Source organism: Moorena sp. SIO1G6, from assembly GCF_010672795.1.
Classification (GTDB): domain Bacteria; phylum Cyanobacteriota; class Cyanobacteriia; order Cyanobacteriales; family Coleofasciculaceae; genus Moorena; species Moorena producens.
In genome coordinates this window covers 1-57,671 of record NZ_JAAHFZ010000032.1, presented here as the reverse complement: position 1 = coordinate 57,671, position 57,671 = coordinate 1, and the positions used below count along the sequence as shown (strand labels likewise).

Genomic DNA, 57,671 nt, shown 5'->3' with positions numbered 1-57,671 from the left:
AATCAAATAAGGCTTTGTAGGGCTGACCACTTTGGAAATACAGCAATCCCCGATTGTTGTAGTCTGATGCGCTGGTGGGATTGAGATTAATCAACTGGGTTAACAATGCGATCGCACTGTTGTAATCCCCTTGTTTCACTTTCGAGTTTGCTAAGGTGCGCAGGCTTTTCACAGAGTGTATGTGGCTTTTTCTAGGCACTAGCCTCACTGGCGCTAAATGCCTGTGGTTTTTACGGGACATTGGGAACCACTGTCGATTTTGGTTTTGCCGATTTAGAAAAGTAGGAGCATTCATATTTGCCTCAACCTCATTTGCAGCCTATCTAGATTCAACCTTACGGCTAACAGCACCCAGCTGGTTGGTCTTAATGTGTCACTTATTAATGCGTCTTCGGTGTACCCAAGAAAACCATCCAGATTGTCCCTACAACTTGGGACTCTTCTTTGAAGACTACAGCAGTAATATTACAGTTTCCTGAAAGACGAATTAATTTTGTCCGGATGATTTTATAGAGGGGCTGGGACTGGACACTTTTGGGAAGATGCACAATTCCCTAGGGGTTTGGGGTTTGGGGTTTGGGGTTTGGGTGTCATTACTGAAATGCAGCTATAGCAGAAAGCGGATAGATGTGTTCAAAATAGTATAGTTACTATTCCACCGCATCCACTCTCAGGAGGAAATCCTGTGCCATCCCTTCCACCTTCAATTCCACCTGTGTCTTCGCCCCCAACCAACCAATGGCTGCGAATGGTAGGGATGTGGCTAGCAGTTGCTGTCATTGGTGCAGGGCTAGGTTGGTCATATCAAGAATGGCAAAGTTATCGAAATCTACTATTACGCTTAGAAGAGATTCAGAAGCACCGATCAGAACGGGAATATGAAGAATGCATCAATAAAGCCACGACTATTCCTGAAAAGTCGCCTATATATCAACAGACTCAGGTGATTTTTAATGAGTGTGCCCAGAAACTATTTGGCAAAGCTAAGATACTAGCTGCAGCGAACCAATTTAAAGACGCAATTATCGAGGCCAATAAACTGACCCCAGATAGTGCTCCTTACCAAGAGGCACAACAGTTAATTAATCAGTGGTCTAACCGCCTATTTCAGAAAGCTACCAAGCTGTATCAGGAACAAGGGAAGCTCAATGAAGCCATTGCTCTAACTCAAGTCATTCCTGAAACTAATCTGATTCGTCAAAGATTACCCGAGACCATTGCCCAATGGAAACAAGAGTGGGCTGTGAATGTATCGATTCGCAAACAAGCACTTCAAGCTCTGGAGGCAGGTCAATGGCAACAGGCTAAGCAAAAGGCTAGGAGGGTGACCACTAGCTATTGGCAAAAGAAAGTTGAACCAATTATAGACAGGGCAGATGCTAAAATTTCTACCATAGAAGCCCACAAAGAAGCTCAACGAGTCAGACGACAAGCCCAGCAAGATGCTCAACGAGTCAGACGACAAGCCCAGCAAGATGCTCAACGCATAGCCAGAGAAAAAGCACAACAAAAAGCTCAGGAGCAGGATCAACGAAGACAGCAATGCATTAAGCTGGTAACGAAATACACTGAAGAGAATGAGTGGGCTCTCAAAGAATACGAAAGGTTAAGATGTGATGATTTTCCCCATGAGCTCTTTTAACCAAGCGATCGGGTTGTTCTTCTCCTAGACAAGTTGGTTTGTTGGCACGCCCTTGATTAGGAATTAAGTACCATAACTTAACCCAACATCTAACACCTCAAACCTGACATCTAACATTTAATACATAACACCTAACACCTAAGCATCAAAACTCCATTGACAGAGTACTAGCTTAGTTTGAGCCCCTGACTAGACCTGAGAGGCTCAAGGATTGCCATAATTTTTGTAAAGTATAATGAATGATTTATTCGCAACTACATGGCTGATACAACTGCCTGGGTGAATCTCCTCACCCCCTTACCATTCCTCCCCCCTGAACACCCTCTGCCATCCCTATTGGCAACAGCAACGGAAGCCACTGCTAATGCTAATGAAGCAGAAAACGGTTCACTGGTTCTTGCAGGAGTGCTATTGAGTCTAGTGGTGATCTACTTCGCCAGTAAACTTGGAGGCGAAATTTGTGCTCGGATTAACTTACCACCGGTATTAGGGGAATTGGTCGGTGGTGTAGTTGTCGGGGTTTCTGCCCTAAATCTGCTAGTTTTCCCAGAAGGGGGCAGTGCGGCTAGCAATTCTGTAATGATGAGCTTTCTCCAAACTACGGCTGGTCTAACCCCAGAAGCTACCAACTCAGTCTTTGAGTCTACTAGCGAGGTGATTTCCGTCTTAGCGGAACTCGGCGTGATCATCCTGTTATTTGAAATTGGACTAGAGTCTGACCTCAAAGAACTGATCCGTGTTGGTCCGCAGGCTGCTGTGGTAGCTGTAGTTGGCGTGGTTGTCCCCTTTGCTGCTGGTACTGCTGGTTTAGCTTACCTATTTCATATTTCTGCTGTCCCTGCTATTTTTGCTGGTGCTGCCCTAACTGCCACTAGTATCGGGATTACCGCTAAAGTCCTAGCAGAAATTGGACAGTTGAGTTCTAAAGAAGGGCAAATTATCATTGGTGCTGCCGTACTCGATGATGTCCTAGGAATTATCGTCCTGGCTGTGGTGGCTAGTCTGGCAAAAACTGGGGAAGTCGTGATCACTAATGTGATCTATTTGATTATTAGTGCTGGTGTCTTCCTAGTTGGAGCAATTCTAATCGGTCGCTTCCTCGGTCCGTATTTCGTTGCCTTGGTCAAGGAAATGAAAACCCGAGGTCAGGTATTACTGACAGCACTCATTTTTGCCTTTGTCTTGTCCTATATTGCCACAGCTATCCAATTAGAAGCCATTTTGGGAGCCTTTGCTGCTGGGCTAGTCTTGGCAGAGACGGATAAGCGTCGAGAATTAGAAGAACAGGTCTTACCAGTGGCAGATATACTTGTGCCCATCTTCTTTGTTACTGTGGGAGCCAAAACTGATTTGAGTGTGCTTAACCCAGCAGTTCCCAGTAATCGCGAGGGTTTGATCTTGGCAACTTTCCTGATTGTGGTGGCAATTCTTGGTAAGGTGATCACAGGATTGACAGTCTTTGGTCAATCAGGAATTAACCGTCTGGCTATTGGGGTTGGCATGATTCCCAGAGGTGAAGTGGGGCTAGTCTTTGCTGGTGTTGGTTCAGCAAGTGGTGCTCTTTCAGAAGCCACTGAAGCAGCGATTATCATGATGGTTATTTTAACGACTTTTATCGCTCCGCCTTTGTTGCGGTTGGTCTTTCAAGAGCCATCTGAGCCGGTGGAAACAGCTGGAGAGTCTTGAGACTTGTTGCTAAGCTATCTGAGCTTGCTGATTAAAGACAATTATTGATGCAGGATTCTTGAAGAATCCTGTTCAATTTAGTTGATTGTGTATGCTTTAAGATTTGACAAAGCTAAGTGTGTTAACTAAAACCAAATTTTCGATTCAGAGAAACCCGTGTATACTGAAACTCTTGAAACTTAACCAAGCTAATCTACGTCCGAGTCTGTTAACGGTTTTAATAAGATTAATCAGATTAATCTTATTAGTCAAACAGACTAGACATTGCTTGACTGGGCTATTAATTAGGGGTATTCATCGTGAGTGGTTAGGGATTAGCGGTTAACTATAGCCTACTCTAGGCAGCTGTTGGGGTCTAATACTTAACCGCTAACAGCTGGTATAACCAATTGCTATAACCAATTGCTATAACCAATTACCTAAGATACATGATACAGGAGTAAGAATTGTGAGGTTTCGCTGGCTACTGCTACTCTCCAGCTCTTTGACATTTTCTCTATTTTCATTGGCGGCTCAAGCCCGTGAACTACTATTTTGGCAATATGATCGCAATCAGAATCGCCTGGAATTTACCACTGATGTGGGTGTACAACCCACAGCCCAACTCATTTCTAATCCTACCCGGTTAGTGATTGATTTACCGGGAATTAACGTCGGAGGTCCATCAACAAATCAGCGTCTAAGCGGGGCGATTCGAGAAGTGCGAGTGGGTCAATTTGAGAGACAAACCACTCGGATTGTGGTTGAATTGGCTCCTGGTTACACTATAGACCCCCAGCAGGTAAAATTTCGGGGTATTAGCCCCAATCAGTGGACTGTACAATTACCTCAGCCCTATCGAGGGTCACTGCCGGTTCTGCCTAACCCAGCACCGCCATCTCTACCACCGGCTCAGCCACCGACCCGCACTCAATCCCCTCCACCACGGCCAACTATTCCGAGATCCAATCCAACTATTCCGAGATCCAATCCGGGGATTCGCCGCCAAGGCTTTCAGATCAATAGAAATGGATTTTTTGTCAGTACCGATGGTGGGAAACCTATCATTCAAATCGAACGAAGTCGCAATAACCGCCGCATTAACATCGACCTAGAAGGGGTTACAATTGCCGAGAGTCTGTTAGGGGAGGATTTGGAGGTAAATCGCTACGGGGTTAGCAAAATCGAGTTTGAAAAGAAAAAAGAGTCCCCACCGATTGTCCGGATGACCCTAAATGTGGATAGTGACAGCCCTGATTGGCTGGCATCGTTCAGTCAAAGATTGGGAGGGGTGTTGATTTTCCCTAGGGGGATCCCAGCTCAACGCTTAGATAATGGACCAACATCCAAAGTGCCAACGAAACCGATTCAATCTCGTGGCTCGGCTAATACCGGTAAGTTAGCCACCATTGGGTCAGTGGAACTGGCTAGTAATCAGACTCAGCTATTGATTAAGGCTAACCAACGGGTCAGAGCCACTAGCAAATGGGATCCTCGTTCAAAGGCTTACCAAATTACTATACCGAATGCCAAACTAGCTGAGAAGTTCAGTGGCCCTCAACTTAATACCACTAGTCCCGTATCAGAGGTGATGGTTCGGCAGGAGGACAAAAACACGGTGCTGATTCTGGTACAACCATCAAACGGTACCCGAATTGGTAGCCTCAATCAGCTCAATGATCAGCTGTTGGCTCTGCAACTGAGACCATTTCTATCAAGGAGGCCAACCAGGATACCCCCGCGCTCGATTCCTGTGCCACCGCCTAACTCGATTCCTGTGCCACCGCCTAACCGGACTCGCCCACCAATTCCCAGACGTCAGGTTCCCAAAGAGCGCCTGGTAGTGGTCATTGATGCCGGACACGGTGGCAAAGACCCTGGTGCTATTGGTATTGGGGGTATACAAGAGAAGGATGTTAATTTGTCGATTTCCCGACAGGTGGAAGCGCTGTTGGAAAAACAGGGGATCCAGGTTGTCATGACTCGCTCAGATGACCGATTCATCAGTCTGAATGGACGAGTTCAAGTGGCAGAACGGACTGATGCTGATTTATTTGTCAGCATCCACGCTAATGCTATCGGGCGTAACCGACCGGATGTGAATGGATTAGAAACTTACTACTACTCTACTGGTCAGAGTCTTGCCCAAACCATCCACTACACTATCTTGCGGAGCGTGGATATTAGTGACCGACGTACCCGACGGGCGAGGTTTTATGTGCTCAGGAAAACCTCCATGCCAGCAGTTCTGGTAGAAGTTGGTTTTCTAACCGGCTATGAAGACTCCGCTAAACTGAAAACTTCCGCCTATCGCAGCCAGATGGCTAGAGCGATCGCTCGTGGCATCCTCCTATATATTCGGCAAAATCGGTTATATTCGGCAGAATCGGTTGACCTAAGTTAAGTTCTGATATTTTGTCAATTCTTAATTGATAATTGCTAACCTATAATCTAACAATTTTCTTGTTTTGAGCGAACCTAAGTAATTTGTTTATTGCCCCTGGGTGGGTAGGTGCCAATTCTTAGCCAATGATCAATAACCAAATTTTGATCTCTCGAACTCAACCCCAGAGTAGTCCTATCGGGATTTTCGACAGTGGTGTGGGGGGTCTGACTGTTCTGAGGGAACTATACAAACAACTACCATCCGAATCAATTATTTACTTTGCTGACACAGCACGGCTACCCTACGGTACCAGATCTACCGATGAAATCGTGCAGTTCGGCTTCGAGATTCTCAGCTGGATGGTGCAACAGGATGTCAAAATGGTGGTGATGGCCTGCAACACCAGTTCGGCTCTGGCATTGGAAACTCTGCGTAGTGAGTTTGACATCCCAATGCTGGGGCTGATTCTACCGGGTGCCCGTGCGGCGCTCCACCAAGGTCGTCGGATTGGGGTGATTGCTACACCAGCTACGGCTGCCAGCAATGCTTATCGAAATGCTATTTTAGAGGTTGAACCAACGGCTCAGGTCTGGCAAGTGGGTTGTCCGGAGTTTGTGCCATTAGTGGAGCAAAATCGCTTGTGCGAACCCTACACTACAGCGGTAGCACGGCAGTACCTAGAACCTTTGCTAGCAGCCCAAATTGATACCCTAGTTTATGGCTGTACTCATTATCCCCATCTCGAACCGATCCTACGGGAAATATTACCCCCAGACGTTAAATTGGTAGACCCAGCGAAATACGTTGTTGCTGCTGCTGCTCAAGAACTGGATTTAATTGGAGGGAAGAATACTGGGGAGGCAAGACCAACTCGCTTTGGGGTCAGCGGTTGTCCTCAACAGTTTGCCCAACAGTCCCTAAAATGGCTGGGTTACACTCCAACAGTTGAAAAAATACATCTACCACAGGTCTCAATCCCTAGGATACCTTTAGGTGCGACCCGTGATGGCGAGCAATCCCTTGACCGTAGGTCACGCTAAGCGAACGCCATCACGGAAAGCGCACCTTTAGAATCGGTAGATTGACCAATAATAGACCGATTTTTTTTACCATAAAATGGCTTGTGGAGGCAATAGTTAACGCATCCCACTTTCCTTAGGTGAAGTCGTTGCTCAGAGGCGACTTCACCTAAGTTAGTTATTATCAAGATTAATTTTTCGCAATTTTTTCGGTCACTTTAACCCCTTTAACTCACCCTAGATCTAAATCAAGCTAAATCAAGGTTTGGCTCGGCTTGTCATATCATCTCCGGATAATTACCCTTAATAATCTGTCGCCCACGGGAACGCGCACCAAGAGACGGGAAAGGGGAATTCATAGTTTTGTAAATTTTTGTTTCAAACTTATCACAATTAACGTAAAAGCGAAAACTCACGCTGAAGACTACTTTAGTAACTCAAAACCCTAGTTGTTGAGTAAGCAGTCAGCTATCAGCTTAGTCAAGAAACAGAGTCAAGTCATGGAATTTTTTTCCTGGGCGACTCTTGTCTATTAAAATCTGGTTTATCGCTTTTTTATAACCATTAAAAATTGCGAATTACTAATTTACCCTTAACCTTTAGCCATAAAAAATCAGGGATATAATAATTAGTAAAGCAGATTTGATCACCAATAACGTTACGTTTATTTTATAAGTCATCCAACTATGTCAGCTCTAACTATTAAAGAAATCAAACTCGATAGCCTTTCTGTGGAAGAACGCTATGCACTTGACATTATAGTCAACCTGCCAGTGCCTCAGGTTAGTAAACTCCAAGAATTAATGGAATTGGAGGTAGAAGAAGTTATTAGCCCTATAATTATACAAAATTTTATTGAACTGTGTCAAGAATGCGGCTTGGACTTGTCTGAGCCAGGAGTCAATAAGTTTAAAGATGCTAACAAACTCGGTAATACTGGAGCTGTCAGAGGAATTATTGGTCCTCAAACGGCTCAGTTTTACTTTGATGCTATCATCAAGAAAGTAACACCAGAGTTGCCACCAGGTACCGATAGAAACATTAACCAAGCTGGTTTAGATCTGGTTAAAGAGTTTGAAGGACTCCATAAAAGGTGCCCCGATGGCAGAGTAGAAGCTTATATCGATCCGGTGGGAATTCCTACTATTGGATGGGGTCATACTGCTGGTGTTAGGATAGGAGATATCATCACTGTTGAGCAAGGGGAGAAATTGCTCAGACAAGATTTAGAAAGTTCTGAATCTACGGTGAGTAATCTTGTCAAAGTATCACTGACTGATAATCAATTCTCTGCTCTAGTTAGCTTTGTGTTCAATATAGGACCAACAGCGTTTAGGCGCTCTACATTGTTACGTAAGTTGAATCAGGGTGATGTTCAAGGGGCGGCCAAGGAGTTTCTTCGTTGGAACAAGGGTGGTGGTCGAGTCCTATTAGGCTTGAGCAAACGCAGAGAAGCGGAGCGTAAACTGTTTCTGAGCTAATTCAAATTGAAGGTTAAAGGTTGCAGGTTGAAAGGTTGAAAGTTTGAAAGGTTGAAGATTGTCATCCAAGGCTACACCTAATACCTAACCCCTAACCCCTCTAAGTTTGGCAAAATGTATAATAAAAGACCTATCACCCAGTAAGGTAATTACTCACCTTAGCCAAAAAAATGGGTTTAAAGCCCCGTCCTTCTAGGACGGCTTTTATTTTAATCTCTGACTTGACAGTTTTCACAGAGCGTGTTATTGAAAAATATAACAGATAACTAAAAACAATACGGATAGACACTATCTTAGAATAAGTAGACAATGTAAAAAACAAGCTAAGAGATAAGCATGTTGCATAATCCAATCTAACGATTTGGTCGTCTATGAAAATCTAAGATTAAAAAAAATATGGGCTCTCCTAGACTGATTATAGTAAATGAGTAGTTTAAATTAGCGATTACCCCTTAAATAGCAAGGGATTCAATAAACTAAAAATACATTTTTAGTTTATTGGCATTTTTAAATTAATCAAACCCTTGATTAGTAAAGGCTATGGCGATTATTTTATACTTTATAATAGCCACTCTAGGAGAGCCAAAATATTTAAAATCATTGTCTATCTAAATCCTTAATAATTTAGGTACGGTGGGGCACACCGAAACCTAGGTCATAGACCAAACACGCTCATGGAGAATTGTCCTCTACCTTTCCTGGCTCCGGCCTGGTTAGGCAAGACAGCTCGTTGAAGTGAGAATCCCCGTCCATAAGCGGGCGGGGAGTGTCAACAAACCAAAAGTTTATTTGGGCTACAGGCATGACCAAACAAGCACCTACTTCCTTGCTTTACCTAAACGTGGCACCGACTCAAGTAGTGCGTTGCTCCTTGGAAGAATCAGGAAATGCGATCGCACGGCTGGGAAATCGTCCTTTGATTCTAGGAGGTCAGCATACTCTGGCTACCCTAGCCTCATCACTGGAATCGGTTTTGGAACAGCATCAACTCAGTTATGAATGTGCATCCTACAGTCCTGATTGCAGTGAGAAGTCTCTAGCTAAACTCTCAGAAGCTGTTGCTGCTCATCAATCTGACTTGATTATTGGGATTGGCGGAGGTAAGGCGTTGGATACTGCTAAAATCCTAGCGCACCAGTGCCAGTTACCTGTGGTTACTGTACCCACCTCTGCTGCTACCTGTGCCGCTTGGACAGCTCTATCTAATATCTATTCTGACCAGGGGGCTTTCCTGTATGATGTTGGACTTGACCATTGCCCAGATTTATTGGTACTTGATTACAGCTTGATTCAGACAGCGCCCCAACGTACCCTAGTGGCTGGGATTGGTGATGCCTTAGCGAAGTGGTACGAAGCTTCAGTTAGTAGTGGTAGCGCTACAGATACTCTAATTATTGCGGCTGTCCAACAGGCAAGGGTATTGCGAGATATTTTGTTCCAAAAGTCGGTTGATGCTCTAACCCAACCTGGTAGTGAAGTTTGGCGGGAAGTTGTCGATGCAACAGTTTTACTGGCTGGTGTGATTGGGGGCTTGGGTGGAGCTAGATGTCGTACTGTTGCTGCCCATGCTGTACATAATGGTTTAACTCATATACCAGCAGCTCACGATTCTTTACATGGTGAAAAGGTGGCTTATGGCATTTTGGTGCAGCTGCGTTTGGAAGAAATGCTTCAGGGGAACCAACTGGCGGCATCAGCACGGCAACAGTTGCTGAAGTTTTATGCTGAGCTTGGTTTGCCCCAAACTCTCCAAGACCTGGGATTGGGGTCGATTACCTTGGCTCAGTTACAGAAAGCAGCTGAGATTGCCTGTGGGGAAAATTCTGATATTCATCGGCTACCGTTTAAGGTGCTTCCAGAACAGCTGATGGCAGCAATGGTTTCTACTAGGATACTAGTTGAGGGCAGTCGTAAGGAGTTAAGTTTGCCAGCGGTTGAGGTTGAAGGTTGTCTGTCAGAATGAAGAATGTAGAATGAAGAATGTAGAATTTGGAATTCTACATTCTTCATTCAAAAATGTTGCAGGTTGCAGGTTGTAGGTTGAACGGTGTTGGGTTAAGGTTGCAGCTTTTGAGCTCAAACCTGTTGACACTCCCCGACCATTAGGCGCGGGGATTCCTAGATCAACGAGCCGCCTTAAACCGCCGTATTCCTATCTTTAACGCCGTCAAAAATAGGACAGTACTTAACCAAAAACCCGTCAAGACCAAGTTTTTAGTCAATTTACGACAGACCCAGAGGGCGATTCTCCCTAGGCCTTTGGTTACTTAGTTGGAAGTGCCTTTAAGAGTCCGTTTCTCTTCCTTTTCGCCTGGTTCCGGTGTGCCCCACCGTACCGTTTCTTTTTCTCAAGTTGTGATTTTTCTGGGTTCACACGTTAATTGTTAGTTAACGATTGGGTTTTTAAGGAGGATTTTCCCTGCCCTCCGGGCATTACTGTTTTAAGGTCAAGCAGTGGCGGGCTTCTCTCCCGGTTGCGCCAAGGCCAAAGGCCACGCTACGCGAACGGTTTTTCAACCTGTACCCTATACTTATATACCCTAGGGCTAGATAATCGTCAACCCTTTAGACTAGATTTCTTTTAGGCTAAAAGCGCGCTAGTCGCTTTCATCTCCGCTCGCTTTGTGGCGGAGTTTTCAGTGTTCGGATTTCTAATAACCTTTTATATTACTAGCATTTTCCCTTATACTGGCTCTCAACTCGTTCGCGATCGCGTGGCCTTTTGGCCAAAGTCAAAAATTCTAGGTTTTGACCTTCAACCGGCTAACTTCCAAACCTGACACTGATGATGGTAGATTTGATTACCCCAGCACAACGACTAAGCGCACTCCCTCCCTATGTATTTGCTCGTTTAGATGAATTAAAAGCAAGAGCCCGTGAGCAAGGGCTGGATTTGATTGACTTGGGGATGGGTAATCCTGATGGTTCAGCACCGCAGCCGGTGATCGAAGCAGCGATCGCAGCCTTAAAAAATCCGGCTAACCATGGTTATCCTCCCTTTGAGGGGACTGCTAATTTCCGTCGGGCAATTACGAATTGGTATCACCGCCGCTATGATGTGGAGCTAGACCCAGACAGTGAAGCTTTACCTCTGTTAGGGTCCAAGGAAGGACTAGCTCACCTAGCCTTGGCCTATGTGAATCCGGGAGATTTGATTTTAGTACCTTCTCCTGCTTATCCGGTCCACTTCCGGGGTCCGTTGATTGCTGGGGGGGAAATTCACAGCTTGGTTTTGAAACGGGAGAATGATTGGCTGATTGATTTAGGGGCAATTCCGGATCAGGTTGCCCAACGAGCTAAGATCCTCTATTTTAACTATCCCAGTAATCCGACCACCGCTACCGCCCCAAGGGAGTTTTTTGAAGAAATTGTTGCCTTTGCCCGTCGGTACTCAATTCTGCTAGTACATGACTTATGTTATGCGGAATTAGCATTTGATGGCTATCAGCCTACTAGCTTGCTGGAAATTCCTGGCGCTAAAGATATTGGTGTAGAATTCCACACCCTATCCAAAACTTATAATATGGCTGGCTGGCGCGTTGGCTTTGTAGTGGGGAATAGCCGCATTATTCAAGGGTTGCGTACCTTAAAAACTAATCTGGACTATGGGATCTTTGCTGCCTTGCAAACCGCTGCTGAAGCGGCCTTGCAACTGCCAGATGTTTACCTTCAAGACGTCCAAAACCGTTACCGCCGCCGCCGAGATTTCATGATTGAGGGTTTGGCAGAGTTGGGTTGGCAGATTCCTAAATCCAAGGCAACCATGTATCTGTGGGTTCCTTGCCCAGTAGGGGTAAGTTCAACGGATTTTGCTCTGGATGTTTTGCAGCAAACTGGAGTAGTCCTCACGCCGGGAAATGCTTTTGGCATCGGGGGTGAAGGGTATGTGCGGATTAGTTTGATTGCGGAATGCGATCGCTTGGGTGAAGCCCTCAATCGGTTGAAACAAGCTAATATCCGCTACCAAGCCGAAACAATGGTTAAGGTTTAAGGTTTAAGGTTTAAGGTTTAAGGTTTAAGGTTTAAGGTTTAAGGTTTAAGGTTTAAGGTTTAAGGTTTAAGGTTGTAAATAGGTGCAAGTTGTAGGTAGGTGCAGGTAAGTGAACTCAACAACTGTTGGGGGAATTATATCAAATCTGGTAGCATCGGTTTACAACTTGCATTTGCCTTAACTATCCTTACCGACAGCGATTTTTGCGTATAGCTGTCAGTGAGAATGGCCAGAGTTTAGAATGGGTGCATCTCAGTTTTGCCTAATGGCAAAACTGAGATGCACCCTGGCGGACTTCCCCCTTGACGTTGCGGTTTAATATCTCCGGTTTCTCTATGTTGTTTTAGTAATTTTTGAATAAAGCTTTTGGCTACACCAAAACGTTGAGCTAAGTTTCGGAGGTGCGACCCTAGGGCGAGTAAATCGCCCTAGGAGGCGCGCACCTTGATAATTTTTATTTGTTATGAATTTATAGAATTTTTTGCCGAAAGTCAAGAGAGTAAGGTTTCATACGAAATTTTTATAATTAACTATTTAATCTATTTATAATTGTACCTCATAGCTATGAGAAACGCTATATATTCCAAGCAGTAACGCTTCAAGTCCTAATTTTGATCAGCAATCAGCAGCTATTCCGACAACCCCAAAAAAAGCAATACCTCCTATCATTCCGAGCGGTAGCGAAATTTTAGCTAAACACTACCAGCGCGTCATGCAGGAGATACTCAATTATGCTTTACCAGCATTCTGAATTATTCACTCAACACCCGCTGCAATTAAACAGCGGGTGTTTTTTACAATGAACTATCTTCCTGGGGGGGTGACATACAAGCTGAAATCCTTACTGGATAATAATTTCAGCCCATAAGTTCCAAAAATATACATTCTGTTTTGGGCGCTCCTTTGGACGTAGTTATAAGGGTTTGAGCTTGCCATTAAGCGATGCAGCTTCGGAACAGGGGAGGCAGCGCGGTCTTGGGGGTTCCCCCCATGAGCGACTGCCGTGGTTTCCCCCACTCGCGCTTTGCATCAAGACAATGACTTGAGGGTTAATTTCCGACTGTATCTTCCATGAGCCCATTGGCATCAAAGCCTTATAGAGTAAGCTTTTTGGGGCTCATGTCACCCCCTCAGCTATCTTCAGAAGGCTTTTGCTTATATACTTTTTTAATTAATTTTTTCAAATCATCCCTATCAAAAAGCATAATGTCAGTCTTAGCTGCCAGATTTTTTGCAGGTTCTGTAAACTTACTATTAGTGATAACTAGTCCCAGGTTCGCCTGATAATAGCCAATTGCCCCTGTTACTTCCTGAACGGCCTTAATCCCTACGCTACCTTGTTGTATCTTGGCTTGAACAACAGCCTTTATCTCCCCTTTTTTAATTACCAGATCGGCTCCATAATCCGCAGTTGCTGCAGTGCGCTTCACTTGGTAGCCCAGTTGCTTAAATAATTTAGCCATAAATTTTTTAAACTCCCTCCCCTTCATTTTATCAATTATATCTAAGTGTTCATCAATATCCTCTATAGATTCAATATCTAAGTGTTCATCAATATCCTGTTTCGATTCACGCCTATCATCAACCAAAGATTTACCATTATTTACTTCTGCTTTGAGTTTGCGTTTCCAATCAACTTTATATTTCTTTATTCCTAAATTATCAAAAGATGATGAATTCGATGCCCGCCTATCCTCAACCGAAGATTTACCATTATTCACTTCTTCTTTGAGTTTGCGTTTCAAATCACGAGAAACCATTAACCGTTCAATCTCTTTACAGAGAGATGCTTTAGATTCTCCTTCTTGTTGGCGCTCTTTATATATTCCAACCAGTAATGCTTCAAGTCCGAATTTCGATAAGCCATCAGCAGCTATTCCCACCACCCCAAGAAAAGCAATGCCTCCGATCATTCCGAATGGACCTAACATTGCCAAAGCCGCTGTGATCGCTGCTGCTCCAGTAAATCCCGTTGTTGCCATAGCAATTAGAAGTATCACACCAGGTAAGCCTAGTGCAGCAAACTTTCTAACCACTTCATCCATATCACTATTCCTCAATATTGTTAGCTTAGAGAATTGCTCTAATTGTCACCAGTATTCCCTCCAAACTGAGTAACGACATCAGTGGAAATAGGGGATTATTGAATTAACGACGAAGCAAGCTAATAACAGGTTTACACCAACCACTTTACGTTGTCTACTTATGGTTAGCGTGAATAAAGTCAAAGCTTACTGCTGACAACCTATGGGAATCCTGCTTGATGAGTGCGCCCCACGACTAAGTTAAAATAGAGGCGTAAAGCTGAAACAAGATCATTCCAATGACAGTCCGACAACCTCGATACAGCAAAGAAGAATTTGCTCGACGTGGTGATGAAATCTACGAAACTCAGGTGCGTCCAAAGGTCGAAGCAGGGAATCACGGCAAGATTGTTGCCATTGATATTGAAACAGGCGATTTTGAGGTTGACCCAAGGGAAATAGCCGCTTGCGATCGCCTCGAAGCCCGTAACCCAGATGCTCAGAGGATATCTGAAAAGTTTTTTGATACTGAATTTTGCCCCCCTAGCCCCCCAATTCTGGGGGGAACAAGAATCAATTTGCTGGTAGAAGTCCCCCAAAATTGGGGGACCAACGGGGGCTTGGATGTAGCAAATGAGACTTTTCAGACAACCTCTCAAATCTGGATAGTCCGGATTGGTTCACGCTATGTTCGTCGGTTCGGTGGACGTGGAAAAAGAACGGGATGATTAGAGGAAATGTTAATGCAGACTTTGAACCCATTATTCCCATTTCAATTTATGGCTTGAATGGTAAAATTTACACTCAAGCGGCAATCATAGATACAGGGTTTAATGGTTGGCTTTCACTGTCTCCAGATTTGATTACTCAGTTAAATCTGAGATGGAAAAGGCGAGGACGCGCTCTTCTTGGGGATGGTAGTGAATGTATTTTTAATGTGTATGAGGTAGTTATCCTATGGGACGGATTCTCTCTAACAATTCCCATCGATGAAGCTGATTCAGAACCACTTGTTGGAATGTCATTGATGGAAGCGATGCAGCGCGGTCTTGGGGGTTACCCCCATGAGCGACTGCATCAAGACAGGCTATCAACTCATGATTCAAGTCTTTGAAGGAGGCAACGTAGAACTCCACAAAGTCAATGCACTCTAACTAATCACTACATCTTTCGCACTATCTCCCGTTCTTTGTAATTATCTATTAATTATCTAGGGATGATGGTCAATAGTAAATCGTCAATTCTAATTAGATTCAGTATCTAGGAATAAGGGGAAATCGTCCTCCCTACTCCCTACTCCCTACTCCCTACTCCCTACTCCCTGCTCCCTACTCCCTACTCCCTGTTCCCTTTGCTATATATGATCTAATTACTCATAACTAGCAACATCAAGTATTCTATTAAGAGCAACGCTTTCATCTGAAATGTATTCCTGAGAAAAATGGTAATAACTGTTAGGCTCATTATCAGGAATCACGCCATTAACCACCAAGCCCAGAACAGTCTGACCAGACTGCTCCAAAAGGCGAAAGCAGCACTACCAGAATCTACCACTCCAGGTCGGGAAACTAACAGCACACCATCGGTCATTTTTCCTAAGATAGGAGCATCAGCAGCAACGTTTAAAGAAGGGGTATCAATAATCACAAAGTCGTAACGACTAGCAACATGGTTAATCAATGAAGCCATGCGCTGGGAATCCAGAAGCACTGCTGGATTAGGAGGTACTACTCCAGAGGTCAGGACATCCAGAGTCTCGATTACTGGTTTAATGGCATCCCCCAAGTTAACCTGATTCACAAGCATATTGCTCAAGCCCACTTCATTGGACAAATCCCAGATCCGATGTTGAACAGGCTTATGGAGATCAGCATCGATTAGCAATACCTTACTTCCTCGCTGAGCAATCACTGCTGCTAAATTAGCAGACACCGTTGACTTACCTTCTTGAGGTAAGGAACTAGTCACAGTCACCGCCTTGAGGGCTTTATCTGAACTCAAAAACTTGAGATTTGCTTGCAGCATCCGATAGGATTCACTGATGGGAGACCGAGGCGTATTCCGAACAATAACTTGGGGGGTAAATGGATCTAAAACTTCCTGTGATGGATTTAATAATTGAGTTTTACTAAAGTGGGGAATCACACCCAGCAAGGTAAATTTAAATAATTGCTTAACGTCTTTGGCGTTGCTGAATTAAGGAATGAATTCGCGATCATCTGGTGAAAGTTAAAGCCCCCTAAATCCCCCAACTTTGCGGTGCGACCCAAGGGCGATTTACTCGCCCTAGGAGGCGCGCACCGGAAGGGACTTTGAAGGTCTTATTCCCCCCAGAATTGGGGGGTTAGGGGGGCAAAACCATACCCAGAATAAGCAACGCCACGTCTTTAATGGTTTTCAGAGATTTATCTCTTGTTTCTAAAATCTAAATAATTGCTGCGGTCGCAAACAGTCCCTGAAAGCAAGCAGCAATATAGGCTATTTTAGCAGAATAAATCGGAATCATCGGCACCTGAGCCCCTGCAATAATGCGGGCATTACCCATGTTTTGATTTTCCGCTACCTGAATTTCTCCAAGCTTATTTAGCAACAGAGAATAGGTGGATTGGGACACATCAAGTTGCCGTTCTAACTCGCGCTGCTGTTGTTCCAGTCTAGGGAGATCGTTAAGTCTTTTTCGGTAAGCGGTTTGGGCATTGACTAAGGCTTTTGTCTGATTAGCCAAACCTAAACGAGCTGCTTCTAATTCTACTAGCTCTTTAGTAAGCATTCAGCCGTCAGCCGTCAGCCGTGAGCTAAAGGCTCAAGCTGCTTGAGGTGCTTTTTGGCACAGGCTTTGGCCTTGGCCTTTTGGCCTTTTGGCCACGCTACGCGAACGGCCACGCGTGCGCGTTTGGCCACGCTGTGCGAACGACGCTGGGACTTCACTCAGCATTATTCCAATGCTTACTTGTTGTCTTGATGCAATAGCGAGTGGGGGAAACCCCCAAGACCGCGCTGCATCGCTTATTCAAAAGCTGAGAGCTGAGAGCTGAGAGCTGAGAGCTGAGAGCTGAGAGCTGAGAGCTGAGAGCTGAATACTTACGCTCTTTAGTCAGGTCTTGTTGTAACTCTCCTAGTTTAAAAAGCTGGCTAGCAGGTTTCGGCTTAGCATTAGAAACCTGTTTTACTCGCTGGTTTAGGATACCTTTTAGGCTGGCTACCTTACTTTCTAACTTAGCAATTGTGGGATGGGTGGATTGGAAACGGTTACGCTCTAGGGCCAGTTCGACTTCCACTTGGCGCAATTCTTGGAGTGCCTCCTGCACCTCAGGAGACTGTTTAAGAGCTGTAAGAGCTACAGCTTGTTTGGAGTTCATGCCCAATCGTTTTTGGAGCGATTCGTACTGGGCATTGACATCAGCCATTTTAGACTGATTTTGAGCAATTTCCTTTTGCAAATCTGTCAGGACTTCGATAGCTGAGCGAGCTTCTGCGTCTAAAGATATCACTTGATTTTCTTGTTTGAACTGACGCAAAGCTGCTTCTGTTTTACTAACAGTAGCTTCTGCTTGAGGTAACTGTTTCTCAATAAACTTCCGAGCAGCTACAGCTTCAGCCCGTTGAAAATCTAAGTGATTTTCTAAATAAATACTCATTAGTTGATTAACAACTGCTGCTGCTTCTTGAGGGTCTTGAGATTGGTAAGACACTTCCAGAAGATCAGTTTTCCGGATATTGGTAACACTTACATTGTGCAAAAAGTCTTTAGTTGCTAAAGGTTGCCCCTGATTATCTTTAAGATTTAGTGCGGTGATTGTCTTTTGAGCCAGAGGCTCAGACATCATGATGTTGGCTTCTGTATCTAGAGGATTACTTTGGTCTACCAGAGGTTGTAAAATACCGATTTCTTTACCTACCTCGGTAACTGAAGACGTGGTATTAAGCCGCTTAAATAACAGCAATCCTTGGGCTACATATACCGGCTTTTGCAATGATGCCACCAGAGACATAATCACAGAAACTGATACAAAAATACCGGAAGCTGGTAGCCAACGTCGCTTCAGGATCCACCAATATTGTTCAAACCTTGAGGATTCAGGAGATTCCATAAATAGCTCAAGAAAAAATTGTTTAAGTACCTGATGCTTATTTAGGGATATCCTAGCCCAACCAATAGTCTCAATTGTGCCAATACGCCAATTTGAGTACTGTTTGTTGAAGGTTGGCTGGTTGAAGGTTGAATGTTGAAGGTTGAAGGTTGAATGTTGAAGGTTGAAGGTTTAATCGGGTTAATCGAGTTAAAGGTTGAACGCGATCGCGTGGCCTTTTGGCCAAGGTTGAAGGTTGAAGGGTTAATCGGCTTGATGGTTGGCTGGTTGAAGGGTTAATCGGCTTGATGGTTGGCTGGTTGAAGGGTTAATTGGGTTGGCTGGTTGAAGGGTTAATTGGGTTGATGCTTGAATGTTGGCTGTTCGCTGTCAACTTTAAACCTACCCTACTTCAGAGGCCAAAGGCAAACAACCACATAACCTACCCTACACCGAACGCCAAAGGCGAACAACTAAATAACCTTGGCCAATAGGCCATGCGATCGCGTTCAACCAGCCAACCTTGGCCAAAAGGCCACGCGATCGCGTTCAACCAGCCAACCTTGGCCAAAAGGCCACGCGATCGCGTTCAACCAGCCAACCTTGGCCAAAAGGCCACGCGATCGCGTTCAACCAGCCAACCTTCAACCAAATAACCTTCAACCTTCAACCAAATAACCTTCAACCAAATAACCTTCAACCTTCAACCAAATAACCTTCAACCTTCAACCAGCTAACCTTCAACCTTCAACCTTCAACCTTCAACCCGATTAACCCGATTAAACCTTCAACAAACTGTAATAGTATTTCCAATAGGCTAAAAAATTGCCGGATTTGACGAGATTATCACCAGAGCACCTGTTTGTATGTCCCAGCACTATTACATTTCTCCCCGGTTTATCGATAAACTGGCAGTTCACATCACTAAAAACTTCCTTGAGATACCTCATGTCCGTGTGCCTCTAATTCTGGGAATTCATGGACGGAAGGGGGAGGGTAAGTCCTTTCAGTGTGAGCTTGTGTTCGAGCGCATGGGCATTGAGGCGGTTAATATGTCTTCTGGTGAGCTAGAAAGCCCAGATGCTGGGGATCCAGCCCGTCTGATCCGCTTGCGCTACCGAGAAACGGCTGAAATGATCAGAGTCAAGGGTAAAATGTGTGTGCTGATGATCAATGACTTGGATGCTGGGGCGGGACGGTTCGATGAACGCACCCAATATACGGTAAATACCCAGCTGGTGCATGGTACCTTGATGAACATTGCTGATAATCCCACCAATGTCCAACTTCCAGGGAGTTATGACTCACAACCGATCCACCGAGTACCGATTATTGTAACTGGTAATGATTTTTCTACTCTCTATGCGCCTTTGACTCGGGATGGTCGGATGACCAAATTCTACTGGCAGCCCAACCGAGAAGACCGGATTGGTATTGTTAGTGGTATCTTTCACGGAGATGGACTCTCTACCGGGGAGATTGAACAACTGATTGATACCTTCGACAATCAAGCGATTGATTTCTTCAGTGCTTTGCGATCGCGTATTTACGATGAACAAATCCGTAAGTTTATTTATGATATTGGTATAGACCGAGTTTCTTCTCGTGTAGTCAACAGTAAGCAAGGACCGCCCAAATTTGAAACACCAAACTTTAGCATCTCCCGCTTAATTGAGTTTGGAGAACTGATTAAAGCTGAGCAGCAACGGTTGGAGCTCAGCGGACTAGCTAGGGAGTACAATCAAGTCCCCTCCCTGACGAGCCCAGCAAGTAATACAAATACTAATACAAATAGTAATTCTCATATCCCAACCCCTGACCAACCTCAAGCAAACCACAAGGCACCTCTATCCAATCCAGTCATCAGTGAGTCAACTAGCCCTAAGGTCGCCAACGGGTTAAATCAATGTCAGATAGGACAGCACAACGGTAGCAAAAAGCCCTTAGATCTAGGATTAGATCTAGAAACCCAAGAGCAGATTGGAGAGCTTTTGGCTCAAGGTTACCGCCTAACCCTAGAATACGGCAATGAGCGTCGCGTTAAGAATAATGCTTGGAAAACTGGGAATCCATTACCAGAAAACAATGTATCGGAAGCGATCGCAGCTTTAACAGAACGCTTAGGGGAGCATAAGGGTGAGTATGTGCGCCTAATTGGTATCGACACCAAAGCCAAGCGGCGGGTTATCGAAAAGATTATTCAACGTCCTTGAGATCTATCCTCCTTGAAGAGAGGGAGATAGGGAGATAGGGAGATGGAGAGATGGGGAGATGGGGAGTAAGATCAGTTTTCCCTCTTACCGATTCCCGATTCCCGATTCCCGATTCCCGATTCCCAATTCTAAATTCTAAATTCTAAATTCCCGACTCCCTTAACCAATTAACCAACTAACAACTATAACATGACTAATGACAATAACTTGATTTACTCCTACCCACCCCTAAAAGCTGGAACTTTACTCAAACGCTACAAACGCTTTCTTGCGGATATTGAACTGCCATCAGGGGAAATTATTACTGCTCACTGCGCGAACACTGGCCCAATGATCGGAGTATCAACTATTGGCTCTGCTGTACAAGTCTCCCAGAGTGATAACCCGAAGCGGAAGTTACCATACACGTGGGAAATGATTCAGGTCAAGGACAATGAACCAACTTGGGTAGGGGTTAATACGGCTTTACCTAATCGAGTGATTAAGTTAGCATTGGAACAAAAAGTGATTCCCGAATTAGCCGAAAGCTACAGCGAAATCCGCCCTGAGGTGCGTTACGGAAAAGAACGGAAAAGCCGGGTGGATTTTTTACTCACTGGCTCAGAGCGCCCGATTTATTTAGAAGTAAAAAGTGCTACCTTAGCTGAAGAGAATCGTGCTTTATTCCCTGATACAGTTACTACTCGTGGACAAAAACATCTGCAAGAACTGATGGCAGTACTTCCTGAAGCACGAGCGGTGATGCTTTATTTTATTAATCGTGCTGATTGTTTGCACTTTTCTCCTGGTGATAACTATGACCCAGACTATGGTAAACTCTTAAGGGAAGCAGTTAGTAAGGGTTTGGAAGTGTTGCCTTGTCGCTTTGAAATTACCCCGTCAGGAGTTCGCTATTTGGGGTTAGCAACCTTTGAGTTTTGAGGGTGTTAGTAGGTTATATATAGCAATTCTACGAGTTGTGAGGTACACAATTTCTAGATTTTAGGGAACAGCGGATCTGGGAACAGGGAACAGGGCAGAGATAAGAGTAAATAGGGATGCGCTGCATTCAAACAGGGAATAAACGTCAAAGAAGACTGTACCTCATTAGTCCTATAAACGCTATAGCATTTGTATTTGAGTTGTTAATAAAATCCCTTAGGCAAGAGGAATCCCCCCTAACTTAATAAGGAGGGCGGGCAAGAGGCAAGAGTTAATCAAGTATTGATGCAGCCCCTCCCCACTCGCGCTTTGCATCAAGACACTGGATTTGATCTAATGTTTAATCAAATCCAGCCTTAGCAAACTACGCCACTATTATGCCTTCTGAGTAATCTTCTCTTATCCCACATAGCTAAAGTCTAGCATCCATAACCTGAACTATAGGGTTTTTATTTGAGATGTAAACCTGTATGGTCTTGTTTTATTGGACAATAAAAGTGAGGATCTGTTTCTTCTGTTGCCTGTTGTCTGTTGCCGGTTGCCGGTTCCCGGTTCCCGGTTGCCGGTTGCCTTGCGCGTAGCGCTATAGCGTTTATCGCAGTTATGAGGTACAGTGTTATTTGACACCGATTCCCTTTCTTGATGCAGTCCCTCATGGGGGGAACCCCCAAGACCGTAATGGTTCGTTTTCCGTAGGCGAATTAAATTCGCCACGGGTCGCACCTCTGCATCGCTTCAAACCCTCTTGAATATTGCCTATTGCCTTTTGCCTTAAAGGGATAAGCTTTGTCCTCATGACTCTGAGAACTGCTATATATTAGTGATTGCTAATGGTAAAAACCTGCTTAAAGACAAAAACGCGGTTAAAGTTAACGGGAAACTTTTTAATCGCAAAGGAACTCTTCTTAGGCACAAAGGGCTTAGGTATTGTGAAGTTAAATTTAAAGTCAAAGTCATCGTCATCAAATTTAAAGTCAAAGTCATCATCCCTATCATCATCGCTATCATCGTCAACTTTGCCCTTGCCAAAGTCTTTAGACCTACCGTCGCTTCCTGCAATCTCGTTGAGTTCATCTTCTGACAAATTTGTGATGAACTCCAAATCACTGGTTAGATAGTTATCCATTGGAACAATCTCCTGTTCAAAAAAGTTAATGATTCTGATTACCTAATTAGGTAACCTTGTAAAATCTTCGACAGGATTACTCTATCTAAAGAAATTCTTTCCGTCTGGCCATTTTGGCTTCTTTTTAGTTGTGGGATCCCATTAAAAAGTAGTTAAGTCCGATTAGACTTAACTCCGATCACATTATCTATGCTTTTATATCATCTCAGGATAATTACCCTTAATAAAAATCTCCCCCATCTCCCCATCTCCCCACACTTTTATTATGGGTATTCAACCGAACTTGATATTATTTGTTTCCCCCTCTCCCAGTCTCCCATGCCACAATGGCCTCAGTTAACCCTTCTAAAGTATATTCAACTGCTTCTACATCTACCCGGCCTAGCAACTGGCGACAGCTTTCGGATGTTTGGGGACCAATCGAGGCGATACAGACATTTTCTAAAAGGGAAGGGATAGTTTTTGATGGTGAATGTTTTTCGCTGTAAGCATTAGAGTAGGGTTGGTTAGTTTCCGTTGAAGAGTTAAAGGCTTGCTTGAGAAGTTTGTAAAAATTCTTGACGGTTTTAGAACTAGCAAAGGTAACAATATCTATTGCTCTCTGTTGCCAAGCATCTAAAATAGCAGGAGCCATGTAATCTGGACAAGCAGACTCATAGGCAGCAACTTCTACCACTTGAGCACTTTTTTCCGTTAGTTCTTTTACTAATACCTCTCGCCCACCGGTTTCCACTCGGGGGAAAAGCACTTGCTTGTTAGTTAAAGACTCTGGAAAATGTTCTACCAAAGAATCAGCAACAAAGTTTGGTGGGATAAAGTCCGGTTGTAAATTGTGTTGTTTCAGACTGGCGGCAGTTTTCTTACCCACCACAGCAATCTTAATCCCGACTAAGGCACGGGCATCTTTACCATTATCCAGTAATCGTTTAAAAAAGTAATCCACCCCATTGCTAGAGGTGAGAATCAACCAATCGAAGTTAGCGAGATTAGCGATCGCATAATCTAATCCAGTCCAACTGGAAGGAGGAGTAATCACCAAGGTGGGCATTTCGATAATATTTGCTCCTTCTTGTTCCAGGAGCTGGTTAAATTTTTGGGATTGAGTAGCGGAACGGGTGACTAAGACGGTTTTTCCAGTAAGTGCCTTAGTAGTTTCTGTTGCCCCTTGAACCTTGTCTTGATAACCTTCACTCTGCGACTGGTCTTGATCAGGTAATCCCATAGATGCCCTTAACCCCACTACTTCACCAACTACAATTACCACAGGTGAGAGGGAGATACCAAGGGTTTGGTTTACAATAGTGCTTAAAGTACCCAGCCAAACCTGTTGCTGGGGGCGTCCACCATTCCGAATCAGAGCAATGGGGGTCTGATCCGATCGCCCATAGCGTTGCAGCTGTTGGACAATTTCTGCTAGATGACGCCCTCCCATTAAAATCGCCAGGGTGTCAATTCTTGCTAGTGCTTCCCAATCTAGTTGCTCTGGCTGATGAGCAGTGACAACGGCAAAGCATTTGCTCAAAACTGAATCTGTTAAAGGAATTCCCGCTAGTAAGGGAGCGGCTAGGGCTGAGGAAATGCCTGGTATGACTTCAAACTGACACTCAGCAGCAATCAATGCCTGAATTTCTGAGCTAGAGCGCCCGAAAATAAAGGGGTCACCACTTTTTAGCCTTACCACTTGCTTGCCTTGTCGGCATTGGTCTACCAGCAGTTGGTTAATCCTAGCTTGGGGTGTAGAAGGGCGTCCACCCCGTTTCCCTACATGGAACAGTTGACAATCACAGGGCACCAGTTGCAATAAAAGGGAATCTACCAGTGCATCATAGACCAACACTTGAGCTTGAGTCAGCAGTTGTTGCCCCCTTACGGTTAAGTAGTTAACATCTCCTGGACCAGCACCTACGATGTAAATTTTTCCCTTTTTGTGATTAGTCATGATATATAGCAATTCTCATAGCTATGAGGTACAAAATTTCGGGATTTTAGGGAACAGGGAACAGGGAACAGGGAGCAGAGAAGAGGTAATAGGGAATAGCGATGCGCTGCATTAAGAGGTGTGACCCGTGGATAATTTAATTCTTAATGGTAAGAGCGCACCTAACAGGGAATCAACTTCAAATAAGAGTGTAGCTCATAACTGCGATAAACCCTAAGCGCGTTTGTATTTGAGCTGCATCTACGGCTTGCTTTTTGGCTGGGGTCTTTTTTTTCGGTTGGCTCTGGGTTTGGGCAAATCCTTTTAACATTTGGCAGCATCCGATTTTGGCAAATATATCTTTTTATATCCCAGGTATAATCACGATCATACAGCTATTTTCGGTATCTTTCTGGCAAACTGGGATGCAACCGGTGCATTTGGCTTGATTTTTTTGATCCTTTTACCCTTACCATCTTAAGCCTCTCTTTTTCTTGCGCTTACCCTGGGGATTGTGCTTGCTTGAGGTTATCTTCACAACACGTTACCCAGGCTGATACTGATGTGCTTAATTGGTAAAAGATAGACTGTATTCAAACTGCGATTAATAATATAATATCCTCATAGTTTCCTAAATGAAATTAGAGGCAAAGGACTTTGGTTACACAATTTAAAGACTACTTCTCAAAGCAAGCAAATGATTATAGAAACTATAGACCTCATTATCCAGAATCTTTGTTTGAGTATTTAGCTGCACTTGTACCTGATCGTCAAGCAGCGTGGGATTGTGCCACTGGTAATGGTCAAGTAGCCTTGGGCTTAACACCTCATTTTAAAAAAATTTATGCTACAGATGCCAGCGAAAAGCAAATTAGTCATGCATTTCATCATGATAAGATTCACTATTCTGTGGCAGTGGCCGAAAAAGTTGGGCTAGGGAATCAATGTATAGATTTAATAACTGTTGCCCAAGCTGTTCATTGGTTTAATCTGGAAAAATTTTATCAGGAAGTGCAGCGAGTTTCTAAACCTGGAGGAATTATTGCTATCTGGGGCTACTGCTATTTTGAATTTCCTCCAGAAGAAAATCACATAGATAAAATTTGTAGGGATTTTTTCACCACAGTGGTTGACCAGTATTGGCCAGAAGAAATAAAACTACTGATTCAAAATTATCAAACCATTTCTTTTCCTTTTGCTGAGTTAAAAACACCTCTTTTAACAATGGAAACCCAATGGAATATGGAAGAATTTTTGGGATTTTTGAATAGTTGGTCTGCTATTCAAAAGCTTATCGCTGTTCAATCCCACGAACCAATCTTGGAATTCTCCAACCGTCTAGTCGAGGCTTGGGGCGATCCCGAGAGGAAAATTATATTTCAATGGCCATTACATATGAGAGTTGGTCGGATAGAGTGAACTACCCCTGGGGCTAGGGAGGCAAAACCATACCCAGAATCAGCAACGCCTATCATCCCCCATCCCAGAGTGAAGGGAAAACTCTCCTTTGACTTCTTGGTAAATGAATGGTAAATCACAAAAGAAAAACTCTTTCTCGTCCTGACCTAGGCGATATCCAGACATTTGAATGATACAATCAGCGGTAAGCATTTGCTCTTCTACCTTTGATACTATTGAGGCGGTCAAACAAGTGATCGCATCCAAATGGGTGCGATGCACTGGTCTTTGTTGATTAACATTGGTAAACGTCTAATGCTAGTTGGACATCCAGTAACTCACATCCTGGGTTAATCGGTATAGTTACAAAGCATTGATACTACTACTCAAACCTAGAAATAGCATCTCCGACAACTTTTACAAACTCATAGGTTGACTCATAAGGCAAAACATTACGACCAGGAATTTTACGACCTTCACCTTGAGGAAGATGCTTGATATACTGAGCTAGTCGGTCTTCTGGTGTTTCAGATTTCCCCAGCTTACTAATACTTGAAGCTTGCTCTCCTACTACTACTAGGGTAGGTTGAGAAGTATTAGCGATCGCTTGTTGATAGTTTTGTCGCCAAAAGCCAGCTAAAAAAGAAAAAACTGCGTAGCGGCTAGCTGGATTAATTGCTCCCTTTTGGAGATTATCTAACCATTGGTTATCTACTGTAGAACTCTCAGCAAACAGTTTATCTTCCGAAAACTTTTGTAGGAATTCACGGCGACGAGCATAACGAAAGAAGACACTACCTAAAGGAGATTCGAGGAGATTCCAAGCAACTCGCTGCTGCCAGTATTGAGTTTCTGCTGTCATCAGAGACCAAGACGGAGGACCTGAGAGTACTAACCCTTGAATATAATTTGGTTCAGTTTGCTTTTGGATCAAGGTAAGTGCCACAGGTAATAAAGCCCCTTGCACTAGCAGAATCACCGGTTTTTTGACTACAGTTGTTAAAAAATATTGTAACTGGTCAGCCCAATCGATCGGGTAGTAAGCAAGAGGGGGCATTTCGCTTTCGCCACATCCTAGCAAGTCGGGATTATAAATTAGATGACCATGGCCAGTGTTCAACCACTCCTGGCAAAAGCGATGCCAAAAAAAGCGTGATAGTCCAACACCGATAGGATGGACTAATAGTAGAGGAGTTTTCGTCTTAGCACTTTCATCTGTTGGGGTATAGACTTCATAGGCACAACGGTAATTATGCCAAGTGTAGAATTCTTCTTTATATAAGGATTTTTGCCAATTATCTGTATTGGGCGAACTGGAAGTAGAAGAGTTCAATGCCATCTCAAATCCATCAAAAGTATTGTGGGTATTATATAGCAATTCTACGACTTGTGAGGTACAAATTTATGGTTTTTAGGGAGCAGGGAGCAGGGAGCAGGTAAGAGGGAAAAGGGAAGAGGAAAGAGGTAAAAAATAATGTGTACCTCATGAGTCATAGAAACGCTATAGTACGTTGTCATCTGCTCAAGATCTGAGTCTAATGGGACTAGGGAAGACTTTTGAAAAGGACAGCATGGCTGGCATGGGAGTCGCAATCACCGACACCCAATTTGGCAGAGAAAGTAAGGCAAAAAAAAGATCGCACTCCCAATACTCAGAATGCGATCGCATTTCTAGGGATCTGAGAGGTTGTCTGAGAAGTCTCATTTGCTACATATAAGCCCCCTAAATCCCCCAATTTTGGGGGACTTTTACCAGCAAATGATTCTTGTTCCCCCCAGAATTGGGGGGCTAGGGGGGCAAAATTTAGTATCAAAAAACTTTTCAGATATCCTCTGACTCCCCATCTCCCCACCCTTCCCACCCTTGCAACACTCCCTATTCTTCTGGCTCCATCGGCACACTTATATCGAAAATAATTAGAAACTTAGCATTAGGCACCAGCTGTTTCAGGGTCTGCAAATAACCTTTGGCATCACAACAGTTGCGGAACCGAGCGAAAACGACTGGTGGCATCGGTGGTAATAGGCGAACCATGACCCATGGATATAGGCTTGGACGATACGACATAATATGAAGTTATCTCCTTTACTTCAAGGGGTAGCCAGAGCCAGCCTTCGCCCTTGCAAGTACGTCAGGCTGGCTCTTCCCGTGGATTTTATTGTCCACGGTTTCATTGTAACACAAAAAATATATTATTATAGCATATTTTGAAATTTTTTGTAACAAATTATTGAGAGAGTCGGCAGAGGTACAGTTTGATCGAATTGGGAAGTTTGTTCGCGTAGCGTGGCCTACGGCCAGGGGAAAAGAATACCCTCAAATACTTACTTGGGTAGGACGCCGGTTTTCCGTAGGGCTTCTAAATTCCATTTAAGGTAGTAAAAACACTGTATAACGGATTATAAGCAACGTAAAGTCCCGATAATCTATCCCAGATTTCGGCTCTAATAGCGATATATTTGGTTGGCAGGTACCCGTTGAGGCGATGGCTTGAGTACTTACTTCATTTTTCTGACCCCAGGTATCCCATCCGGAAGATTGAGGATGCAGATCGGTTTGTCTGTAACGAGGAAAATGCGATCGCTAATCAGGCTAACACCTTCCGACAGCAGTCATTGGAATTAGAGCGCTTCATCCAGCAAAACCAAGTGGCTGCTAGTACTGCACAGGGTTCAACTCGTCTTCTCATCCAGATTACAGATAACTCAGCCAACCTTCGAGTTAGCTTTAGATTTTCTTGACAATTCTAAATAAACAACATAGAGATTGTTTATTTAGAATTGTAATCTATTTTAGATTTTTTTTGTACCGAAAGTATATTCTATAAGTAAAGAAGTAGATAGTCTTAATTATCTGAGAGGGTGACCTAAGTCCTAAAAGCTTACTATGTAAGCGCAAGGATCAATAACTTGCTGGTTGTTTATTATTTCCAAAGTTTATTTGGAGGAGGAGCAGATTAAAGACTGCTACTCAAGAAAGAAAAGAAGGAGGAATTGGAATGGCTGGAACAGTAGCTGGTTATCAAGTTCTTTCAGACGGTCAGTTTTTTATCAAAGCTATAATTCTTAATCAGAATGACCATTTGCATATCGTCTTTTGACAACGATGACAAATAATCTGGCAATCGACACTTGCAGTAGAGAGTTTAACTACAACTACTCCCATATCACTACCTAAAAGTCTACATGAGAGAATACTGACATACTATTTTATTAAGGAGTAAAGAACATGAAGGTGTCTTTGTTAGCTCTATGCTCAATCTTGCCCTCGATAGCCCTTACCAGTCCATTTTTATCAGCAACGACATTCTTCGCTGAAGGAAATGAGCCCAGGCAATCAACGATTACGGCTGATCAAGAAAATATCCCGTTGGTCGCTATTAGTGGAGGTGAGGCTGCCACTGCAGAAGAACTAGCTAGATACGATAATGCAATCGTTGGCTTAGATGGTGGTAATGGAGCATCGAATGGAACTGGGTTATTAATTGCTCCTCGTATCGTTTTGAACGCTGGTCATGGAGGCGGAAACTGCAAATGGGAAGAATTAGGGGGGAAGCAAGATACCGTTGAAATTGGGGTTGACTCACGGGCTAATACTCGACTGGAACAAATTAATGTTACCTATCAGCGCGATTATCCTGCCGATCCATCTGTTTTTGATGATTGTAACGAAGACAATAACAAGCTTGATGTTGGTCTTTGGATTCTGAATCGTCCAGCTCAGACTGCTCTACCTTACTGGAATCCAGCTCGCGCTCTGAGAACGGGAAATGGTAACTACCACTTTTGGGGCTTTGGTAGAACGAATGGCCCATTACACAAAGCTGACGGTTGTGTTCTGAGAAGAAGCCAAGCCCATCCTGATGGTACTTACACCATACAGGGCGGATGGCGATTTGAACTTGATTGCCCAGGCAGTATCACCAGCATAAGTGGAGACTCTGGTTCGCCTGTATTTAATTCCAGTGGAGAACAAGTAGGTATTAATGTAGGTAGTGCTGACCGTGGTAGCCGCATGTTGGACAACTCAGATGTCGGTGTTGATAGCATCTCTATGCAGTTGTCTGAACCAATTATTGATTGGATTGAGCATTGGATCGATCAATATCAAACAGCACTCCACTTGGGTGACTTTGATGGCGATGGCAGGGGAGATCTGTATTTCTGGAATGTTAACATGCATGGCAGTTGGACTGACCTTTCCAAGCAAACACCATCTAACCACGCTTTTCCGACCTCTCCAGATGGATTGATGGATAGCAACTTGATGAAGTGGTGTGCGCAGCAGCTATATACTGGGCGGCTGAATACTGATTCAGCAACGGATTTGCTTTGCCATGATGCATCAACTGGAAGGCTTTGGGTTGACTACTCATATACTGGCAGTTTCCAGGGAACAAATGTGCGAATTGACAAGAATTGGTGCCGTGGCAAGATACAGGTAGGTGACTTTAACGGAGATGGCTTGGACGATATTTACTGTCGGGATAGTGCCAGCGGTAACCGAAGAAATTGGCGACGAATAGATTTAAACACGGGTCGCTCTAATACTCCTTTTGATGGTGTTTCCGACTTTGAGGAACAATCTGGATGGTGTGGCCAAGAGCTATACATCGGGGACTTCAATGCCGATGGCAAAGATGACATGCTTTGTAGGCAACCAGGTGTTGCTTACTATATCCGCTACTCGGAAGAAAACGCTAATGGCATTCGCTTGGCTCCCCATCGCAAACTGAAAACGGCTTGGTGTGGTCAGCAGTTACTCATTGGCGATGTCAATGGGGATAAAGCGGATGATCTTGTCTGTTTCGACAATCCTGGAAACCGGATATGGATTGATTATTCCAATCCACGCACAACTGGATTTCCGTTTGCAGGAGGCTATAACTGGAGAGATAAAGACTTTCCGTGGTGCGGTCAAGACATGCAGATGCATGACATGAATAACGATGGGAGAGATGACCTGGTTTGCCATAATTTGGCGACTGGTCAAGTTTGGGTCGATTACTCAAGAGACCAAAGTACACCATTCAATGGTCTTACCGATGTCCGAGTTCCAAACATTATTTCTCAACGGTACTTAAACAAAAATCATGCCCGAACAAAGCCCAAACTAGCTTTGTAATCAGCAAATACATCACGATTGTTGTCCAGCCATGCCACAAAACGATAAGATATTGCCGTACGAAATGCCTCCAAAGCTTGTGGAAATGTTTCCAAAGGTTTATTCGCCCAACACCTTCTTAAACCACCCGTTAGCTTATGCCAAAGTATAAAAGTATAGGCACAAAATACCAAGATAAAATGTCTTAGAGAAACGTCGATTTGTCGATGTAATCGAGTGACCGCTGGCATTTGACATCACAGCGATCACCATTGTTGTCAACAGCTCTACCCGACAATGAAACAGCCCTGGGGTGTTAGGCGGGATTCCTCTTGCCTTAAAAGCATAAGCAATGTCGCTCATGACTACAGCGGTTTGCACTTCAGTTAGGTACTGTCGTTCTGGGTTTTTAGGGAGCAGGGAGCAGGGAGGTAAGCTATCAGCATTCAGCATTCAGCATTCAGCTTATGCGGTACGTTAGATCCCAGCGTCGTTCGCACAGCGTGGCCAAACGCGCACGCGTGGCCCAAAGGCCAAGGCCAAAGCCTGTGCCATCTAGCTGATAGCTGATAGCTGATAGCTGATAGCTGATAGCTGATAGCTGATAGCTGATAGCTTACTATTCCTAAATAACATCTGTAAGCAAAAGATTCAAATTTTCTACCGTTAACAGCGGCAAATTAGGATTCTCCGTACTACTCACATTTTCTGGATTAGAAAAGAGACTGAAACTAAACAGATATCGTCCCCTGCTTTGATTGGGGTTTTTCTGAGTTTGCCAATTCTCAATTTCCCGGACAATATTTGTCCGCAGGTCTTGAGTAACTACTAACATATCCGTGGAATCCCCAGACTTTTGAACCGTAAATCGAGGAGTTAGTAGAACAGGTAAGGAAGCTAACAGTTCCTCTTCGTTAGTGTTGCTAGCTAAAGCAAAGGCATACTGACAGCTAATCCGAATATCATAAGGACGGTTAATGACAGCTGGCAGCAAGACTTTGAATAACTCTTCCAGATGCTGTGTCAAGGTTTTACTTCTGGAATCGCCCAGGTCGGCAATATCCCAACGCTTATCATTAACAATTAGAGGAGTAATCCGGTTCTTAAACCTTACTTCAGGAGTCTGGAAGATGAAAGCAGCATTAGTTTCCTTGCCATCAATCAAATTTTTATTGCGGGCGAGACGGATAGCACCCCAGGCATTTTGATAGTCCAACACATCCAAATTAGTCACAGTCACCTTACGGTCCGGTAATGCCGACTCCCCAAAGGTTTCTACCCCAGTTGCATCAAGCAATTTGGTGAAATCATACTCAATGGTGTTGTAAGGTACTGTGGGAGAGTTAGTGGTTACATCGTTCTGCCTGGTATCATTTAACTCATACCCTGGTAACTCAATATCTAAGACTTGTTGATCAGCAACCGGAAGATTGTTAGTGGGAGTGATGATAACCGTTTTGGTTTCTTCGTCAGCAGATAGGTTTTCATCAATATTGTAGTGAACTGTCTGGCGAGATGCCTGTGCGATCGCAATCGGTTGCCAAATTTGCCATGACCTAGCCACGTCTTCTGCTAGAGTTGCAAAGGCATTGAGGGCAGAGGTAACCGTAGTTTGGTTGTCATCGGTTAATCCTGTTTCCAAAGCTTTGAGATCACTGGCTAGGGTGGGATATAGATTGTTAAACCGCACCAGGGTATCCAACAGTGGATCAATAGTATTAGTCGTATCAATAATTGTGCCAACACCCACTGGATCCCCAATGTCTGCATTAACTGCATTACTCAGGACAATAGTAAAGGTTTCATTATTTTCAACCACATCATCGCTGTTGACTTTCACCCGAATTTCTTTGGTGGTGTCACCTGGTTCAAATTCCAGACTTCCGCTAGTTGCGGTGTAATCTCCCGGTGCTTTCGCGGTACCATCCTGGGTTTGATAATTAACAGTAACAGTCTTGTCAGAGGGAGGAGATAAGGTAACCGTGAAAACTGCAAATGTTTCGTCTTGATTTTCTTCGGGTTCCTTCAAAGAGACATCATCAATGGTCAATTTAGAGGAACCATTGTATTCAATCCGGCATTCAATGGTATCTTGAGCCACATCGGGATGTTCATAGAGGAAAACATAATTCCAGTCTCGAATATCCTCAGCACTGAGAATATCACCAGCAAAACTGTCGGGGTCAGGAATTGCTGTATGGGAAATCAGAGAAGGAGGAAGGGGAAAATCTCGCAAAGGAATGGGAATTTGAACATCTCCAATTTGATTAGGCTCATCATTGAGAGGTTGAATAAAATTGAGCCAAGAGGAGGTGGAATTGGTAGTATTAATATTGTATTCCAACTCATTAACCTGATAGTTCAGATTAACCGCAATATCTTCGTAACGCTGAGGCGTTTGGGTATTGAAGAAGAAGGTCAGCGTAGACTTACCATTGTTGGCATCGCTCAGGGAAATTTTAGCTGGAGATAAAGTGAAATCTATTGATTGAAGCAGAGTTTGCTTTTCTGTGTCAGAACTAGTGGAGTTGGGAGTACTTTCAGGATTGGTGTAATAAGCCCCGCTCATAACTGGTTGCCCAGATAAACGAGGAATATCTTGACCAGACCCTTGACTAGACCATTGATAGCCATCAGCGATCGCTACATCCACGTTATATTGAACAATGGTTTCAATGTCGTAAGCATCTGCTAAATTTGTCAGCAATTCCTTTTGGAGTGCTGCCACTGCTAAGGTTTGGCGAGTAGTATACTCTGAGGAATTTGTATCCACAGAAGTATCCAATACATGGGTCACATTGTTACTAATCGAATCGGCCAAACTTGCTTTGACATCTAAAATCCGCCCAAGCTCACCCTTTAAGCTGGGATCATTCACTGCAGGGATAGCTGTTTCCGGTTTCAGGATATCTTCAATAGCACGTAAATACTTACGGGCTAAACCATTCAGGTCTACCGCATCCACTCGCACAGTTTCTGTTGAGGTTTGTTCAAGTCCACCATCTTGGGTGTAGCTGTAAAGGCTTACTTCCCCTGACATTAACGTATTGCTCAAAGGCGCAGCGGAAAAGAAGTAGGGGAAATCCTCTTTGATATCGTAACTAATCCCGGTATCCCCCAGATGAACTGCCCACAGGGTATCACTGTTTTGAGGATTAGCATTATCAATATTCCCAGCATTCCGCCCCACTGCTAGCTTTAAGTTAGGTAGTGCTTGCTCAAATGCCTTGGCAAAGGGGTCAAGGGAGGCCAGGCGATCGCTAAACTCAGCATTTTCTTCATCGGAGGAGCTGGTCAGCACAACGGTTTTGGGGGCAAAATAGGCTGAGACTACCTCAGCTTCAGGCACAAAGCCGGAATGCATCAAATCCTTGTTGCGTCGCATTTCCACCTGTGTGCTGACCGAGAATAGTAAATCCGTGGGATACAGCAGACTATTATTGTTATCTCGGATGGTGAGATCAACGGTTGTGCTAGCTACTGCTGGGGGAACAATCCAATCCTGATTGGGCTCAATTAGACCCGATTCATTTTGGAGCGCCTCTGCTACTTCTGCCACAGTCAGGGGGCGTTGCGCTCGCTTTTCTAACAGATCCACCGCTGTTTTCAGACAACTGAGGTCATACATGCGATGAATAATGTCCAATGATGTCTGTAAGTTTGTGATCAATACCTGATCATCGGGTTGACCATGGGCAGTTTCGATATTAGCGATCGCATCCGGGACATCCAAGGTTTCAGGTTGAGTATGAACCGTTGATGGCTCGAATTGGGGTTTAAGGTTACCTTCAGCATCCAGCAGTGTTGCTTTCAAGATACTCAAGGAAGATTCACTATCATTGGGATCAAGTAAGGCACGTAATGCAATGCGATTTGCCCCTTCTAAGTTGTCCAGTTGCTCATAAATAGCATTCACCGCCCCAATGCTTTGCTGGGTTTGACTGGCTTCGGCATCAATACTATTTTTGAAGTTAACCAGGGTTTGCGCCCATCGAGACGTGAGAGTGTATAAGGTTTCATCGGTTCCGGTCTGGATAGTTTGACTATCGATGAAGTCCGTTAACCGTTCTAAGTCACTATTTACCGTATCGTCACTGTTGTAACTAATCTTAGTCAGGGATGCCAAAACCGGACGGACATCGATAGCAGCATTGCCACTCAAGAGTCCTGCTAGGGTTTGGTTAGCGACCGCTACTGCTGCTGAGGTAATTCCCGTTCCCATGGTACTGGTTAACGTAGTCAGGGATGTGGTTTGAGCTGTGGATTGTACCACTGCTAGAGAGTCAGGGTTCTGTGCAGAAGAGGTATCTAGGGTAAAGCGATCGGGAATGTAGAGGGTTGCCCCGGACTCTAAGGCTAAAGTGGGAGTTTGAAGAGCAATATCCCCTGCTGTGGTTTGATCGGTGATAATTTGACTATCATGGGCAGCAGCAATAGCAATCATTTGGTCGAAGCTATCCCCACTGGTGACAGTGTAGTTAAACAGCACGTCAGCCAGGATAACATCCTCCGTACCAAATAACCCAGTCATATCGCTGACAGCAGCAGCAACCACAGCTAATTGACTAGCGATCGCAGACTCAGTCAGAATATCACTGATATTGCCCACTGCTTGTACCGTTTCCAAAACCGTGCGATGAAGGTTGGTTTGTAGATGAAGCTGCTGAGTTAGGTAAGCAAGGGTGTTCTGTTGGGGCAGAATTGCCTCAGTAATGGTATACTCCAGGGCACCCACTTCAGCAACAATGCCCGATTTCAGCACATCGATAGAGCGAGCATCAGTAGTGGCGACAAACTGGTTAAGGGCAATGTGATATAGACTATCCTGAGCCTGGATGGTGTAATCAAGGCTAATATCTGCCATTGTGATTGTGGAACCTGCCACCAGTAAATCCTGGCGTTGGGCATTGGCAGTAATCACCGTTTCAGTAGTTTCTATGCTAGAGGTATTGGGGAATGCCGTAGCGATCGCACTCCAACTCTTGTCAGTAATGACCTTAATCTCTACATTAAACGGAGTTGGTGTTGCTTCATCTTTCTTGGTCACCGTGACCGTTAATGTTGTGTCGGTGGGGAAAATTTCCAGATCACGAATGGCCTCAACCACATCCTGGTATTGTGGGTCTTGGGATTGTTCGTCCTGGGATTGTGGGTCGTCGGATTGTGGTGACAGACGCTCTCGAAGACTGCTGAAAGTTTCTCCATCCGCCGTTGTGCTATTCAAGCCTGAAACCGTAACCCCTGCCAGCAATTCCGTGGATTCATTCTCTGCAATAATCTCATTCATACGGTCGGTCAGGATCTGGTCAAACTCCAGATCCAGGTCAGCATTTTCCAGCTGCAATACCCCATAGGCAATTTCTTCTAGGGTGGCGTTTAGGGTGACGTAATTGTTGACGTGGGATGATTCTAGACCCTTGATCAGGACACCATTGGTTAAGGTTTCGGTCGTATCTAACCCTTGAGCAATGGTTTGTAGGACGGTTTCGATCAGCTGGTCTTCCTCTAGGGCGAGTTGTGCGATCGCAATTGACTCGAAAGTATCCCCATCTTCAACGGTATAGTTTACGGAATTACCAGCCGTATCAGTATAAGCAATAATTCCACCAACCGCTAATAAATCCGCTGTTTTTGCATATTCGGTGACAATTTCCTCGACTTTGGCACTTTCAGTGCCGTAATCTTTGTTGAGCTTGGTTGCGATCGCATTTAAGCTGTTGGTTGGCTCAACCCGAATACCTACAGGAATCTGAATACTTTGACCACTGCTGAAAATACCACTAACTGCACTATTACTATCCCCTAAATCTCCAATATCACACCCATACTGATTAGCAACCGATTCCAGGTCTTCACTGTTACCAGCCACTGTATAGGTAAATTGCTGGAGATATTCCAACGTGACCAAATACTTATAGACATTATCCACAAAGCCCGTGAAGGCAGCACGCTGGGTATCAGTCAACTCCTGGTCACCGCTGGGAATCACCGATGTACTCACCGTAAAGGTTAAGTTCGAGTCATGAACCTGATAGTAAATTTGTTGATAGGTGGCGCGGTCAGTTTTAATCTGATCCAGTGCCTCAGTGAAAAGATTTCCAGGAGTGGGAATATATTTAGATTGGTCTAACACCAACTCCAGAATCAAATTAGCAGTCTTATCATCTTTGCTGGTGATCTGATAGCTTTCACCCACCGAGGGCCATTGATTGATTCCGAAAATCGGGTCGAAATACCCTAATTTTTGGCTAATACTTTCGGTAAAGTCTCCATTGCTTCCCAAACGATTGCCATAGATATCTTGCCAGCGAAAATCTAACTTAAAGGTATCTCCAATACCGTAATAGGGATTGAGGGTATCCTTGAGAATTTCCGGTAATGCTTGGGATGGTGTATTTGCTGCGGTAGTTAAAGCATAAACCGGCAAGACTTTTTCATAGACCCATGTTGTATCATCCTCATCCTCTTCAATCGGTCCGATCGGTAGACGGTCTTGCCCAGTTTCAAAGTCAGCTGCGATCGCACTGGGCACCTGATAACTCAAAAGCTGATAGAGGTTTTGAATCTCATCGGTAGCGGTATCATTCTCTATAGGTTCAATGGCAGTACGGGTCAGTCTCAAACCGATATTTCCTGCCGGAATCCTTAACACATTAATGGTTTCACTACTGGTGGCAAAAATTTCGCTGACACCATTGAGTGTACTACTCTGGGAATGATCAGACGGAATATTAAGGCAATTGTGATAGCTAGCGGCAGTGTTGCTAAAGGTCATTAACAGAGTGACCTGAGCGGTTTCCCCATCAGCAAACAGAGAATCTGGTAAGCCCTTTTCCTCATCGTTTTCTGTATAGCTATAGTTGAGGTAATAGCCTTCACTATTTACAACAGTGCTTTCCTGTACCAGTGTTAGGAATGCTAGGAAAGTCGTAGACAAGTCTAGTGTCACAGTACGGTTATCCCCAGAATCTAGGGATAAATTCGTCTTCAGCATCAAGACTTCAGCACTGCCATCACGGGTCAAAACTTTCGAGTCACCACTGTCATCCAAATACAACAAGGTCAAGGTTGTAGGAGTTACGTTTGCTGTCAGAATATCTTGCAGTAATTGCCGACTAGCCGTTTCAATCCGTTCAATAGCGTATACGGTCGGCAAAAATCCGCTCCCATCTGAGGTCGAGACTTGGCGGATTTCCAAGGTTAATTTAGTTGCCCAGGTATATCCTGCTTCAATCTCCGCAGTATCTAAAGTTTCCCCATCTTGAACTGGCTGCTGATTGTAGAAAAGGGTTAAGCTTCTCTGATCAGACTTAGACTTGAGATAATCACATAACCCGGAAGGAAGTTCCCACAGCAGATTATTGCTAGTTGCACTGATAGATTCATTCCAGTAAGTTTTGGCGCGAATAGTGTATTGCTGGTTAGTGGGATTGTAAAACTCCAGCAGTGTTGGAGGAGTTGTGGGCAAAATTCCACTGGTTTCTGCCTCATCAAGCTGCGTAATCGTCTTAATGTTATTGTAGGGATCACTATCAGGGAAAGGGTAATTAAGTTCAGGGGTTAAGGTTGCACTATCGCTGTTCTCACTTGGATCATCAATTAGTCGAATCCAAGTCAAGGTATCCGGTTTAAATAACCGGATTTCATTGGGAGTAATGGTTACCGTCTCACTATCTCCGTCTGTTGCGGAAGCAGTGCGCGTAACTGTGACAGTAAATTGTTGTCCTGTAGCAAGATAAGCAGCTTGTTGTCCATTAATGGTTGTAGTGCTACCTGTAAGGATGGGTAATCGCAATCCATGCAACAAGAATCGTGAAGTCATTCCCGCTAAGGATTGGAACGACTCACCACCATTGAAATTATCTAATAAAGTGCCTAGGGTAATCGTGCCATTTTCATCAACCCCCTCTTTTTTATCCCTGACATGATCGATGCCAAGCTGCACGAGAGAACGAATAATTAAGGTGAAGTAGTCAATAAATAGGAGTTCAGCGATCGCTAAATCTGCGGATGCATCGTTGGTCGGTATTTGTCCCAGGACTTCTTCTGTGCTCTGGTTATGGTTATAGTTGGAGGATTGAAAATAAGTTTGAATCGCCTTGATTTGATCGGGAGAATATTTTGTACTATCAAAATCAACGGTATTGAGAATAGTATCAGCACCATCCTTGAGTTCCATCTCAAGTTGAGGAAACATCGGGAAAATGGTACCACTAATTTCCGTATCCGCACTCATGGGGCGGTCGGTGATATCAAAGATAAAATTGGTAGACAAGAATCGAATCAGGGGTGCCCAAAACTCATCCGCCGGTTCTTCCTCTAAGTAGTTAACGAATAGGGTATAAACATCTTCTAACAATTCCAAGGTTAAGAATTGATTATCAACATTGACAGAACTTGTGTCGATATTTAAAGCATTACGCTCACTATCTGATAAATAGGCATAAATCACCCATTTGAATAGGGCTTTAACTAACTCATCAAAGTCCGTATCATTATCTGTATTATTATCCCCATTATTGGTATTACTATCACCATTAGTGGGATTGCTATCTTCAGTAGTAGGATTACTATCGTCTAGAGGAATCGAGTTTTCCATAAACAGTAACCCGATACCACTTACTCCTGTTTCGGTCTTGGTAAAGGACGGTTGAAAATAAATATCGAGGCGAAGCTTGCCGTCTTTTACAGTTTCCTTGCGCACCTGGTCGGTGAGGATTTCTAGCTTAATTCCCGTTGTGCCATCATCCCATCGCAATGACCGTCCACCAGATGTTTCAGTAGTGGCATTGGTAGTAGCATTTGTAATAGTGGCATTTGTAACTGTCCCTGTGCTACTAATGGCCTGGGCTTTAGCAAAAGCAAAGGAGCGATTAGCCCTACCATTTTTCTGGATTCGAGAGGGACGCACGGTTTGAGCACGGGCAGTAAATACCGGAACAGTGGCTGCCATGGCTCCCCCAGATCCAGCAGCGAGTTGCCAGGGTGGTGTGGTATCTGAACCGAGGACAAATTGCTCCCGGACGGTCAATTTAAACTTAAATCTGATCCGGACAAAGGCAATCTTGATCGATGCTTTGACAGAAACCGTAGCCACCAGAGCCACCTGAATAGCTTTGTATACCTCCACCACAAACAGCACCGCAACTTTAACCAGGACTTCTACATCAACCTGAATTACTTTAAAGTCCACCACACCATAGATGCGACCAACAATGGCTACACCACCCTGAATTCGGTAATAGGTGGCCTTTTTCTGATTAGTATCGGTGGGATTATAGGTAGCAAACACCCCTTGCAAAAGGCCATGCATGGTAATGCTGAATTCGGCGCGCAGAGGACCTTTCTTGATAATTTTCCCCAACCCGACCTGCAAGCCAATGCCAAATTCCAATACCGGGTCAAAGGTGCCACTAACAATGTCGGGAACACTGGTGGCTGTTTCTGCACTCAGTTTATTGAAGTAGAAGCCCCCTAATCCTAAAAAGATGCCCACATTAACGGCAATGGATCTGGAAAAGTCACCACCCCAAGGGAAGCCCACATCAATACCAAAGTCTCCATTGGTATAGATTTCAATTGCAACCACTGGCAGGGTAATATGAACAGCACCAAAGTCGATATACCGCATGCTGTCCGGTAAAACCAGCTCACTGCGATAGACCCCGACAGTGTCACTAATGCGGCGATAGAGGATTTCAAATTCAAATCCAGCAAAACTCTGTACTGGGGGTCCCGACAAGCTAATGCGCACCCCATAGATAAAGGGATCGTTGAAAATTACACTGATCTCAATGGAACCCAAAATCACAAATTGGGCACCAATTAACCACCCACTCTCTGCACTAAACTGTATTGGCTGACCTGAAAATTGAATCGGTTGACTGGGGTCAGAACTTACGGCTGAGGGTAAAGACTGTTGCAGAGCTGTGAGGGGATTTTGCCGCCGTTTAATGGGAGGAAGGGGTACCAAGGTTTGGCGCATCACCGTGGTAACTTGCTCAATAGTACGAGCTTGTTGCACAATTTCTGGTGCGAAGGCAACCCGTTGTCCCAAAGCCAGGAACTTCAGCTCGAAGATCGGGGCTTTAGTGCTGGGCACTTCTGGGGGATTCTCATTGACTGGGTCCCACTGAACTCGCTTTTTGGGTTGTCCAGGAATACTTAAGTCAACTGCGATCGCTATTTTCTTATTGGATGCTGTTCTAGCATTATTTTGTTGGGCACTGACCTGAGATGTCTTGGTGCCAAACTGGTAAGACAGCCCCACATTGGATACCTTAGCAATCAAGACATTCAGGGTAGCCTTGTAGGAAATGGTGATGGATTTATTAGTTAGGTCTATCTCCAGACTAAACTTATCTAGCGCTATCTCTTGTTTAGCAAATTCATCCCAGGGTGGATCGAGTTCAAACTCAATAATACTGGAGTCATAGACGCTGACAATATAGGCAATCAGGTCACCAATGGTAGGATTTTTACCATTGACTAAACTAACGCTAAACCGCAACAGTTTACGATTATTGATATTGGTGTACACTGCGCTCAGCAACAGGGTACTGATTTGGAGTTGGAAAATTAACTCACCGGTACGATTTGCCAGGGCTTGGGATGAACGACCAGAGCCAGAGGTGCTACTGGTTCGACTAAAAGTATAGATAACCGAGAGTTGTAAGGTATCGAAAAAGGGAATCGAGGCTTTGACCGTTCCTGCGATCGCGCCTTTTAGGGTCGTAGAGGTTCCCCCTGATCCCTGACTAGAGGTTTTGGCAATTTCAATCGCGGCTTGGATTTGCAGGGTTTCTTCCCCTGGCACTAAGGCAATGCCAGTATCCCAATCCATGGATCCGGTGAAGGTATAGCGGGATTCGACGATTTGGGTACTACTGTCTTGATAGCGGGTTTGTTGTAGCGCAAATGCCAAGGAAACTACTAAATCCCGCAACCCATACTCATCGAGCTTATCCTGGGAAAACCCAAAGGCTTTGATGACTTCGGTAATACTAATATTTTCAGCAGTGGCAGAAAATGCCCACTGACTGGCAATGTTTCCATTCTGTGAAGAAAATTGATGGGCGACCTTAACCGCAAATTCGCCCCCAAATAACTCAAACAGCCCCTCAAATGACAGCTTTCGCTGCTGGGAGAGGGATTCTGCCGTATTCTGTTGACTCCCATTGGTTGAGCCAGAAGATTTGACCGACGACACTGACAGAGCAAGCTGTTCAATCGATAAGGTTGGCCCCGAATCGAGGGTAATCGACCAGGCATTTTCAATAGCAGCCTCAAAAGAAAATGCCCCTTTATCTGGTCGCAATTCCACCGCCATTTTGGTAATGGCTAAGTTCTGAATCGAGTCTGGTGCATCTAATTCTGGAATTAATTCTTCCAAAAGCGCCACGACATAAAGTCGCTGTCCAGCAATCATACCGCCCTGATAAACCGTTACGTTGCGGTCTTCAATTTTCTCCAGGATCAAATTGACGGTTTCACCAGCAACGGTTAGCTCTGAGATCATACCAAAGCTAACACTGGTTGTTCTTTGCACTATTGCAGTCATGGCTCGATTCAGAAAAGATTAGGAGGCAACAATGGAATTATCGAAAGTCAGGGGTCAGCCGTCAGCCGTCAGCCGTCAGCCGTCAGCGGTCAGTGGTCAGCCGTCAGCTGATAGCTGATAGCTGTTCGCGTAGCGTGCGCGTAGCGCTTAAGCTGATTGCTGATTGCTAATAGCTTATAGCTATTCTTCATTACTGATTTTGAAATAGACCCCCTTTAATTGAAGGTCTAATCCATCTATTAATTGACCTGAATTCTCTTGCCATTCTGCTGATAGTCCAACAGTGTAAGCTGTCTTCGTTTTATCAACGACTTTATTTCCCTGATCATTTATCGTTGAAGCACTAGAACCTGGAATTCTGACATGAAATTCATCCACATATAAACCAGCTTCAACCAGCACACTTGCCGCATTTTGTAAGACGGTAATATCTGGTAATTCGTCGGAATTGAGCGTGCCATCCGCATTCAGAAAGGAAGCCGTTGTGTCTGGATCAACTGCTCCTAGTGTTTGTAAAATACTGTTAAGAGAAGTGCCCACTGTACCTAAATAGACTCTCTCCCCTGCCGGAAGTTCAACTTCAATTCCCTTTTCTTTAATCTCAGTAATGGCATTTTTAGGTTCTAGGGAAATTGTCTTCCCAGCCAGTTCTAGAGAAACACCAAAAAATACTTTAGTTTCTGACATTTTTTTGCTCCTTATTCAAAAATATTTACTTTCAACAACTATCAATTTACAACAACAATTATAAATTAGACATTTACCCTTGAATTATATATCATATATAAATGATATGTAAACCTAAGAGGTATTTTTTTTATTGGGCAATAAAACTCCGGATATCTTTCCCATCTTGCCTCTTGCCTCTTGCCTCTTGCCTCTTGCCTCTTGCCTCTTGCCTCTTGCCTTTTTCAGCAATTTGTGTGTTTACAACCGAGATACAAAGGCTATAGTTGATCGAGCTTAACTTCAGCTTCCGGTGGCACCACTGATTCTTCTGGAATCTTTGTAGTCGATAGATTATCATCAGCCACAGGATTTCCATTTTCGTCCACAAAGGTTAAGCCTTTTTTAACAATAACACCATTGGGATAATCATTGGATTGGGGTACCGAAAATACGGTAACTTTAATCCCCCTTCTATCTTCAGGTTCCGGGATAGGTTGGAAGACATCAATCTTCAACTTCATTGCCAGTTCAGGAGCAACATCTTGGTTGCTTAGAAAACTGAAATCTTTAATATCAAAGGGAAAATCCTCGGCAAAATTGAAGGGAAACTCATCATTAATTGAAGCAGTAGCCGTATAACAAGGATCCGGTGAGGTACCTTCCGTAACAGTAATCGTTTTTGCCCACATATCAGATAATGGATGATTTTCAGATAAGGTGATGGGCAATTCTTCAGTAATGCTATAGGTAGTCTTTACTTCCTCCATAAACGTTGGAATATCGTTAATCTGTTCATAATTGGGGATTTTCTCCTCTGCCATATTATCTCCTGTTTATCTTTAAATTCAACCTATTGGTTATAGCGTTTTTCGTGGCTATGAGGTACACATTATTTTTTCCCTCTTCCCTCTTTGCTCTTATCTACTCCCTGTTCCCTGTTCCCTGTTCCCTGTTCCCTAAAATCCATAAATTATGCACCTCATAGCTATAAAAATTACTAGATTATTTAGCATAGGCCGCATACCAGCCAACAGCATCATTACTATCAGTGGCCTCAGGATTGCCAAAGATAACAATTTCGGTTTGTCCATTGGGGGGAAATGAGAGGACAAAAAACTTAAGAGCAACCTTCTTAATTTTCAACAAGTAAGCTGTACCAGAAGTGCTAGTCGAATCAACTAGTAATTCCACCGTCTTGAAGGACAGCTTCAGTACACTCTGGAGAGGAAAACCGAGCACATCCCCACCAATTCCCGGTAGCCTCAATCCCACAAAGGTTGTTGCTCCCTCCTGGGAACCATCCTGATTGGGTTCCCAGATAATCAACAGATTAACCACAAACTGAGCTGATCCCGACAATGCCCCCAGACTACCCAAATTAAACTCGAAGTTAAAACCAAAGCCACTGTCGGGCATAGAACCACTGCCCAAGGGAGTCTTCACAGTAAGATACCCTTGAGGCTTGCTATCGGGTTGAGCAGGGTCGAGATAGACGAAGTTAGTCAGCTTGAGGGGAAATTTGCTGTAGAGACTATGGGGGCGGGCTTTACTGCGAGCCAAATCAAAGGCAATTTGGCTGGGATCGACACTAAAGGTGATATCCTGGGTACCATTGGTATGCTTGCAGTTCATCACAATACTCAGCTTTGAAAACTGCAGGAATTGTTCGTTCTTGGCTAGCTCATCCAGTTTTTGCTGCAACTCGGCTGATGCTTGATTGAGAGTATCAATCCCTACTTGATAATCGTCTTCCAAGGCACGGGCACTGCGGTTGACCAGGTTGCTGGCAGTTAAAACTTCATCGGATAGGGAAGTATCTGACCCAAAGGATAATCCATCAAAGGTCTCTAAGTCACGGAAATTGAGACGGCCCCAGAGGGTAAATCGTCCAATGGTGAGTGTAGTATCATTACCTGGGGGATCTGTGGAAAAAGTGGCCTTAACGATGTCAACATTATTGAGAATATGACTATCGGGTAGGGCAAAATAGTTCTCGCCGCTAAAGCTAAAGCTATAGGTAATCACCCCATCGTGTTCTTCCGTAAAGCCCTGGAGAATGACAATATTCCGTCCTGAGCGACTATTGAGTAATTGGGTAGCTTCGTCAAAGAGTTTATCTAGGGTAAGATTGACCTGACTGGAAAATGCCGTGATTTGTGAATTTTGGAACTGCACCCGTAAGTTGGCCACCTGGAAGGCATAGCCCAAGGGACCCGTTTCTGGCACGGAGTTGTCTTGATAGTCCAGCAATCCAAACAGGGAAGACTGTTCCGCTACCAATTGCCCATTTTGGGGCAAAATCGGGGTGCCATTACTCCCGACATACTGAGCGTAGAAGTTATCCTGGTCTTGTATGCCACATTCTAGGGCTTTCAAGTCTGGAGGCAGTCCTGTCCCCTCTGGCAGCTTGACATTTAACGCGATCATCCCTGACCAAAAGGTGCTGCTGCCAACCCGGGCTAGAGGGGCAGCATTATCCCGGTCTTTTTCAGCAGCATTGGGGTCCTCTGCGGTTGCGATCGCATTTTCAAAGAATGTCACTAAGCGATCGCGCACTTCTTTAATCTCTTTGACCCGTTCTTCGGCATCAGTTGCCGTCCCGACAAATACCTCCGGTTGTTCCCACAGGGCGGTATCCTTGAGAATATCAATCAGGGGCTTATCTAGGAACTTAAACAGTAAGACCGTATCACTATCCCCTGTGCCCTGTCGCCAATTGTCTGGATTAAGATCAAAGGTCCACCCTTTAATAGTTAGTTGGTTGTTCTGAAAATGCTCTTTGATAACTTGAGGAGGTTCATTGGTATCAAAGGTTTTTAGGGAACTCGGGTCAGTGATCACCAGGAACATCTGACTGGACTGGAAAGCTGAACGGAGGGATGAACCCCGTTCTAAGTCCTGCAAACTCACATCCTCATTGTCGGTATCCTTTGCCAGTAATAGGCTATTGAGGGTTTGATAATCAGAGGAATAAGTTGCCAACAATCCCAGGGACGTTGTACCGGTGATGGTTTCCGTTGTTGAGCTAGCAGCAGCAGCTGTCATGGCCTGAGCGTCAGGGGTAGCTGATCTACTCAAGGCACTGAATGCTTGGGGACTAGATGTCCCGGCTCCTAGTATTCCCTGAGGTTCACCGGTAAGTTGAGTGGTGTCTGTTTCAGCAACAATTTTAATTTGTTTGCGCCGCTGGGGATTGAGGATTTGTTCCTCCATTTGCTGATAGTGAGCCAGGGTTCCACTTACTCCACCATAGGGAAACAAGGGTAAATATTCTCCCCTTGGCAGTCCTGTAACGGGAACCTCCAAAAACGTGAGGGGATCATCAGTGGGGTCTTGGTTTTCATCCTGGAACGTTGATGCTTGATACAGCAAGGACTGCTTGGGTTGGGAAAAATAGACCGGTAAATTCGTTACTTCATATTCAATATATCCCCAAGCTGTAGTTGTTCCCGATTCTAGACGCTGCCCAGCTTCATTGGTTTCTACAATTTGCTCCGGAACGAAATCCGGCGCAAAGGTGGGTTTTCCAGCTTCCAGATGCAGAATATTATTCTGTTGACTCGACAGTTGAATGTATTCAATCCCGGCTAATCCACACAAAAAGTTATCTTCATCTCCGATCGGTAATTCCTGACCACTAGGGGGGGTAGTATCGTAATGGGGAACCGAGAGGGTAAATTTCCCTTGGGGGACTAGATACAAGGGTGAACCAAAGATGCTAGAATTCTGCCCTGGACGCTCTGCAAAGATTAGCCTACTGTCCCCATGACCATGGGGAGTGACATGAATGGAATATCCCAAATTGGTGCGATAACAAGAAGGCAAGGATAAATCCGAAATCTTAGAGTTTCCTGGCTCTACAAAGGCAAAGTAAGTGCGATCGCCATTCAAGGGTTGGAGTGGATCTAGGGCGCTATATAAAGTCAGATTTTGGCTACCATCCCCCTGCTCAGAATAATGGGAGGCAGCATCGCTATCTTCCCCCAGAAAGGGATATCGATGGCTAGAAATCAGGAAGTCCTGGTCGCTATTCAATCCTGCAAAACCAGACAAGGGGTCAGTCGGGTCTAGTAAGGAGTTTGCGGATTTGAAAAACATCCGCAGGGTAACATCCAGATAGACCAGTTCCTCAAAGGAGGCTGTGCCAGGAGATCGGTTTTGCAAGGTCAGGGCAAAGGTCAGGCAACCGGCCAACTCTCCGTTAAAGGGTAATGCCAGAGCTTCCCCTGCCTCATTGACCTCAATCCCTTTGAGTTGATTAGCACCATAACCTGTGGACAAATAAAAGGGGTCAGTTTTCGGTGATTCAGTTTCCGGTGATTCAGTCCCAGTGCTAGGGAGGTTGTGTAGAGACGGATCGGGGGCAAACACAAATCCGTCTTTGGTTCCATTCAACTGACAAATTACACCACTAGCGATCGCTAATTCATAGTTCCGGAAATTGAAAAAGGTCAGTCGCTCTACAGTATCTGTTGGGGAAAGAGTCAGGGCATGAAATCGCCAGCGAGAGACTAACTCCTCTGGGTTATCAATCCACAAAAACCGAGTATTGCGTACCGAAGGTGTAATCATAAATTCACCAATGCGGTCGCTCAACACCGAAAGGTCTATGGCATCATTCCCCTCTGGCACAGCTTTGAGAAATAGATATACTCCCGTCTTTATTGTCCAAGTTTCTTCCAGGGAAAGGGTTTGAGAACCTTCTATCGATCCGCCCTTCACCCAAAACCCAATGCTATAGGGCAGGGTAGGGTTAACGGATTCAGATAAAAAGTAGAGCGCCTGTGCTGTTGATTGGGTAAAGGTAGTCATCTGTTCACCCCCTACAGGACAATGCGATCGCCTTTGACCAGAGGCAAATCAAGCACTGGACTATCTTCGTCCAGGTAGATAAACCGATAGCTAGGTTCGTTAGACACCCCTTCGTGTAAAAGACGGCTCAACCTGGGTTTTCCGGTAGAGTTCAGTAGGGATTCTCCTAGGGATACGGACGGAATAGTGACACGTTCCTCCATCAGTTGTCGTAAAGTCGTTCCCACCGGAACAAATACCGGTTGTTCCTGTAGCACCACAGTAATTTCTGGAATCACTGTTGCTCGTCCTCGGAAATAAAAGCTAGCAACGTTTGTATTTTTATCCAGCTCTGTTACTGTTGCGGCTCCCATAATGGTTGCAGCTTGTCCGGGATCGAGGGAACCTGCAGAGGGAGCTGCCAAACTAGGATAAACCAGCCGCAAGTAGGGTTTTTGATAGCCAACTTTAAAGGTATCCAGACTACTTCCAGCCCCTACCGTAGCAATATCTGTGGTGACATAGGGCTGAATTTGCGACAAAAACCCATCAAAATTAATCATTAGGTTAGTGCTATCCCGATAACTGTTGAGGGTGTAGTAAGACGTGCCACTGCCCACAAACCCTGAATTAGCCGTAGATTGGGCTGGATGAACCAACTGATAGTTTTGGTAATCGACCCGTAACCGCATTCCAGCTTGCAAATCCACTGAGCCATTAACAGTATCCAAGCCGTAGTAGTAGTAGAGAATTTCCTCAACCAACAACGGCATCCGTTCAGCAATCCGGGTTTTGACCAGAGTGAGGGTACCAGAAATCAGATTACTGTTGGTATCTAGTTGAGCAATAAAGTTGTCGTAATCGGTCTTGAGTTGATCTAGCCAATTGTCACTGCTTTCCGGAGGAGTTATGGTCAGGGTGCAGCTTTGATCGGCATTTTCTGTCAGGGTAAAGATGCCTGTCGTGCTGGAAATGTTATTGGAATCCCCAGCAGTGTTGAATAACTGGGGCAATGTTGTGGTTTGGGTGATAGTAGCAGGGTCGTTGCCATTCCCCAAATAAATAACAGGTTTTTCCTCCACCACCGTAAAGTAGTAGTCCGCTTGATGGCGAAACTGTTCCGCAAAGATCACATCTACTTGGGAGTTTAACCGTTCCAAAATCGCTTCCAGGATGTGATTGGGAGTCAGCGGTGGGCGGACTAGGGTAAACTCCGGCACTGTAAAGGTGTTTACCGTCCCTGCTTGATCGGTCCAATCAAAGGTTCCAGAGACTTTGGCCAAAAAGCCTAACTCAGTCAGTTCCAGGATTACAGTGGCGTTCATCACGGAAGCGATCGCTACCTGGTCGATAATCTTTTGGGAGGTACCAGGTTCAAAGATTGGACCTAAGGTAACTTCAAACGGTAGACTTAAATTTCTTTGCCCTTCCAGGACAAACTGCTCATTGCGCCACCAGCCATGGAGTACAAGGTTTTCTCCCAACCAATTGCCCTTGATAACGACTTTCCCATCTTCAATCCCGAGGGGGTCAAATTGACTCCGTTGTTGATCGTGACGAGCAAAGAGTAGCTTGAAATCTACCGTCCAATCAAATGGGCGATAATCCCTTAATTGGGGAAGTTCCAGTTCAGACACAGAGGTGATGGAAGACATCTGCCATATCTCCCCTGTGCTATCTGGTTTCAGGAATAGAGACAACCCCTCTAGGGTATTAATTTGTCCTAATCCGATTTGAAGGTCTAATTCCGGTGAATTCAGGGCAAGTTTACCCGGCGCATCCGCTTGAACTGCCGTAAAGGGAATTGACGTTTTCCATAATGTGCTATCCACTTGTCCCCACTTAAAGTACCAGCTTGGGGAGGTTCCAGGTTCTGATTGCCATTCCAGGGCAATCTTGGTGAAGTCAAACTCAGGAGTAACTTCCCGGATTTCAGAGGTGTCAACCTTAAGATTGAGCTTAGACTCTGAATAGTGCTCTACATCCGGCATACCCTCCAAAGTCAGTTCAGCCGTTAGGGGTTGGTCCAAGGGACTGGGCATATTAGTCAGCGTCAGGTTGCCCAAAATTTCAATGGTGGGGTAGTAGCGCTGGTAAATCGCCTCTGGTGTCAGGGCGGAGTCATAAATTGCCACCTCGTAGAGTTCCCCTTCCCAAGGGAAATCTTGATTCCTTGGGGAGTTGCCCCTGGGATCGAGAAATAAAACGTCATTTGCTAACGCTAACTTAACAGCAGGGTGATTTGTCCAAGGCTTAAGTTCCTTATCACCCCTATCTTTCCAAGGATTATCCTCCTCATCATCCCGATTTTTCCAAGGAGAATCCTCATCATCTCGATTTTCCCAACGATTACCCCTCTGATTCCTATTTCTCGAACGATTACTCTGCTGATGCCTATTTCTCCAAAAATGACGCTCCTGATCATCGCTATTAATCCATTTTGAATTGTCTAGCGTTCCATTGAGATACACCTTGGCATTATCACTCTCATCCCCCAAGTTATTCTGTGAAAAGGTATAGACAACATAGGTTAGCTCCTCGGTTGTTACTGTGTCGGGACTTGTGGTCAGGATTTGCCAATATCGGTTTCTATCATTAGTGTTGGTGCGCAATAGCACACTATACTCGTCTTGATGGTACCAATCCCCCGACCACCGATTTCCATAACCCTTTAGCCATTCTGAATCCCCTTGAGCCAGAGTCACATAGGGATTTTCAGGATCTTCGGATAGAGTCAGGACTATAGCTGGGTATTTTTGACCGATTTGGCTAGGCTTAATCCAGGTTGCAATAGTGATTTCGTTGGTCTCTTGGAATGCCTTGATTAGTTTGCTAGCAGAACTTAGGTTTGCCGCTTCTAGGGTGGCATTTTCACTCTCGATCAAGCCATCTTTAACAGCGATAGACCCTAATCCCCACTCCACTGTTTCTGGCTCCGTTTGAATCCGTAAGTCGATAGCGGGTGCATCTTCGGTATTCCTCAAGGAGCAATCATAAACCCATTCTCCCGACTTTTCTCCAAACCAATAGAGCACCTGGGGTTGAAGAGGATTTGACCCAGGTTGCACGGTAAAAGTCGTCAACTCTAAATTGCCCCAGGGTTGAATCGGGATTTCCTGAGGATTATTGGGATTGTAATTAAAAATTAGTTCAGAGCCATCGCTCAACCCGGCCTCAAGGACGATATCTTGACCAAAAAGAACCGCCGTCACTGTTCCACTGACAGTAGCGGTTTCGGAATTAAGTTGCTGGGTAAAACTCAGATCTAAATCTTTGAAATGGGTTGAGCCTTCGGGACTAAATCCAAAAGAGTCAGTAGATTTAACTCCTAAAGTAAATGAATCGCTGTCGTAGGTGAGTTCAATATTATAAAAGGCATCGAAAGGTGAGGCGGGTAATCCCGGTAAGATTAGGCTAGCTTGATAAACTCCCTTATCAAGGGGTACTCCAGGTTTTAGAATTTGTGCAACTGATGATTCTGCTAGAAACTCGGAGATTGTTTGTTTACTATAGCGTTCTTTATCGATTCCCTCAGGAATTGTAATCCAATAAATCTGGAAACCAGTCTGAGCATCAATCTCGTATTTAAAGTAGTACTCAGAACCTAGACTCAATAATGTTATAAATCCGTCTGCGAGCATAAAAACTCCTTTGAATTCTATCTAAGGATTCAGCAACGTTGGTTATGGAATCAAACCAGGAGCAAGTGCAGTTTTATCAAGTTGAGCCGGTTGAGCTTGCTCAACAAAATCTATCACAGACTACCCCTAAGCAGAGCTTTTTTTTTACTAAACTTAATATTTACTAAACTTACTTAATAAATTACTAGTAGATAAATTAGCAGTATCCTGAATATATTCCCGATACCGAGAGCCACTCCAGGTTTTTCCTTGATGTCTTTACTGTCTGCCTAGTTGACGTTTAGGTTTTTATCCTGTATCTTGTTTTTCTTATTTCTGAGTTTACGTTTTTTTGAGTAGGTCTGTTGATGGCGGTTTTGATGAGATTTTGCGTTCTAACTCTGCTACTTACAGGCAATTTCTCTATTTCTTGTTTCAGTTCTTCTCTTGTTGCTTGCTGCTGCTGAGCTATAGCCTTCGCTACAGTAATGAGCATTTCTACCACTTCCTCCTTCGGCAACTGGTTGAATCGTTCTGGTTCTAGTTCGTTCGGCTGGTTTTTGGTCACGATCGCAATCCTATACGGTTGTCTCGCTTTTGTCAATACCCCACACCTTAAATCCTTACTTTAGTCAGGGTAGCAAAAACGACTCGGCGGTTTTAACTGCCGAGAAAAGTTTACTTTTTGTTACCAACATATCTTTGATTTGGTATACTTTTATCAGTAGAGTAAATCGATAAAAATTGGCTCTTCATCTATGAGATCAAAATGCAGTAGACGGCAGACTATTACAGAAAGCTTTATCAAGCTATTGCTATAGGTATTTTTGTACGCAAAACCATTATAAAATCATGGATATGCCGGAAATTTTAAAAGCGAAATGATGGCTACAATTATTTATTGCAAAACATTAGCTTATAATTCGTAAGCATTCAGCCGTCAGCTATCAGCCTAATACTTAAAATCAACCTCTTTTGGGAGAATTTAATAGTTCGATATGCTGTGCGCTACTTGAGGTGCTTTGTGGCACAGGCTTAATGTTTGTGGCACAGGCTTCGACGCTGGGACTATTAAAGGAATGCTTACCTCTTTTATTCAAAAGCTTAAAGCACCTTAGGTGCGCTTTCCGCATCTAATTATTAAATTCGCCACGGGTCGCACCTCAAGTAGCACCATCTGTAGCGCATAGGCTGATTGCTGTTCGGTGTAGCGTGGCCTAGGGCTGATGGCTGATCCCTGAATGCTTACATTACATCAGCCAACTCGACGAAAGGGCAAAGACTCACAGTGACGTGGGAATCCCCCAGCCCGAGGATTGTTCCTGCCGGGGGAGGATGCCAATCGAAACCATACCCTAAAATGAGAGAGTTTTCCTATTTCATCAGCAAATTGGCGATATTGTTAATCTTTGTTAATTTTTAATAAGTTTTATGGTGAGATGCCGAGGGAATGTTACTATCCGATGTTTATGTATAAAAATTGTTAACGTGGATTAATGGGTGGAGAGATTTGGTGAGCCACTTAAGTCTAGAGCAAGAGGAGCAACTCCAGAAAATAGGGACCTATCTCAGCCAAGTCAGGCAGGAGAAGTCTATACCTATTGAGGAAGTCGCTAACAAAACCTTTATTCGATTGCATATATTGCAAGCCCTTGAAGCAGGGCAATCCGAGCCCTTGCCCGAGCCAGTTTACATTCAAGGCTTTATTCGTCGCTATGGAGAGTTTCTCGGTCTAGATGGTCCAGGGATAGCCAAAACGTTTCCAGTTAATTCTGGATTGTCCTTGAAAACCGAGAAAACCGAGGAAACCGAGAAAACCGAGGAAACCGAGCCTGGTGCGTTAGTCTTGTATACCGGTACCTCTTCAGAAGATAAATCTCAGACTCTAACTTCTCCTCAAAAGATTCCTAGGATTGTAGCCAAAAGCAAGACTGTTAAGACTGTAGCCAAAAGCATACAACCCTATTATCCTTACATCATAATACTAAGCTTGGTCAGTGTTGCTGGTGGACTAATTTATCTACTCAACACCGTGTTCACCTATATCACTAATCGACAGATCGAAAACTCATCAGTTGCTCAGGAGCAGCAAACCCCAGATAAACCAGATCAACCAGCACCAGCCCCTAAACCCGAACCTAAACCACCCCCGACACCCAAACCATCTAATCCATTAATTAAAGTACGCTTGAGTATTACAGAGCAATCTTGGGTACGAGTGGTAGTTGATGGCAAAATCGAGTTGGAAGAAACCTTACCCAAGGGATATCAGAAAACCTGGATTGCTAAACAAAAACTGACTGTGAGGTCAGGGAATGCGGGAGGTGTTTTGTATAGTGTGGATCAACAGCAACCAAAATCCCTCGGGAAACGTGGTGCTGTGGTACAGAGGAGTTTTAGCTTAGCTGCTCAGTAGATCAGTGGCAGTAGCTTGTAGGGTGGGCAAAAACAGTTTGGTTTAAATGAGTATTCATGATTAGATTACTTTGCCCACCCTACTGGAATTGGGATTTTTTTTCTAATCATTCAGTAGCTTGTAGTAGCTTGTAGGGTGGGCAAAAACAGTTTGGTTATTTTGAGTATTCACGATTAGATTACTTTGCCCATCCTACTGGAATTGGGATTTTTTTTCTAATCATTCAGTAGCTTGTCGGGTGGGCAAAAACCCTTTGGTTCTTTTGAGTATTCACGATTAGATTACTTTGCCCACCCTACTGGAATTGGGATTTTTTTTCTAATCATTCAGTAGCTTGTCGGGTGGGCAAAAACAGTTTGGTTTAAATGAGTATTCATGATTAGATTACTTTGCCCACCCTACTGGAATTGGGATTTTTTTTCTAATCATTCAGTAGCTTGTAGTAGCTTGTAGGGTGGGCAAAAACAGTTTGGTTATTTTGAGTATTCACGATTAGATTACGTTGCCCACCCTACTGGAATTGGGATTTTTTTTCTAATCATTCAGTAGCTTGTAGGGTGGGCAAAAACCCTTTGGTTCTTTTGAGTATTCACGATTAGATTACTTTGCCCACCCTACTGGAATTGGGATTTTTTTTTCATATCATTACCGATTGATGAACCATTATAAAATGGTAAGATCAATCACTAGATCGTTAAAGTCGCGATCGCTTAGCGGCTCTGTTAGAGCATCGCTTTCTTCACTGTCATTACCACTTAAATCTTCAAAAGCGAATGTGAATGTGTTGTCACTGCCATTTCCAAGTTCAAGGATGTGGCTCATGCCATCACTGTTAGCAGCTGTGAAAGCAAAGAATATGTCAGCATCACCATTTTGAACATCATCCAATTCCCCATCTGTAACTAAGTAGGGAGCTAAGATAGAGCCTCCAGGAAGTGTAACATCAAAATTCACCGTGGTCAAGTTTTCTTCTACCTTGAATTCAACCACGCTGGCATCAATGGCAGCTTCTGCATAACCCTCTTGGCCAGGAGTAAGAGATTGACCCGTGATCGAATCAATTATCGTTCCTTGTTGATCAGCAATTACATAAAAGCCAATTAAATTGTCATACTCCGCCTCTCTAGTCACAGTTGCTGTAGCTTGTCCCGACAAGCCCGTTAAATCTAGCAGTCCATCAGATGAGGGATTGTTATCGGAGCTGATTACGAAGGCATTGTCTGGAATTGTAGTAATTTCGGTGTTGAGCTTGATAATGTCAGCAAAAGTCACTTCCTTAATGGCTGCAATTTCCTCTTGGGTAAAGAAACCGCCATCCTCAATCGGTCTCTCGAACCAGAAGCGGTCAGCATCCCTTATCCGCTCGTATTGCTCCCATAGCATTGCTTGAATAGTTTCTCCGGCACCGGATACAGCAACAGCATCTTCTGAAAACAGCCCAATCAATAAGTCGATATCTTCCACAGTGCGGTAGAGCTCTTCGAGAGTATTTGCCAACTGTGAATTTGAAGTAATTTCCGCAAAAGTGGTCACCCGTGGTAGACCAAGACTTGTTCGCACTTGGTTATAGTCAGCCAAGCCATGATCCCGTCCCCTTTGCTGATTAGCAGCATAAAGGTCAAATCCGATTGCATTTGGTACTAAAGCGTTGCGCAGGTCAAAGACTACATCAGTATCAACGTCTTCAGTAATCGTTTGACTCGCACCGCGCAAGATATTATCTATATCGCTACTATCATTAATATTGGGTGAACCAAATGTCCTTAATAATTGCAAACTTGTGAGATTACCATCAGCATCAATAGTGTCGATACGGTTATTAGTTTGGGTATGACCAACACGAAGACCAGCAGCGGCAAATTCACTAGTAATTTCTGGGGTTTGATTAGAGTTATAGCTGCTGTAGTCAGTGATCACATTACCCAACATCAGGGGGAGCCACTCGTAGAGAACAATAGCTTGATATTGGGCAATATTAATCTGGCGAGAGCGTTGAAATATCTGCTCATCTGTCCAGTCAGGATGAAACCGATAAAGTTCTTGGGCAAGGCGGTTATGGTTACGCATCCACAGGGTATGCTGGGATGCCAAACTATCATTCTCGTTAACCCGTGTATCCCCCGCTAGAAAACCCACATCCATAAAAGCGCCTTTACCACTGATCAGTTCTCCATCAGCACCTGTGATGTTAACGGGTAACAAGTCGTCATTAGTGGCAACTGTTTCATCTGAGAAGACGTTGAGGCGACCTTCGGAAAAAGCACGAATTGCTTGATATTCTTCTTCAGTAGATCCATAGACTACAGAAAGATCAAGCCAAGAGGTAACAATATTAATCGCTTTTCCTGGGCTCCCAGAGACTCCAGTACCGCTCAAAAAGGCATCCCGTTCAAAGTCAAACTGCAATCCACCATCTGCCTGTGTAGAAATTTCTTGAGTGGGAGGAGTGTTTGGAGGAAAATTCGGGTCATCTGCGGGAATGTCAATAGGGAAATTTAGTGATTCTAACCGGTTTTGGTTCTCGTCTTTTAACCCATTCGCTGCTAAGTCAGTGTCGTGGTTGACGAACTGACCAAAAGCCCAAATGAAAGCACTTAAGCCATTACCATTGGGATCAGACTCTCCCTCCTCTAGGTTAGAGGTGGCATTACTGATCACTCGGGTACTAGGGCGATCGGGTGGATTAAGCAATACAAAGGGCGCATCAGATACATTGCTTAAGCCTTCTGTATTGGATATGACATTCAATCCCAATCCATTTAATCGGTCTGCTTCGGCTTGGGTAAATATGGGAATCGGTTGGCGAGTAACAGTATTGCCATCTATACCGATCAGAGCATTGCCTTCTGCATCAAATGCAATACCCGCCGGTGACTGAATTCCGTCTTCATACTCAATTGGAGATAAACGCAGTAAGGGCGTATTAGGGATACCTAAAGAGACTTGGTCTAAATTATTCCTACTGCCGTCGATCAGGCGAATGGTAATCCCTTCATCGTTTACAACTAATGTGCTGTCGGCAAATGGGTCTCGTTGAAGAACACTGTTGAGATTGGTCATAACATTACATTTAAATAAACCTAAGACTTATCTATAAGAGTTCCCAACCGTAAGGAAAAAATCCTATAGGGTCAGTTAAGTTAGGATGTTTTGTTGTACAGATGACACCATAATATTGACCTGAAAGTCTTGCTATTTTTAGGTAGTTTTATGGTTGACCTCTAGGATTGATTGTGCTTAGCTTACAAACGTCACAAAATAAAAAGCATGTTACTTTTAGAGCTTATGAAAGCTTATACTATAGATTTAATAATTGCTAAGTTATTTTAGATTATTTTAAAATTTAAGATAGTTTGATCCATCAACTGGAGTCTTTTAACAGGTTTTATTCGATACCAATTTAATTTGCCATCAGAGGATTGTAAATACTTTTTTATGTTCTATATCAAATCTTTAATTCTCTGATGAGATGTATTTGATACTTTGACATTTTTTACTTTTAGCTTATAGGAGTAGGGAGCAGGGAGTAGCTTACAAGGGTATGTTTTTAAGATTCATCCAGGGGCAGGAGGAAAATCGGGACTAAATCTGCCTGTAGGTAAAGGCATGCCCTTAATCGCAGATGCCAAAATTATTAAAAATCCTCGTCTGAAACAA

38 protein-coding genes and 3 pseudogenes (1 of these 41 running past the window's edge) are annotated in these 57,671 nt (G+C 44.2%); 19 read left to right on the top strand and 22 right to left on the bottom strand.

Annotated features, from left to right (window positions below; all coding sequences use genetic code 11):
* Nucleotides 1–295, bottom strand: partial view of a tetratricopeptide repeat protein gene (locus tag F6K63_RS24695; protein ID WP_044494947.1) — the 5' portion only. The gene continues 410 nt to the left of window position 1, outside the view; the window shows 295 of its 705 coding nt (coding positions 1–295); its start codon is at nt 293–295; its stop codon lies beyond the left edge, outside the window.
* A 390-nt stretch (nt 296–685) separates the two neighbouring features.
* On the opposite strand from F6K63_RS24695, the gene F6K63_RS24690 reads away from it, so the two are divergent.
* The 7 genes from F6K63_RS24690 (at nt 686) to F6K63_RS24660 (ending at nt 12,184) form a co-directional block, all read left to right on the top strand.
* A complete protein-coding gene (locus tag F6K63_RS24690) occupies nt 686–1,642 on the top strand; it encodes a hypothetical protein (RefSeq protein WP_287313361.1) in 957 nt (318 codons plus the stop codon).
* A 258-nt stretch (nt 1,643–1,900) separates the two neighbouring features.
* The gene (locus tag F6K63_RS24685; protein ID WP_287313360.1) at nt 1,901–3,328 is read left to right on the top strand and encodes a cation:proton antiporter; all 1,428 of its coding nucleotides are present in this window, start codon (nt 1,901–1,903) and stop codon (nt 3,326–3,328) included.
* A 448-nt stretch (nt 3,329–3,776) separates the two neighbouring features.
* Nucleotides 3,777–5,711 (top strand): N-acetylmuramoyl-L-alanine amidase, encoded by a 1,935-nt coding sequence (locus F6K63_RS24680; RefSeq protein WP_287313359.1) that lies wholly within the window; start codon nt 3,777–3,779, stop codon nt 5,709–5,711.
* Nucleotides 5,712–5,836: 125 nt separating this feature from the next.
* Nucleotides 5,837–6,733 (top strand): glutamate racemase, encoded by an 897-nt coding sequence (gene murI, locus F6K63_RS24675; protein ID WP_287313358.1) that lies wholly within the window; start codon nt 5,837–5,839, stop codon nt 6,731–6,733.
* A gap of 665 nt (nt 6,734–7,398) precedes the next feature.
* On the top strand, nt 7,399–8,193 hold the full coding sequence (locus F6K63_RS24670) for a lysozyme (protein ID WP_287313357.1): 795 nt from the start codon (nt 7,399–7,401) through the stop codon (nt 8,191–8,193).
* A gap of 802 nt (nt 8,194–8,995) precedes the next feature.
* On the top strand, nt 8,996–10,156 hold the full coding sequence (locus F6K63_RS24665; protein ID WP_287313372.1) for an iron-containing alcohol dehydrogenase family protein: 1,161 nt from the start codon (nt 8,996–8,998) through the stop codon (nt 10,154–10,156).
* An 822-nt stretch (nt 10,157–10,978) separates the two neighbouring features.
* The gene (locus F6K63_RS24660) at nt 10,979–12,184 is read left to right on the top strand and encodes an aspartate aminotransferase (protein WP_044494956.1); all 1,206 of its coding nucleotides are present in this window, start codon (nt 10,979–10,981) and stop codon (nt 12,182–12,184) included.
* 287 nt (nt 12,185–12,471) lie between these two features.
* Here F6K63_RS24660 and F6K63_RS37980 read toward each other — a convergent pair.
* Together F6K63_RS37980 and F6K63_RS24650 are read right to left on the bottom strand one after the other, a co-directional pair.
* Nucleotides 12,472–12,585: pseudogene (locus F6K63_RS37980) on the bottom strand (IS630-like element ISMae26 family transposase); the annotation flags it as partial.
* Between the two features lie 729 nt (nt 12,586–13,314).
* Nucleotides 13,315–14,229 (bottom strand): restriction endonuclease, encoded by a 915-nt coding sequence (locus F6K63_RS24650; RefSeq protein WP_008188725.1) that lies wholly within the window; start codon nt 14,227–14,229, stop codon nt 13,315–13,317.
* A 278-nt stretch (nt 14,230–14,507) separates the two neighbouring features.
* Here F6K63_RS24650 and F6K63_RS24645 point away from each other — a divergent pair.
* Together F6K63_RS24645 and F6K63_RS24640 are read left to right on the top strand one after the other, a co-directional pair.
* Nucleotides 14,508–14,708, top strand: a pseudogene (locus F6K63_RS24645) (hypothetical protein); the annotation flags it as partial.
* Between the two features lie 224 nt (nt 14,709–14,932).
* On the top strand, nt 14,933–15,322 hold the full coding sequence (locus F6K63_RS24640) for a hypothetical protein (protein WP_008188729.1): 390 nt from the start codon (nt 14,933–14,935) through the stop codon (nt 15,320–15,322).
* Nucleotides 15,323–15,681: 359 nt separating this feature from the next.
* On the opposite strand, the gene F6K63_RS24635 is transcribed toward F6K63_RS24640, so the two are convergent.
* The 4 genes from F6K63_RS24635 to F6K63_RS24620 form a co-directional block, all read right to left on the bottom strand.
* Nucleotides 15,682–16,353, bottom strand: coding sequence for a CpsD/CapB family tyrosine-protein kinase (locus tag F6K63_RS24635; RefSeq protein WP_229414732.1), 672 nt, complete (start codon nt 16,351–16,353; stop codon nt 15,682–15,684).
* Between the two features lie 280 nt (nt 16,354–16,633).
* On the bottom strand, nt 16,634–16,978 hold the full coding sequence (locus F6K63_RS24630; RefSeq protein WP_008188731.1) for a GNVR domain-containing protein: 345 nt from the start codon (nt 16,976–16,978) through the stop codon (nt 16,634–16,636).
* 154 nt (nt 16,979–17,132) lie between these two features.
* On the bottom strand, nt 17,133–18,299 hold the full coding sequence (locus F6K63_RS24625) for a GumC family protein (RefSeq protein ID WP_287313356.1): 1,167 nt from the start codon (nt 18,297–18,299) through the stop codon (nt 17,133–17,135).
* Nucleotides 18,300–18,369: 70 nt separating this feature from the next.
* Complete coding sequence (locus F6K63_RS24620; protein ID WP_154659927.1) at nt 18,370–18,525, bottom strand: hypothetical protein; 156 nt, start codon at nt 18,523–18,525, stop codon at nt 18,370–18,372.
* 236 nt (nt 18,526–18,761) lie between these two features.
* On the opposite strand from F6K63_RS24620, the gene F6K63_RS24615 reads away from it, so the two are divergent.
* The 3 genes from F6K63_RS24615 (at nt 18,762) to sfsA (ending at nt 21,412) form a co-directional block, all read left to right on the top strand.
* Nucleotides 18,762–18,956 (top strand): hypothetical protein, encoded by a 195-nt coding sequence (locus F6K63_RS24615; RefSeq protein WP_154659928.1) that lies wholly within the window; start codon nt 18,762–18,764, stop codon nt 18,954–18,956.
* A 188-nt stretch (nt 18,957–19,144) separates the two neighbouring features.
* Nucleotides 19,145–20,491 carry a RuBisCO small subunit-like domain-containing protein gene (locus tag F6K63_RS24610; protein WP_287313355.1) on the top strand — a complete coding sequence of 449 codons (1,347 nt, stop codon included), beginning with the start codon at nt 19,145–19,147 and terminating at the stop codon, nt 20,489–20,491.
* Between the two features lie 189 nt (nt 20,492–20,680).
* Nucleotides 20,681–21,412, top strand: a complete 732-nt coding sequence (sfsA, locus tag F6K63_RS24605; RefSeq protein WP_287313354.1) for a DNA/RNA nuclease SfsA — start codon at nt 20,681–20,683, stop codon at nt 21,410–21,412.
* 438 nt (nt 21,413–21,850) lie between these two features.
* Here the strand turns inward: sfsA and F6K63_RS24600 are convergent, their stop codons facing one another.
* The 3 genes from F6K63_RS24600 to cobA form a co-directional block, all read right to left on the bottom strand.
* Nucleotides 21,851–22,126 carry a hypothetical protein gene (locus F6K63_RS24600; protein WP_287313353.1) on the bottom strand — a complete coding sequence of 92 codons (276 nt, stop codon included), beginning with the start codon at nt 22,124–22,126 and terminating at the stop codon, nt 21,851–21,853.
* Between the two features lie 103 nt (nt 22,127–22,229).
* Entirely contained in the window at nt 22,230–22,538 is a 309-nt protein-coding gene (locus tag F6K63_RS24595) for a hypothetical protein (RefSeq protein ID WP_287313352.1), read from the bottom strand.
* 289 nt (nt 22,539–22,827) lie between these two features.
* On the bottom strand, nt 22,828–24,477 hold the full coding sequence (gene cobA, locus F6K63_RS24590) for a uroporphyrinogen-III C-methyltransferase (RefSeq protein WP_287313351.1): 1,650 nt from the start codon (nt 24,475–24,477) through the stop codon (nt 22,828–22,830).
* Between the two features lie 636 nt (nt 24,478–25,113).
* Here cobA and F6K63_RS24585 point away from each other — a divergent pair.
* Complete coding sequence (locus tag F6K63_RS24585; protein WP_071105046.1) at nt 25,114–25,875, top strand: class I SAM-dependent methyltransferase; 762 nt, start codon at nt 25,114–25,116, stop codon at nt 25,873–25,875.
* Between the two features lie 39 nt (nt 25,876–25,914).
* Here F6K63_RS24585 and F6K63_RS24580 read toward each other — a convergent pair whose 3' ends face one another.
* Together F6K63_RS24580 and F6K63_RS24575 are read right to left on the bottom strand one after the other, a co-directional pair.
* Complete coding sequence (locus F6K63_RS24580) at nt 25,915–26,136, bottom strand: hypothetical protein (protein WP_287313350.1); 222 nt, start codon at nt 26,134–26,136, stop codon at nt 25,915–25,917.
* Between the two features lie 100 nt (nt 26,137–26,236).
* Nucleotides 26,237–27,193, bottom strand: a complete 957-nt coding sequence (locus F6K63_RS24575; RefSeq protein ID WP_287313349.1) for an alpha/beta fold hydrolase — start codon at nt 27,191–27,193, stop codon at nt 26,237–26,239.
* A gap of 218 nt (nt 27,194–27,411) precedes the next feature.
* Between F6K63_RS24575 and F6K63_RS24570 the strand changes: the two genes are divergently transcribed.
* Nucleotides 27,412–27,537 (top strand): hypothetical protein, encoded by a 126-nt coding sequence (locus F6K63_RS24570; RefSeq protein WP_287313348.1) that lies wholly within the window; start codon nt 27,412–27,414, stop codon nt 27,535–27,537.
* A 193-nt stretch (nt 27,538–27,730) separates the two neighbouring features.
* Here F6K63_RS24570 and F6K63_RS24565 read toward each other — a convergent pair whose 3' ends face one another.
* Nucleotides 27,731–27,922, bottom strand: a complete 192-nt coding sequence (locus F6K63_RS24565; RefSeq protein ID WP_287313347.1) for a hypothetical protein — start codon at nt 27,920–27,922, stop codon at nt 27,731–27,733.
* Between the two features lie 410 nt (nt 27,923–28,332).
* Here F6K63_RS24565 and F6K63_RS24560 point away from each other — a divergent pair, with 410 nt between their 5' ends.
* Both F6K63_RS24560 and F6K63_RS24555 read left to right on the top strand, forming a co-directional pair.
* Nucleotides 28,333–28,596: a hypothetical protein gene (locus F6K63_RS24560; protein ID WP_287313346.1), complete on the top strand. Its 264-nt coding sequence runs from the start codon at nt 28,333–28,335 to the stop codon at nt 28,594–28,596.
* Between the two features lie 487 nt (nt 28,597–29,083).
* Nucleotides 29,084–30,979, top strand: a complete 1,896-nt coding sequence (locus F6K63_RS24555; RefSeq protein ID WP_287313345.1) for a trypsin-like serine protease — start codon at nt 29,084–29,086, stop codon at nt 30,977–30,979.
* Here F6K63_RS24555 and F6K63_RS24550 read toward each other — a convergent pair.
* From F6K63_RS24550 to F6K63_RS24540, 3 genes and pseudogenes are all read right to left on the bottom strand, one after another.
* A pseudogene (locus F6K63_RS24550) lies at nt 30,946–31,167 on the bottom strand (IS701 family transposase); the annotation flags it as partial. The gene F6K63_RS24555 and the pseudogene F6K63_RS24550 overlap by 34 nt on opposite strands.
* Entirely contained in the window at nt 31,115–31,411 is a 297-nt protein-coding gene (locus F6K63_RS24545; RefSeq protein WP_287313373.1) for a hypothetical protein, read from the bottom strand. The gene F6K63_RS24545 and the pseudogene F6K63_RS24550, both read right to left, overlap by 53 nt.
* 172 nt (nt 31,412–31,583) lie before the next feature.
* Entirely contained in the window at nt 31,584–42,518 is a 10,935-nt protein-coding gene (locus F6K63_RS24540) for a Calx-beta domain-containing protein (protein ID WP_287313344.1), read from the bottom strand.
* On the opposite strand from F6K63_RS24540, the gene F6K63_RS24535 reads away from it, so the two are divergent.
* Nucleotides 42,501–42,629 carry a hypothetical protein gene (locus F6K63_RS24535; protein ID WP_287313343.1) on the top strand — a complete coding sequence of 43 codons (129 nt, stop codon included), beginning with the start codon at nt 42,501–42,503 and terminating at the stop codon, nt 42,627–42,629. The genes F6K63_RS24540 and F6K63_RS24535 overlap by 18 nt on opposite strands.
* Before the next feature lie 69 nt (nt 42,630–42,698).
* Here the strand turns inward: F6K63_RS24535 and F6K63_RS24530 are convergent, their stop codons facing one another.
* The gene (locus F6K63_RS24530) at nt 42,699–43,205 is read right to left on the bottom strand and encodes a hypothetical protein (protein WP_287313342.1); all 507 of its coding nucleotides are present in this window, start codon (nt 43,203–43,205) and stop codon (nt 42,699–42,701) included.
* Nucleotides 43,206–43,338: 133 nt separating this feature from the next.
* Here F6K63_RS24530 and F6K63_RS24525 point away from each other — a divergent pair, with 133 nt between their 5' ends.
* Nucleotides 43,339–43,485, top strand: coding sequence for a hypothetical protein (locus F6K63_RS24525; RefSeq protein WP_287313341.1), 147 nt, complete (start codon nt 43,339–43,341; stop codon nt 43,483–43,485).
* Here the strand turns inward: F6K63_RS24525 and F6K63_RS24520 are convergent.
* The 4 genes from F6K63_RS24520 to F6K63_RS24505 all read right to left on the bottom strand — a co-directional run bounded on the left by F6K63_RS24520 (nt 43,466) and on the right by F6K63_RS24505 (nt 52,166).
* Nucleotides 43,466–44,008, bottom strand: coding sequence for a hypothetical protein (locus tag F6K63_RS24520; RefSeq protein ID WP_287313340.1), 543 nt, complete (start codon nt 44,006–44,008; stop codon nt 43,466–43,468). The genes F6K63_RS24525 and F6K63_RS24520 overlap by 20 nt on opposite strands.
* Before the next feature lie 181 nt (nt 44,009–44,189).
* Nucleotides 44,190–47,999, bottom strand: coding sequence for a hypothetical protein (locus tag F6K63_RS24515; RefSeq protein ID WP_287313339.1), 3,810 nt, complete (start codon nt 47,997–47,999; stop codon nt 44,190–44,192).
* Between the two features lie 11 nt (nt 48,000–48,010).
* Complete coding sequence (locus tag F6K63_RS24510) at nt 48,011–51,619, bottom strand: LamG-like jellyroll fold domain-containing protein (protein WP_287313338.1); 3,609 nt, start codon at nt 51,617–51,619, stop codon at nt 48,011–48,013.
* Nucleotides 51,620–51,899: 280 nt separating this feature from the next.
* The gene (locus F6K63_RS24505; RefSeq protein ID WP_137985572.1) at nt 51,900–52,166 is read right to left on the bottom strand and encodes a hypothetical protein; all 267 of its coding nucleotides are present in this window, start codon (nt 52,164–52,166) and stop codon (nt 51,900–51,902) included.
* 945 nt (nt 52,167–53,111) lie between these two features.
* Between F6K63_RS24505 and F6K63_RS24500 the strand changes: the two genes are divergently transcribed.
* Nucleotides 53,112–54,014, top strand: coding sequence for a helix-turn-helix domain-containing protein (locus F6K63_RS24500; RefSeq protein ID WP_287313337.1), 903 nt, complete (start codon nt 53,112–53,114; stop codon nt 54,012–54,014).
* Between the two features lie 663 nt (nt 54,015–54,677).
* On the opposite strand, the gene F6K63_RS24495 is transcribed toward F6K63_RS24500, so the two are convergent.
* Nucleotides 54,678–57,074, bottom strand: coding sequence for a peroxidase family protein (locus tag F6K63_RS24495; protein WP_071105087.1), 2,397 nt, complete (start codon nt 57,072–57,074; stop codon nt 54,678–54,680).
* Nucleotides 57,075–57,671 lie beyond the last annotated feature (597 nt).

Coding starts and splice junctions, on each gene's coding strand:
- F6K63_RS24665 (WP_287313372.1), top strand. CDS start 8,996: ATGACCAAACAAGCACCTACTTCCTTGCTTTACCTAAACGTGGCACCG.
- F6K63_RS24630 (WP_008188731.1), bottom strand. CDS start 16,978: ATGCTTACTAAAGAGCTAGTAGAATTAGAAGCAGCTCGTTTAGGTTTG.
- F6K63_RS24565 (WP_287313347.1), bottom strand. CDS start 27,922: ATGTCGTATCGTCCAAGCCTATATCCATGGGTCATGGTTCGCCTATTA.
- F6K63_RS24610 (WP_287313355.1), top strand. CDS start 19,145: ATGTCCCAGCACTATTACATTTCTCCCCGGTTTATCGATAAACTGGCA.
- cobA (WP_287313351.1), bottom strand. CDS start 24,477: ATGACTAATCACAAAAAGGGAAAAATTTACATCGTAGGTGCTGGTCCA.
- F6K63_RS24545 (WP_287313373.1), bottom strand. CDS start 31,411: ATGCTGAATGCTGATAGCTTACCTCCCTGCTCCCTGCTCCCTAAAAAC.
- F6K63_RS24660 (WP_044494956.1), top strand. CDS start 10,979: ATGATGGTAGATTTGATTACCCCAGCACAACGACTAAGCGCACTCCCT.
- F6K63_RS24650 (WP_008188725.1), bottom strand. CDS start 14,229: ATGGATGAAGTGGTTAGAAAGTTTGCTGCACTAGGCTTACCTGGTGTG.
- F6K63_RS24595 (WP_287313352.1), bottom strand. CDS start 22,538: ATGGATAACTATCTAACCAGTGATTTGGAGTTCATCACAAATTTGTCA.
- F6K63_RS24685 (WP_287313360.1), top strand. CDS start 1,901: ATGGCTGATACAACTGCCTGGGTGAATCTCCTCACCCCCTTACCATTC.
- murI (WP_287313358.1), top strand. CDS start 5,837: ATGATCAATAACCAAATTTTGATCTCTCGAACTCAACCCCAGAGTAGT.
- F6K63_RS24540 (WP_287313344.1), bottom strand. CDS start 42,518: ATGACTGCAATAGTGCAAAGAACAACCAGTGTTAGCTTTGGTATGATC.
- F6K63_RS24640 (WP_008188729.1), top strand. CDS start 14,933: ATGATTAGAGGAAATGTTAATGCAGACTTTGAACCCATTATTCCCATT.
- F6K63_RS24515 (WP_287313339.1), bottom strand. CDS start 47,999: ATGACTACCTTTACCCAATCAACAGCACAGGCGCTCTACTTTTTATCT.
- F6K63_RS24625 (WP_287313356.1), bottom strand. CDS start 18,299: ATGGAATCTCCTGAATCCTCAAGGTTTGAACAATATTGGTGGATCCTG.
- F6K63_RS24510 (WP_287313338.1), bottom strand. CDS start 51,619: ATGCTCGCAGACGGATTTATAACATTATTGAGTCTAGGTTCTGAGTAC.
- F6K63_RS24555 (WP_287313345.1), top strand. CDS start 29,084: ATGAAGGTGTCTTTGTTAGCTCTATGCTCAATCTTGCCCTCGATAGCC.
- F6K63_RS24670 (WP_287313357.1), top strand. CDS start 7,399: ATGTCAGCTCTAACTATTAAAGAAATCAAACTCGATAGCCTTTCTGTG.
- F6K63_RS24530 (WP_287313342.1), bottom strand. CDS start 43,205: ATGTCAGAAACTAAAGTATTTTTTGGTGTTTCTCTAGAACTGGCTGGG.
- sfsA (WP_287313354.1), top strand. CDS start 20,681: ATGACTAATGACAATAACTTGATTTACTCCTACCCACCCCTAAAAGCT.
- F6K63_RS24575 (WP_287313349.1), bottom strand. CDS start 27,193: ATGGCATTGAACTCTTCTACTTCCAGTTCGCCCAATACAGATAATTGG.
- F6K63_RS24520 (WP_287313340.1), bottom strand. CDS start 44,008: ATGGCAGAGGAGAAAATCCCCAATTATGAACAGATTAACGATATTCCA.
- F6K63_RS24495 (WP_071105087.1), bottom strand. CDS start 57,074: ATGACCAATCTCAACAGTGTTCTTCAACGAGACCCATTTGCCGACAGC.